Raw genomic sequence first — 57,671 nt, forward strand, 5'->3', positions numbered from 1 at the left:
TCGACCGCTGGTTCGACGCACCGGTCAGGGAGACCGGGGTGCGGATGTTCGACGAGATCATCTCCGGCCTGCTCGGCGGCCCGGTCCACACCGAGGTGTTGGGGCTCGCCCCGCTGGACCTGGTGGTCGTGGAGACCGACGGCACCATCGAGAACTCCGACTCGCTCAAGGTCGTCGGGCAGGGAGCCCCCGAAACCGGCCTCGACGTCTTCCGGCACACCTTCTCCGAGGCGCTGACGACACCGACCGTACGGCACAGACAGTCCGGACTCGCCGGACTCGGCCAAGTGTGCCGGGACTGCGCCCTGGTGACGGTCTGCGGCGGCGGCCTGTACACCCATCGCCATCACCCCACGACCGGCTTCGCCACGCCCTCGGTCTACTGCCATGACCTCGCCGTCTTCATCACCCATGTCCGCCGGCGGGTCGAGACGGCGCTCGCGCACCGGGCGGACACCCCCGAGGAACGCGCGCCCGAACGGCACTCGTCAGGTCTGCCCCGAGCCGGAGCATGAGGCTGGGCGCACGCGCACCCCTCACACCGCACTCCATGAACAAGCACACGGCGGACGGGAGTTGGAGACGGAGATCGTGGGAAGGCTGCATTCGGGCCCTGCCGAAAAAGGGCCCCGTCGGACCGGACAGGGGTATCGTTCTCTGTCTCGGCACGACTCAACCAAGGATACGACTGAGGGGTACCGGTTGGGGGGTGAGGAGGTGTGGGAGGCAGCCGGACCGTGCGCACTTCCGCCGCTGTCGGCAACCTTCCGAGGCGCGAGAATCCGTCCACCCCACGATAGGGACCCCGCGAACGCGGCACGACGGGGGCTCGTTGGAACCGTACTTCTTCCTGAGCTACGCACGCAGGCGCGGACCGCGGGTACTCGTCAAGCGGTTCTACGACGACCTGTGCAACGAATTGCGCCAGGAACTCCGGCGATTACGGAAGGGCAATCATGTGCCCTTCGACCAACCGTTTCTCGACGTCCAGTCCATCCAAATAGGCCAGGACTGGAACACCGCCCTCGGCGACGCCCTGGGCCACTGCCGCACCATGGTCGCCCTGTACACCCCCGACTACTTCAGAAGCGACTTCTGCGGCCGCGAGTGGAAGGCGTTCGAGGACCGGCAGCGCAGCCACCGCGAAGCCGCGGGAGCGGACGCCAAGGCTCTCATACCGGTCCTCTGGGAGCCCGTACGGAGCATTCCGGCCGGAGTGGCGCATATTCAGTACGACAATCTCGAATTCGGCGAGAATTATGCGAACTGGGGCCTGCGGCGCATCCTGATCGCGGACCCGGGCGGCGACGAGTACCGCCGCATCGTGAACCTCGTCGCACGGCAGATCCTCGTCGCCGCCGAGCACTTCCGCATACCGGTCGCCGACGGCCTGGACATCACCGCGCCGGAGTCCGCCGGCCCCTTCCCGTCCGCCACCGAACGCGCGGAACCGGGCAGCCACGCCCTGCTGTTCGTCGCCGCGCGCACCTCCGAGACCGCCCACCAGCGGTCGACGGACCCGGGGTGCCACGGGGAGAGCCCGATGGACTGGAACCCCTACCACACCGAAACCCCGGAACCACTGGCCAGGAGAGCGACCGAACTCCTGGAGGAGCGCGGCTTCACCGTACGGACGGACATCGTCTCGGACGTGCTCGGAGCCACCCTCGACGAGGCGCGGGGGCAGGGACAGGTCGCGGTCCTCCTCGTGGAAGCCCGGGCCGCCGCGGACGAACCGTTCGGAAGCGCCCTGCGCGCCTACGACCGGAGCAACCATCCGGGCAGCGCGGCGATCGTGCCGTGCGGTCCGGAAGAGGCGGGTGACGGCCCCCAGAGCAAGGCCTACTGGGAAGCGGTCCGAGGCGCCCTACCGCTCAACTGGGCGAAAGGAGCAGGGGACCCCCTGCCGCTGCTCCAATCGGGAATCGGCTCGGACCAGTTCGACGGGGCACTGCACGCGGTCGTGGCCAAAGTGCAGAACCACCTCTTCTCCTACCTGGAGACGATCAAGAACCCCCCCTCGGACAAGTCCACCGACGTGCCCAGGCAACTCCCCGTCCTGAGCAGCGTGGGCGCCCCGAACGATCTTGGGCCCGCTCTTGCGCCGACACCTGCCCGCCCCTACTCCGATCCCCAACCCCTAGAGCAGGAGCAGGACAGATGACCCATGACGACCGCGGCCGGGGCACCATCATCACCTTCTACTCCTTCAAAGGCGGTACGGGGCGCACGATGGCGCTGGTCAACACCGCCTGGATACTCGCGAGCAACGGCCTGCGCGTACTGGTCGTGGACTGGGACCTGGAAGCACCCGGGCTGCACACCTATCTGCAGCCCCTGCTGGCCGACCCCGAACTCAGCGAGAGCCCCGGCGTCATCGAGATGGTCAGCGACTTCGCCCAGGCCGCGGTGACACCACCGGTCGGCTCCGCGGTGGTGAACGGCGGCGGCACGGGTTCCCCACCGACGAACGGCGCTCCTCGCGAGGACTCCGACCTCCGCGAACGCGCCCGCGTCGACCGCTACGCCGTCGGCACGGAACTGCGCCTGCCCCCGGGCGGCAAGCTCGACCTCCTGCCCGCCGGCGTCCAGGACCCCGATTCCTACGCGGTCAAGGTGAGCACCTTCGACTGGGGCGCCTTCTACGGAATGGGCGGCGCGGACTTCCTCATGGCGCTGCGCGACGACATGGCCTCCCGCTACGACTACGTACTGATCGACAGCCGCACCGGCCTCAGCGACACCGCCAGCATCTGCACCGTCGTCATGCCCGACATCGTCGTCGACTGCTTCACCCTCAGCCGACAGGGCGTCAACGGCGCCGCCCACGTGGCCCGCTCGATCCGCCGCAACGTCCACGCCCAGCGCGACATCCGCATCGTCCCCGTCCCCATGCGCGTCGAGGACGCCGGACGCGACCGGCTGGAGGCCGGCCGCTACCAGGCCCGCAGCCTCTTCGCGCCCTTCCTCGACTGGGTACCGCCGGACGAGCAGGACCAGTACTGGAGCAGCGTCGAGATCCCCTACAAACCCAGCTACGCCTACGAGGAGATCCCCGCGACCGTCGGCGAGCGCCGTCAGGACGGCACCCTGCTCGTCGCCTTCGAACGACTGACCGCCCGCCTCACGGGCAATCGGGTGACGCAGTTGCTCCATATGTCCGAGCCGTACCGCCGCACCCTGCGCGCCGAGTACGAACGCACCTCACCGATCATCCGCAAGGACCTCTACGTCAGCTACGCCGCGACCGACCGGCTGTGGGCGGACTGGGCCGTGGCCGTGCTGCGGGCCGCCGGCTACGAGGCGACGCTCGTCCCGATCGAGACGGACGACCCCACGACCCAGCCCGCGACCCCCTGGGGCCTGGAGCGCACACTCGCCGGCGAGGGGCGCATGGTGGTGGTGCTCTCGCCGCACTACACCGCCCTCCCCCAGGCACGCGAGCTGTGGCAGCAGCTGGGCCGCCGGGACCCGGCCGGCCGCATAGGCATGGCGCTGCCCCTGCGGGTGGACGACTCCCCGCCCCCGCCGGAGTTCACCTCGGCCGCGGCGGTGAGCCTCGCCGGGATCTCGGCCGAGGAAGCCGTGGGGCGACTGTTGGCCACCGTCGAGCGAGGAGGCCCGGCGGACGCGTCGGGGGCCGCCCCCGCCGCGGCGGGCCTGGCGGGCGCGGCCCGGCTGCCGGGAACGCCGCCGCAGGTCATCGGGGGGCGCCCACAGCGCAACGCCGCGTTCACCGGCCGCAGGACACTCATAGAACAACTGCGCGACAGCCTGCTGTCCGGTACCACCGCCGTACTGCCACAGGCCCTCTTCGGGCTCGGCGGAGTGGGCAAGACCCAACTCGCCCTCGAATACGCGTACCGATTCGAATCGGATTACGACCTGATCTGGTGGATCAAGGCGGCCGATCCCACACAGATCCGCCAGGAGCTGAGCGCCCTGGCCGGGCACCTCGGCGTGCCCGTCGTCGGCAAGGACCTGACGGCCGTGTGCAACGAGGTCCTGGAGACCCTGCGGCGAGGCGTTCGTCATGCCCGCTGGCTGCTCGTGTACGACAACGCCGAGAAGCCGGCCGATCTGGAGGGCCTGCTGCCGGTCGGCGGACCCGGCCGGCACATCCTCATCACCTCACGCGACCCGGCCTGGGCCGATCGCGCCGCACGTATCGAGGTCGACCTCTTCACCCGTGACGAGAGCGTCTCGCTGCTGCGCCGCTACAACACGGGACTCGAATACGCGGAGGCCGCCCAGGTAGCCGAGGAACTGGGCGACTTCCCGCTCGTCGTGAGCCTCGCCGCCGCCTCCCTCCAGGAGTCGGCCATGCCCGTGAGCACCTATCTGGGGATGCTGCGCACACGGATGACGGACGTCCTCGGCAGCTGGTCGGCCCCCGACGTCCAGACCTCGGTGGTGGCCAGCTGGTCACTCGATCGGCTGAAAGAACGCAAGCCCGCCGCCGCCGCACTGCTCCAACTGTGCACCTTCTTCGGGCCGGACCCCATTCCACGGGACCTGTTCAGCAGCCGACCGGCCCTGGCACTGCTCGAACGGTATGACCCGAGCCTGTCCGACACGCTGATGCTGAGCACGCTCTACAGTGAAATCGGGCGGAATGGGCTCGCCCAGTCCGACCAGCGGACCGACACTTTGACCATGCATCGCTTGATTCAACATGTGCTCCGGGACCAGCTGACCCCTGAGGAGCGGGCTGTCATGCAGGAGCGGGCCCAAGCCGCACTCGGTGAGGCGAACCCGAAGGACCCCGACGAGAGCAAGAACTGGGGCAGGTACGCCGAACTGCTCCCTCATCTCTGGCCCACGAAGTCCGAGGAGAGCGACAACCTCTCGGTGCGGCAGTGGATCTGTGACACCGTCCGCTATCTGTGGCGCAGCGGCGACCCCGACACAGCCATCGGCACGGCAGAACGCGTCCTCGACAGCTGGCTGCCCCGCTTCGGCGAGAACGACGCCCACGTACTGCGTCTGCGCACCGAACTCGGCAACGCACTGCGTGACCAGGGCCGCCTCCCCGAGGCGTACGAGGTGACCCTCGACGTCTACGAGCGCGCCACCGGCGTCCTCGGCGAGGAGCATCCCTACACGCTCGGCGCGGCCATGAGCCTCGGCTCCGACCTGCGCGGTGTCGGCCGGTACGCCGACGCCATGGAGAGCGACCGGGAAGCCCTGATCCGCGCCCGGCGCGTCTTCGGGGAGAGCCACCCGCGCACCCTGGCCGCCGCCAACAACCTCGCGGTCTCCGAGTTCCTGTCCGGCAACCGGCGGGCGGCCCGCGACACCAATCGGGCGATCCTCAAACAACGCCGGGAGATCTCCGGCCCCGACCAGCGCGCCACCCTCAACTCCGCCACGAACTACGCCCGGGACCTGCGGGCCGCCGGGGCGTTCCGTGAGGCGCGCAAACTCATCGAGGACACCCTCGAACGCAGCCGCCGAGCCCTGGGCCCCGACCACCTGATCACCTTCCGCGCCTCCCTGGGCGCCGCCATCATCTACCGCCGCCGGGGCGAGTACGAGAAGGCGTACGCGCTGACGAACGAACTGCACGAGCAGGCGCAGAAACAACTGGGCCCCGACCACCCCGACACCCTCGCCATCGCGACGAACCTGAGCGCGGACCTCTACGACAAGGGCGAGGCGGTACGGGGCCGTGAGCTGGCCGAGCGGACCCGTGACCGCTACGAGGAACTGTTCGGCGCCGACCACGTCTTCACTCTCGCCTGCGCGAACAACCTCGCCATCCTGCACCGCCTGACCGGTCAGGGACAGGCCGCGCTGGACCTGTCGACGCACACGGTGGGCCGCTTCCGCCGTCTCCTCGGCCCCCAGCACCCCTACACCCTCACCGCCATGCTCAACCACGCGACGGACCTGTCGGAGACCGGCGACCACGACGGCGCGATCCAGGCGGGCCGAGAGGCCCACGAAGGCCTCACCGCCGTCCTCGGCCCCGACCACTACCTCGCGATCGCCTCCGCCTCCAACCTCGCGGTCGAACTCCGCGACCACGACCCGTCCGACACCGATCCACCGAACGAGGAGGCCACCCGCCTCCACCACGACGCCGAACGCCGCGCCGTGGAAAACCGAGAACTGGGCGGCGACTACCCCATGACCCGCGCGATCACCCGCTGGCAGCGCATCGAGGCGGACATCGAACCACCCGTCACCTGATCCGCCTCACACCGACCGCACAGCCCGGAAGAGCCCCGCACGCGCCGCATACGGTAGGGTCTACCTGCGCTTTCCCACAGAACTCTGTGCGAAGGCGCACCGGGACGTGGCGCAGCTTGGTAGCGCACTTGACTGGGGGTCAAGGGGTCGCAGGTTCAAATCCTGTCGTCCCGACTTTACGAAGTCGCAGATCAAGGGGCTGTTTCAGAGCAATCTGAAACAGCCCCTTGATCGTTCTTGGGGACCAGTTGGGGACCAACGTTCTTGACCGCACTGGCGAACCATCACGATGGGGCCCGGCAGAGACCTTGGGGCACGTAGCGCCGTGAGGTGCGCGGAGAGTGCTGCGCCGGGCGGCGGTGATTTTGTGCACGTCGGGGTGCGGGTAGCGCTGTGTGGTGGTCAGCGATCCGTGTCCCGTGACCTTGCGCGGGATGTGCACGTGTACGTCGACGTCGGCGAACCACGTGAGTCCGGTGTGCCGGAGGTCGTGGCGGCGTAGACGCTCGTACCCGAGTCTGGTGACGACGGCGGTGCTTTGTGGTGGGGTCGGACCAGCGGACTCGGGCCCGGTAGACGCCGACCGCGCTGGTGCAGGGGGTTCTCGGTGGAGCCCTGGCCAGCGGCCAGCGGCCGGTGGCCGCCTGTCCGCATCCGGACGGCGGCGTCGGCGGCTGTCCTCGCGGCGTGCGGTGTCCGAGGTGTCCGTCCGGATCAGGCCCGGGCGCTCCGGGAGCCCGCCCCCTCGGGGACGCCGTGTGCGACGACCAGCTTGAGCAACAGGATCGCCGGCAGCCAGGCCAGCCCGTCCGGTGCGGTGACCAGGGACGAGACCATGACCCCGCAGGCCACGACAGCCAGCGCCACGGGTCGCTGGAAACGCTGAGAGACCGATTCCACGACGATCACGCCGACCAGCGCCCACACGTACCACAGCGGTCCCCACCACCAGGGGCCGCCGGGGAAGACGAGCCCCGCGATGACGGCCTGGAGGTGGACGGCGGTGAAGCCGACGGGACGGTGCAGGAAGCGCGGGACCGGGCCGACGGGGAAGGGGAGCGGCGAGTGGTAGAAGCTCTTGGCGGTGTCGAGGCCGTTCGCCACCACACCGCCGACGAGGTCCCACACCATGAGCAGCCCGACCAGCCATTGCCACCAGGCCCAGCCATGGCCCCAGCCGCCCGCGGCGAAGGCGACGCAGCCCAGGGCCGCCGTGGCGCAGGCGAGCCTTTTCTCCTGCGGTGTGGCACCCGTCCCGAACACCCAGTCCGGCCTGTCGGCCGCCTTGGAACTACTCACTCGGATGACCCCTCGTGGCCCCGGGTGCGCATCGGGCGATCCGGGCGAGCGCGTCGATGGCCTCCGCCGAGTTCATCCCCGGGTCGAGCATGTGATGGAGGAACAGGCCGTCGAGCAGCGCGACCAGCAGGGTCGCCGTGCCCTGGGGCGCATCGGGGAGATGGGTCTGAAGCCAGTCGGTGAGGTGACTGCGCGCCTCGGCAAGGCTCTCGCGCAGCACCTCACCCAGCTCGGGGTCGCGTACGGCGCCCGCGATCAGCTCGACGGTGAGCCGGGTCGTCAGGTCGTCGGAGGACGGCGCGACCATGGCCGGCAACTTCTCCAGCAACTCGTCCAGGTCGGCCGACTCCAGCAGTTGGATCGTGGGCGGTCCGAACACCATCTCTCCGGCGCGACGGGCGATCGCGCGCTTGAGCGGCTGCAGGCCGCCCCAGTGGTAGTGGATCAGGCCGAGGTTGGCCCCCGCGCGCTCCGCGACCGAGCGGGTGGTCACCGCCGGCCAGCCACCTTCGGACAGCAGTTCGACTCCAGCGTCGACCAACTGCTCTCGGCGGCGCTGACCCCGTAGCGAGGAGGTTGGTCGATCGTCTAACTTATGCATGTGACCAAGATAGCCGCGCCGGATGTGGCTGTCACTTCGCTGAATCAGCCACCCGTCTTCCCAGCTCGCTGACCGGTTTCCTTACCGGTCACTTGCCATCAGGGGTTTCCATGCTCTTACGTCTGGCCTCGCTCGCGACGAACCGGCGTCGACTCGTGCTGGTCCTGTCCACCCTGTGCTTCCTGATCATCACAGCGGTCTCCGGACCGGTGATGAACGTCCTGTCCGCCGGCGGTTACGACGATCCCGATGCCGAGTCCTCCGTCGCCGCCGATCTGCTGGAGGACCGATTCGACACCGGGGACCCGAACTTCATCCTGCTCGCCACCCCGGACGGCACGGTCGACGACCCCGACGCCGTGGAAGCGGGTCGCAGACTGACCGAGAAACTGGCCGACCAGGACGGCGTCGCGTCGGTGACGTCCTACTGGTCCTCCGAGCACGCATCCGACCTGCGGTCGCGGGACGGCCGGTCCGCCCTGATCGTCGCCCACCTGAGCGGTGACGAGACCGAGGCGGAGGACACCGCCAAGGACATCGCCCCGAAGGTCACCGGTGATCAGGACGGACTGAAGGTCATATCGGGCGGATTCACCGAGGTCAACCGGCAGGCGTCCGCGGAGATCGAGAAGGATCTGCTGATGGCGGAGGGCGTCGCCGTCCCCATCACGCTGGTGCTGCTCGTCCTCGTCTTCGGCTCCGGCATGGCCGCGCTGCTGCCGCTCGCGGTGGCGGGCATCTCCGTGGTCGGCTCGCTGGCGCTGCTGACGGTGATCGCCGAGTTCACACCGGTGTCCGTCTTCGCCACCAACCTCACCACCGCCCTCGGCCTGGGCCTGGCCATCGACTACTCGCTGTTCATCGTCAGCAGATATCGCGAGGAGCGCGGCCATGGGCACGACAACACCACCGCTCTGCGCACCGCGCTGACCACGGCCGGCCGTACCGTCTTCTTCTCCTCGCTCACGGTGCTGCTCTCGTTGTCGGCGCTGCTGGTGTTCCCGCTGTACTACCTGCGGTCCTTCGCCTACGCCGGCATCGGCGTCGTCGTCTTCGCGCTGCTGGGCGCGCTGGTCGTGCTGCCCGCCCTGCTCTCCCTCATGGGTGACCGGATCGACAAGTTCGACCTGGGCGCGAAGTTCCGCGGCAAGCGCCCGCCCAAGCCTCCGGAGCGCCGCTTCTGGCACCGTCTGGCGACCGGTGTGATGCGGCGCCCGTGGCCGGTGCTGACCGTCGTCCTGCTGGGGCTCGTCGTGCTGGTGGCACCTTTCACTCAGGCGTCGTACGGCCTGCCGGATGACCGTGCCATGCCCAAGGACGCGGCTGCCGCCCGGGTCGGCGACGCCATCCGGGACGACTTTCCCTCGCTCACCGGCCAGGGCCTGAAGATCGTGCTGGACGGCGAGCGGCCGGCCTCCGGCGCGCTCAGCGACTACGCCGAGCGGGTCTCCGAGGTCGAGGGCGTCGGACGGGTGGACACCGCCACCGGCAGCTTCGAGGACGGCCGCTTGGTCGCTCCCCCGGTGCCCGGCGCCGAGGAGGCCTACACGAATGAAAACGGCGCGTGGCTCTCGGTGAACGTCGACACCGAGCCCTACTCGGAGGCGGGCGAGCGGCAGGTGGCCGACGTCCGTGACATCCAGCCGCCGGCGGACACCGACTCCAAGGTCTCCGGCCTCGCCGCCGCCTACGTGGACACGCTGGACGCACTCTGGTCGGCGCTTCCGTACGCGCTGCTCATCATCGGCGTGCTCACCTTCGTCCTGCTCTTCCTCTTCACCGGCAGCCTGCTCATACCGGTCAAGGCGATCATCCTCAACATCCTGAGCCTGACCGCCACCTTCGGCGCCATGGTCTTCGTCTTCCAGGACGGGCACATGACCTGGCTCGCCGGCGACTTCACGGTCACCGGACAGATCGACGTGACCACGCCCATCCTGATGTTCTGCATCATCTTCGGCCTGTCGATGGACTACGAGGTCTTCCTGCTGTCGCGCATCCGTGAGGAGTACGAGCGCACCGGGGACAACACCCTCGCGGTCGCCCGCGGTCTGGAGAGCACCGGCCGGCTGATCACGGCGGCCGCAGGGCTGCTGTCGCTGTTCTTCATCGCGCTGATCACCGCCGGGTTCACACCGGTGAAGATCCTGGGCCTGGGCACCGCGCTCGCCATCATCATGGACGCGGCGATCATCCGCGGCCTGCTGGTGCCGGCGTTCATGCGGCTGGCGGGCCGCGCCAACTGGTGGGCACCGGCTCCGCTGCGGCGGTTCCACCAGAGGTTCGGGTTCCACCACGAGGCACCGGCCGAGGCCGTCGGCGAGTTCGAGGCGCCGCCCCGGGAACCGGCGCCGACCCAGGGTCGCTGACACCCTGTCAGGCACACGGGAGGCCGCTCCCACGGGAACGGCCTCCGCGTCGTGGCACCCGGACGTGTGCGATCAGGTCCTGGAGAGAGCGGACCGTGCCAGTGCCCCGGCAGGCGACGTGCGCCCGTCAAGGGGCGGCGTCATGGGCCCCTGTCCGAGCGCGGCCGAGAACGTGGGGGAGCGAGCCGGGCGTCGCGACGGGGCGGACGTCGGCTGCCGGGCACGAGTGTGCTGCGCCGGAAATCTCAGCTGCGAGTCCGGAAGCTGTTTCCCTGTCGCGTCGAGGTCCGCGGGCCGCCGGGATCGTCCTCTCCGCCGGATCGTCCTCTCCAAGGAGGAGCGCATCGAGTTGTCGTGCCGGCGGCGGGCAGACAGGGGGCCAGCCGGCCGGGGGTGCGCAGAACATCCGGGGGCGCGGACGGTGGGGCACATACCCGGGTGGGCGTCGGCCCTGGGCGTGAACCGTGCGACGGCGCGCGGGGCTACGCTCCCGGTCCGCGGCTGACCGGCCGCCGCCGATCCCGCTCCCGGCCGGTGCCGCGAACTCCGCTGCCGCCACCGGCCGTGGAGTTCAGGACCTGGTCGATCCGGAAGGAGCCGGCTGGCGACGGTTCGGCAGGCTGCCGACCGACGATCCCATCCGGCGCGGCGTCCACCGCTCCGTCACAACCGAAGACCGACCCGGCCACCACCGACGGCGGCCGGGCCATGACGATCGAGGTTGCTGGCGCGTCGCCCTAGAGAGAGCGGATCGTACGTCCCTCGGTCCGGCGCGGGGCGGGCGGGAAGGACGCCGCCGGGTGGCCGAGCCGGCTGACGAAGAAGAGGCGGCCGGTCAGGCCCAGCCGCCGGGCCAGGGCCTCGCGCACATCGTCGTGCTGCACGACCACGCTGACCGGATGCAGCACCAGACCGGCCCGGGTCGCCCGGAGCCAGTAGTCCGCCAGCCGGGCACCCGCTCGCACCATGTCGGCCTGGCCGGGCGTGTCCGTGGTGAAGGTCATCGCCGTGATCACGGGGGTGCGGCGCACGACGGCGGCCATCCGGGACGCGAGCAGACGGTGGTAGCCGGCCCGGCGCAGCAGGCTCATCACCCGGGGCGACAGCGCGAGGCGCAGGAACCCGTGGCGCAACGGACGCAGCGGCCCGAAGAGCTGCTCCAGGGTGAAACCGTCGCCGCGGGCGGCCGCCTCGGTCGCGTCGCGGCGGAGAAAGGAATGCGTCTCCCGCCAGGCCGGGCCGTGAGCGAAGTCCCGACCCCCGTACCGTGCGACGAAGCCGGCGAAGTGGGCGCGGTCGGCGTCCTGGAACAGATGGCTGATGCCGACCGGGGCGCCGTGCGCGGCGCCGGACGACGGTGCGGTGAGGCCGTCGAGGACCGTCGTGGCAACCGGGTCCTTCCGGTACGGCGCCCGGTTGGTGCGGCGCTCGGCCGCCACCGCCGCCAGGTCCTCGAATGTGCCGTGGCCGGTCCGGGCGGGCCCGGGAGCGCCGCGCAGTTCGACGAGGCCCAGCAGGGTCCACGGCGCGGGCCATGCCGTGCCGAGCACGCGGGGCCCGTCGTCCTCCGCGTCGCTGAGCCGCAGGCGCCGCACCGACCAGCCCCGTGCCTCCAGCGCGGTCAGGAGTACCTGTGCGTACACGCCGCAGCTCACGCGCATCTCCACGGCGTGGGCGGCGAGCGCTCCGATCTCATGGGTGCGGTCCAGCCCGAGCGCGAGGTATGCGGTGTCCGGCGCGGCGGCGTCGCCGCCCAGCGCGGCCGCGGCCGCGGCGCGTACCGGGTCCCCGGTGAGCCAGGCGGACGCCCAGGGCTGGCAGTTGTGGGAGGACGGGCTGAGCGCGGCGATCGCCGCGGCCGCGCGCAGCGCGTCGGGGAAGGGTTCGGGCAGTCCTGCACGCGCTCGTTCCGACGGGCCTTCGGTGCTTGCCGCGAAGGCCGGGTGCGGGGCCGGCTCCGGTGCGGGCACATCCGCCGACACGTCTGAAAAGTTCTTCATGCCTGCCACACAATCGCCAGAGAGTAGCCGTCGATTTCCCGAGCCAGGCACCGTGTGCGTTCGGCGCCGTCCGCGGGCAGGTGCCGTTCCAGCGCGGGGCCGGGGCGCCAGGTGAAGCGGCCGTCGCCGTACCAGCCGGTGAGCTCGACCTCCCGTACCCCGCCTCCGATCCGCAGACCGAAGCCGAAGTGCTTGAGCACCGCCTCCTTGCACGCCCAGCGCAGCATGAGCGGCATACGGCGCAGCCGGGCCCGACCCGGGCCGGTGTCGTCGGCCATGTCGTCCAGGAGGAGCAGCCGCTCCAGGTACGGCGTCACGGACCGCCGGGGCTCCAGGTCGACGCCGATGGGGCGCGGGGCGCAGACCGCCAGGGCGAAGTCGCCGGCGTGGGTCAGCCCGACCTCGAACGGCCCGTCCACATAGGGCTTTCCGGCACGCAGCCCCTCTCCCACGGTGCGTATCCGCACGGTACGCGCGGGGTCGGGCCGCAGCCCCAGCCGGCCGCGCTGGTGGGCGCGTACCGCGCACTTGAGCGCGAACCGTCCCGCCAGCCATTCCAGGCGCCGCTTGGCGACCGGCAGGGTGGCGGCGAACCGGGTCTCGCTGTCGGCGAAATGACGTGCCGCGAAGTCCGCGCGCCCGCTCTCCGGCAGTTCCCTGAGCCAGGCGATGGAGACAAGCGCGAAGGTGGACGTGCCAGGACCGTGACCGATGCGCAGCGGGCGTGCCGGGTCGAACCTCGGCGGGTGTCCGAGGTCGCCCCGCCACGCCCGCACCTCCTGAGTGGAGCGCATGCCCGGCTCAGCCCTCGACGACTTCGACGATGCCCGCGTCACCGTCCACCCTGATCAGGTCGCCGGTGTTGATCTTCTGGGTGGCGTGCTTGGTGTTCACCACCGACGGGATGCCGAACTCGCGGGAGACGATGGAGCTGTGCGAAAGCATCGAGCCGATGTCCGTCACCACACCGCCGGCGATGGCGAAGAGCGGGGTCCAGGAGGCGTCGGTGTAGCGGGCGACGAGGATCTCGCCGGGCTGGAACTCGTCGGCCTGCCAGGCCAGGTCCTCGATGATGCGGGCCCGGCCCACCACCTGTCCGGGGCCGGCGCCCAGCGCCTCCAGACGGGTGCCGCCCGCCGCCGGCTGGAGGGCGGCGGTGATGTCGTACTCCCCCATGAAGGTCAGCGGGGGCTCGGGGAGCCGTTTGTGGTACTCGTGCGTGCGGCGCCGTTCGTCGAGCGTGGCGCGGGAGAAGACCTCCACGGCCGGGGCGTCGCTCGCCAGATAGGTCCGGATGTCCTCGAAGTCGAGGTAGGCGACCTCGTCCAGATCGCGCAGCACGCCCTCGGCCACCAGCCTGCGCCCGACCTCGTAGACCGCGTTGCGCACCAGCCAGACCGAGGTGATCATCGCCATCCGGGTGGTCTCGCGCAGTTCGCTGCACGTGGAGTACAGGCCGATGACCTTCTGGAGGATCAGGCGCTTTGACAACGGCAGCCCACGCAGGACCTCCTCCGAGTCCCGCTCGGTGGTGCTGCGGCCTTTCCGGAGGGTGGTGTCGGGCGAGACCGCGTCGTCGGCGGCGTAGCGCCGGACCATCTGGAAGACGTACGACGGGTCGTCGATCCAGCGTGGATGGGTCAGCTCCATCTCCTGGCGGCCCCGGGTGCCGTTGATCCGCATGAACGGGTCCAGGTGGTCGCGGAGGTAGGCGCGGCCGGCGGCGCTGCCGGCGAGTTCGCCCGGGATGTCGCCGATCGGCGTCTCCTCGATGACACGCAGCACCTCGGGGTCGCGACGGGCGGCCCGCGCCAGGTTCCACAGGTCGCGCGCCGACTCCACGGTGCGGAGGTTCGACATGTCGGTCTTGATGCGGTTCTGGAGGTTGGTGCCCTCGTCGCCGAGCAAGGTGCCGCAGAGCTGGCTGAGCAGATCGTAGAAGCCGAAGGCGTTGATGTAGTAGGGCATGTAGCCCACGTTCATCGCGTAGCAGTACGTGAGGTAGCGCTCCGTCTCGGCGTGCAGTTCGCGTCGGCTCAGTGCCGTCAGGTCGATGCCCTTGGCGCGGTCGAACGCGGCGAGCCGGGAGGCGGCCATCCGCTTCGCCCGCTTCTTCATCGACATCAGTTCCACGACCGTGCTGCGCAGCCAGTGGGTGGCCGACAGCATGCCGTTCAGGCCTCGGGGCCAGTCGCCGAACGGGTTGCTGTACTGGTCGAGGTCGACCTCCTCGCTGGCGAAGCGCTGGGTGAAGGAGCTCTGGTCGCGGGTGGCCGGGGCCTGGCTGAGCATGTGGGAGGTGTAGGAGATGTTCAGGTAGACATGGCCCTGGAGGTACCCCATGTGCAGGTCCATGTCGCCGTGGTCGCGCATGCCGATGGCCTTGGCACAGCCACCGTGGATGTTCTGCTGGTAGTAGCGCGCGAAGCTCAGGCCGAGCGGCGTCATCCGGCCCACGAAGATCTCGCCGATGTCCATCCGGGACCACAGTGTGCCGCGGCGCACCGCGTCCGGGACGTCGGTGATGAAGGGGCTGTGGCGGGTCTCGGGGCTGGGCCGGGTGGTGATGGGCCGGGTCTGGAGCAGGTGGAAGGTGCCGTCCCGCAGCACCCACTCGATGTCCTGCTCGGTCCCGTAGTGCTCGCGCACCCGGACGGCGAGGCGGGCGAGTTCGACGGTCTGCTCGGCGGTGAGACTGGGCGCGTTGCGCAGCGCCGGGTCGACCTTGACCAGACCGGTGCGGCCGGGCTCGACGACGGCGCACCGGGTGACCTTGTAGCGGACCTGCTGCTCGGCCGGCGTGAAGTCGCGGTCGTCGACCACGAAGAGGTCGCTGGTGACCTTCCCGGAGACCAGGCCCTCGCCGAGTCCCCAGCAGGACTCGATGACCATGCGGTGCGGGCGGCCGTTCATGGGGTCGACGGTGAAGAGCACACCACTGGCGTCGGCATGCACCATCTCCTGCACGACGACCGCGATGGTGCCGACCGAGGACGGGTCGTCGCGGTAGACGGCGGCACGGTCCGACCACAGGGAGACCCAGCACTCCTTGACGGCGTCGAGGAGCGCGTCGTCTCCCTGGACGTCGAGGACGGTGTCGTGCTGTCCGGCGAAGGACTGGGTGGCCGAGTCCTCCTGGGTCGCCGAGGACCGCACGGCCACGCGGGGCCGGCCGAGTTCGCGGTAGGCGTCGAGGACGGCCTCGGCGATGGGCTCGGGCATGGTCCGGCCGCTGATCGCCTTGCGGACGGCCGCGAAGTCGGGACCGGTGCCATGGGCGATCTCGTCGGCGAGTCCGGTCTCGGCCAGGAAGAGCTCGAAGAGCCCGGTGGTGAGGCAGAACGCCGGCGGCACGGGAAGCCCGGCGGCGAGCATCTCGCCCAGGCGTGCGGCCTTGCCACCCAGGTGGTCCGCCGCCACGTGGCTGTCCTGCCCGAGGACCACGATGTGGTGACGGGCGGATGCCACGGCCGCCGGAGCGCCGTTGTGCACTGTCATGGTGTGCCTCCTGGAGGTCATGGGGCGGCGTGCGCGTTGGTTCCCGTGAAGGCACGGAACTGCTCGCCCGGGATGATGCGGGAGGCCGAGACCTCGGTGAACCCGGCCTCCCGCAACTGGGCGACCAGCTCCTGCTCGGCCGGCAGCGGGCCGCCGAAGTCGGCGTACTCGAACCAGAGGTTCAGCACTTCGAGGCCGGGGCTGCCGCCCTGGCAGGACGTGGTCAGCAGCAGGCGGCCGCCCGGCGCCAGCAGCGAACGGGCCTGCCTGAGCACCTCGACCCGGTCCGCCACGGGGAAGTAGTAGATGTTCTGGTGCATCGTGACGAGGTCGAACCGCTCCCGCAGGTCGAGTTCGCGCAGGTCGCCCTGGCGGGTCTCGACCCGGTGCGCGAGGCCCCACAGGGACATGTTGGCCGCGGCCCGCTCGGCGACCTCGGGCTGCAGGTCGACGGCGAGCGCGGTCAGTTCGGGGTTGAGGGCGCAGGCGAACCGCACGTAACGGCCGGAGCCGCAGCCGATCTCCAGCAGCCGCACCGGACGGTCGCGCGGCACCGCGCGGGAGACGGCCTCCTCGATGAAGGGCCGCACGATCAGCGAGGACCGGGCGATGATCTCCCCGTCCTGGTCGGAGAGGGAGAAACGGCGGCCCTCCCGGAGCATCGAGGGGGCCTCCTTCAGGACCGCGTAGTGGAAGTGGGTGACTTCCTCCAGGGCGCCGACGAGCGCGTCGTTCTCCGGCCTGGCCAGGACCTTGGCCGTTCGGCCGCGCAGTCCGTAGCGGCCGTCGCGCCGCTCCAGCTCGCCGAGCCGGACGCCGACGTCGAGCCAGGCCCGCAGCCGGTGACGGTCCGGGTCCGCGCCGAGAGCGGTGGCCACCTCACCGAGGTCGTGCGGGCGTGTGGCGAGGAGGCGGAGCAGCCCGGAGCCTGCCGCTCCGCTCAGGAAGGCCGCCCGGTAGACAGGGGGGACGTGCTTCCGGGACATCGACAGCACCTGGCGGATCTGCGGATCGCGCAACACCCGGCCCAGCGAGCGCAGTTGGCCGAGGAACGTGCTCTTCCGGACGCTTCCCGGGCGCGCGTGCGCGCCCTGGGGAGCCTTGGCGGTGGTGGTCATGAGGCGTCCCTCCGGGAGTCGTCCCGGTGTGTCCGGGAGGTGCCGCCGCTCGGCGGCTCGGCCGTCCGTCGCAGCGCGTGCAGGAGCGGCTGCCGGGACGGGCCGCTCAGGAAGAAGTGGTCGCCCGGCACGTGATGGTGGACGAACGGACCGTCCGTGCAGCCCTTCCAAGCGCTGACCTGCTCCTCGGTCGCGATCGGGTCGTCGGCCGCGGAGAAGGCGGTCACCGGACAGCCCAGCGGGGCGCGCGGTGTCCACCGGTAGCGCTCGCAGGCGCGCAGGTCGGCGCGGAGTGTGGGCAGCCGCCGCCGGAGGTGGGCCCGTCCGACGTTGTCGTCGGGGCCGAGGCCCCCGAGATCGCCGGCCCACGCGCACAGGTCGTCGTCGCCGAGCAGATGGTCGGCCCGCTCGCCGTAGAGGTGGGGCGCGCGGCTGGCCGAGACGACGAGGTGCCGGGCCTCGGGGGCGCCCTGCCGACGCAGTGCGCAGGCGACCTCGTAGGCGAGCAGGGCGCCCATACTGTGCCCGAAGAGGGCGTAGCCGCCGGTGGCGAGGCCGTGTGTGGTGAGGGCGTGGGCGACATCGCGGACCAGCGCGCCCATGTCCTGATAGGGCTCTTCGCGCAGGCGCAGGCCGCGGCCGGGCAGCAGCACCGGCACCACCCGGAGGTGCTCCCCGACGTGCCGCTGCCAGTCGTGGAACACCGAGGGCACGCCGCCCGCGTACGGAAAGCAGATCAACGGCAGCGCGTCGGGCGGGCCGGCCGCGGTGCCGGGGAACCAGGCCGCGGCTCGTCCGGCCGCGGCCTGGTCCGCCGGCGTCGCACGGCCGGTCGGCGGCCGGCCCTCCCGGTGGGCGGGGAAATGGCTTGTGTCGGTGAGGGGCACGCCCTGGTCCTTCCTTGCCCTGGGGCCTACACCGGGGCGCCGGCGGTGGCGTCGGCGAGCCGGCGGTAGTCGGTCTTACCGTTGGCGTTGCGCGGCATCCGCGGCAGACAGGTGGCCGTGTGCGGCACCATGTAGCGCGGCAGGTGTTCGGCGCAGTGCTGTTTCAGGCGCAGCAGCCCGGGCTCGGCGGCCCCGTCGCGGAGGGTGTAGTAGAGCACCAGCCGGGCGTCGGGGCCCTCGCCGGTCACCACGACCGCGACGTCCTCCAGACCGGGGTGGAGCAGCGCGGCCGCCTCTATCTCGCCGAGCTCCAGGCGGTAACCGTTGAGCTTCACCATGCGGTCCTTGCGGCCGTGGTAGACGAGCAGACCGTTCTCCAGGCTGACGATGTCCCCGGTGGGGTGCCGGTGCGCACGGTGCTCGGAGGCCATGGGCTCGGTCTCGCGGCGCCAGTAGCCCGGCGTGACACAGTCGCCCTCGACGACCAGTTCGCCCGGCACGCCGGGCTCCTCGACGGTGGCGCCCGACTCATCCACGATCCGGGCGCGAGCCCCCGTCACGGGCACGCCGATCGGAAGACGGTCGAGGCCGTCGAGGTCCGGTCCGCAGACCTCGTGATAGGTGCAGACGTTGGTCTCGGTGGGCCCGTAGAGGTTGTAGAGCCGGGTGTCGGGCAGCCGGGCGGCAAGTTCCCGCAGCTGCGGCACGGGGAAGACCTCGCCGGCGAAGAGGACGTAGCGCAGGCTCTCGCCGATCCGGGGGGTGAGTGCGTCCGCGCGGGTGAGCAGGGCCAGGACGGACGGCACCGAATACCAGACGGTGACGCCGTGCTCGCGTATCCCCTCGGCGAGGGCCACGACGTCACGGGCCTGATCGTCCTCGATGATCCAGACGGAGGCGCCGACGGCGAGCGCGACGAAGAGGTCGAAGGTGCTCAGGTCGAAGTTGAAGGAGGCGTGGTTGGAGAAGACGTCGTCGGGGCCGACGTCCAGTTCGCCGAGGGCCCAGTCGACGAAGCAGCCCAGATTGCGGTGCGAGATCTTCACGCCCTTGGGCACCCCGGTGGAACCGGAGGTGTAGAGCAGCGCGGCGAGGGCGTCGGCATCGTACGGGGCCGGCCGGAAGACCGTGCCGACCTCCTCCTCTCGGCCTTCCGCCAGGAACGTGTCCCACGTCCACAGCGGAACGTTCCCGCACGACCGCCGCCCGGCGGGTTCCTCCCCCACGACCACGATCGCCCGCAGCGACGCTGGGAGCGCCGTGGCGGCCAGTTCGTCCAGGTGCCGCCGATCGGTGAAGAGTGCCACGGGCTCCGCGTCGGCCAGGATGGTCCGCACCCTGCTCACCGGCTGTTTGCCGTCGAGCGGCACGTACACGCCGCCGGCCGCGAGCGTGCCGAGGATCGCCTCCACATAGCCGGACCGCTTGTCCATCCAGATCGCGACGCGCTCACCGGCACCCGCGCCGAGGCCGGTGAGGCGTGCGGCGAGCGTCGCGGTGCGTGTGGCGAGTTCCCCGTACGAGACCCGCTCGCGGCCCAGCAGCGCCGCGCGGCCTGCGCGCTCGGGGGCGAGGGGGTGGGGCAGCCCGAGCCTTCGGGTGACCGGGTGGGGCGTGGTCACTGCCATCTCTCCGTGTTCCTTCCGTACTCGCGTACTCGTGCGGCCTCAGGCGGACGGGGGCAGCACGCCCGTCTCCCGGCCGGCCTCGACGAAGATTCCGGCGGCCGTCTCCAGGTCCTTCGGGGTGTGCTCCGAGGTCACGCTGATGCGAAGCCGGGCGTCGCCGAGCGGTACGCCCGGGAAGACCACGGTCTGGCAGAACAGGCCGCGGGCGCGGACCGCGCGGCCCATCTCCATGGCGCGGCGCTCGTCGCCGACGACGATGGGGAGGATCGCGCTCTCGGTGCGCTCCAGGTCGAACCCGGCGCTTCGCAGCGAGTCGCGGAGGGTGCGGATGTTCGACCAGAGGCGCTCCAAGCGCTCGGGCTCGGACTCCATGACGTCGAGGGAGGCGATCAGGCCCGCGGCGACACCGGCGGGGATGTTGGCGGCGAAGACATAGGAGTTGGCGTAGAAGCGGAGGTAGTCGATGACCTCCTCGTCGCCGACGACGAAGCCGCCCATGCCGGCCAGGGCCTTGCTCATCGTGCCCAGTTCCAGGTCCACCTGGCCCTTGAGCCCGAAGTGTTCGGCCGTGCCGGAGCCGGTGGCGCCGAGCACACCGGTGGCGTGGGCATCGTCGACCAGCACCCTGGCGCCGTACTCCTGGGCGAGTCGGACGATCTCCGGCAGGTCGCAGATGTCGCCGTGCATGCTGAACACGCCGTCGACCACGATGAGTTTGCCGAGGATGCCGGACTCGGGCCCCGAGGAACGCCGCAGGACGCGTTCGAGGTCGGCCATGTCGTTGTGCTGGAAGATCCTGCGGATGCCGCCGGAGAGCTTGCAGCCGTCGACGATGCTCATATGGTTCAGCTTGTCGACGACGAGCGCGTCGTAGCTCTTGACCAGCCCGGAGATCACACCCAGGTTGGCCGAGTAGCCACCGGGGAAGACGGCGCAGGCGGGACGCTTCTTGAAGGCGGCCAGCCGACGCTCCAGCTCCTTGTGGAGCATGTTGGTACCGCCGATGATGCGGGAGCCGGTGTGGGTGGCGCCGAACCGGCGGGTGGCGTCGCACACCGCCTCGACGACCTTGGGATGATCGGCCAGTCCCAGATAGTTGTTCGACGCGAAGTGCAGGAACTCGCGCTCCCTGCCTTCCAGTTCGTCGAAGATGCGCGCGCGGTTCGCGCTGCGCGAGCGCATCGGCATGCCGTACCAGTAGAGCCTTTCCTCCTCCCGCTTGCGCCGGTACGCGTGGAAACTACGGGCCTTGGCGAAGAGGTCGGGGCTGCGCTCCTCCACGAAGTCCTTCATGGAACGGCTGTCCCAGGGCGTCTCCTCCGGCCCGGCCCCCTCCGCCGTGCGCAGGAAGTCCAGTTCGGCGGCGAGCTTGCGCAGGGTGGTGGCGGTGACGGCGCCGGCCGCGTCCTGCGGCAGCCGGAAGGCATCGGCGACTTCGCCGGTGAGGGAGGTCAGGATGACCGAGTCGATGCCCAGGTCGCCCTCAAGGTCGGCGTCCGGGTCGAGTTGGTCGCGCTCGTACTGGGTGTGACGCATGGCGGAGACGAGTACGGCCTCCAACAGATCGACGCTCGCGGAGGTCTCCACGTCGGTCCGGCTCGTGCGACCCGTCATCGGGTACCTCCCTGATCTTTGCGCAGCCGGTCCACCAGACCGGCCATGGCGCTCACGGTCGCGAAGTTCACCGGCGAGACCTCCACGAGCGGCACGGTGATGCGGAATTCGCTCTGCAGATGGTGAACGAGGTCGAAGATTCCCGCCGAGTCAATAATGTTGAGTTCGGTCAGCGGCGTTTCACTGTCCAGGCCGTCACTGTCGCCGTTCAGCAGGGTCTCGGCGATATGATCGATGATCAACTGCTCGGTTGTCATGGTCGTCCTAAGGTCGGAATTCCATGGATTCGCCGGTGCGCGGCCATGGACAAGACGCCGCCTCGAAGGCGCTGTTCGGCTCCTGCGGACCACTCTGCCAGTGGCCCCTTGCAGATCGCTGAGACGGGAGTGGCAGCGGACTGTAGGCTCCCGGAAATCTTGCCGAACTCCCTCACTGACGTGCGACGTCGCGAACGGATCGGTTCGGGGTCGGTGAATTTCGGGGTGGACAGGAAGCCGTCGACGAAGGTAGACAGAGTCGCGGGCTTTTTCGCATGGCCGGGGCGCCCCGCCTTTCCGCGTCGGCCCCGGTGAACGGTTCACATTCGCTGGACCCGACCCATTCCCCTCACCTTTCGAACCCCTCGCATCCTCCGGGACTTTCGCAGGGGCCTCGATCAATGACCGGATCGGCACAAGGGAGTTTCCCTGTCATGCACTCCGCGGCACGGTTGAGCGGCACGGAAAGAGGCATGGAAAGAGGCACGGTGGATGAGCCGGTGGCGATCGTGGGGATGGCCGTGCTCTACCCGGACGCCCAGGACGTCGAGGAATACTGGCGGCTGATGAGCGACACGTCCGGGTGCGCTTCCCCGGACACCGCCGGCGACTCGGCCGGAGGCGACGGCCGAGGAGGTCTCGACCGCATCACCGTGGATGTCGCCGCCTTCCGGATTCCGCCCGCCCAGGCGGGCGCGATGACGCGCCTGCAGATGCTGATGCTGGAGGCGGCCCGCCGCTGTCTGGCCGACGCGGGCGGCGTGGACCGGGCTGTCGACCGCGACCGTACGGATGTCGTCGTGGGTACGTGCTTCGGCCTCGACCGGCAGTACGCCAACGCGCTGCGCATCGAGGGCCGCCGCTATGCCCGAGAGCTCCAACGGGCCGCCGAGGCATCCAGGGACACGCTCACCCGGGAGAACGCCGCCCAGGCCGCGGAGGAGCTGCGCTCGCTGGCGCGGCAGCGGCTGGGGGCCTCGCCGCACGACCGGGTGGGCGAGATGGCCAGCACCATCCCGGCCCGTATCGCCACCGCCTTCAAACTGCGGGGCCGCACGCTCGCCCTGGAGTCGGCCGACGCGACGAGCTTCCTGGCTCTGCAGCACGCGGTGACCGCCCTGCGCGGCCATGTCTCCGACGCCGCTCTGGTGGTGACCGGGCAGCGGCGGGAGAGCGAGCTGCTGCCACGTGCCCTCAAGGCCAAGGGCCTCACCTGGCCCCTCGGCGAGGGCGTGGGCGCGTTGCTGCTGAAGCGGCTCTCCACCGCCGAGCAGGACGGCGACCGGATCTACGCGACCGTCCGCGCGTGCGTCGTACGGCACGAGGCCCGGCCGGGTGCCTTCGGCTACGCACTCTCCACCGAGGTGCACCGGGTCGGCCTGACCGAGGCCCTGGCCGCATCCGACGCCACCCCCGAGTCGATCGGGTACGTCGAGCACGCCGGCGGTGAACCGATGGCGGGCGCCGCACTCGCCGCGCTGACCGAGGAGCTAGGGCGGCCCGCCGGACGGCGGCCGGCGCTCGGCGGCACGGCGGAGCAGCTGGGGCACACCCTGGCCAACGCGGGGCTCGCCGCGGTCAGCAAGGCGGCGCTCGCCCTGCACCACCGCACCGTGCCGCCCACCGCCGGCCCCGTGGACGGCACCACCGGGCCCGGGAACGTGGTCGACGACTTCCCCTTCCGGCGCCCCGACCGTGCTGAGCGGTGGCCCGTGGCAGCGCCGGAAGCGCCCCGCCGGGCACTGGTGGTAGGCGCCTCGCTGACCGGCTCGGTCTGCCACCTGGTGCTGGAGGAACATCTGCCCCGGCGCCATCGCGTCCCGGCCGCCCCGCGCGAGCCGGAGCCGATCGCGGTGCTGGCGCTGGGCGGCCGCTTCGCCGGGGCCGCCGATGCCGAGGAGTTCTGGCGGACCGTTCTGTCCGGCCAGGACCGCTTCGCTCCGCTGCCGCGCTCAGCGCTCGATCCGGAGCTGTACCACATGCCGGGCTCGCTCGGCCTGGACCGCAGCTACACCGACCGGGGCGCGGCCGTGACCGTGCCCGAGGTGCCTCCGGGCTCGGTGCCCATCGACCCGGAGCGGTATGCCTCGCTCGACCCGGCCCAACGGCTGGCGCTCGTCGTCGCGGCCGAACTGTTCGCCGGACGGCCCCCGGCCGACGCGGGACTGCGCGGCCGGCCGGGGCTGGTCGCCCTCGGCAGCAACCTCGGGCTGAGCCGCGACCGGCGGGCCAACACCGAGCTCTGGCTGCCCCGGCTCGACGCGGCGGCGGCCGACCTCGCCTCGCTCAAGCACCTCTCCCCGGCCGAGCTGGACGAACTGCTCGCCGGGGTGCACCGGTCGTACCCCGCCCCCGGCGCGGCCGTCACACCGGCTCTGCTGGACGCGTGCCTGGCCAGCGGTAGCGCCGCGCTGATCGCGGGCGCGTTCGGGCTGGACGCCGTGCCCCTCGCGGTGGAGGCGGCCTGCGCCTCCTCACTCGCCGCCCTCGACGTGGCGATCGGCGCCCTGCGCTCGGGCGCCGTCGACTACGCGGTGGCCGGTGGGGTGGAACTCCCGTGCAACGAACGGGACATGGTGCTCTGCTCGGCGCTGGGGCTGCTCTCGCACGACCGGATCACCCCGTTCGACGAAGCCGCGGACGGCTTCACCGCGGGCGACGGCTGCGCCCTGTTCCTGCTCAAGCGGCTCTCCGACGCCCGGCGGGACGGCGACGTCCCGCGCGCCCTGCTGCGGGGCGTGGGGGCCTCGAACGACGCCAAGTCGCTGATCGCGCCCGATGTCGACGGGCAGGTGCGCGCGATGCGTCAGGCCTTCGAGCAGGTCGACTTCGCGCCCTCCGACGTGGACTACCTGGAGGCGCACGGCACCGGGACGAAGGTGGGCGACCGGATCGAGGTCAGTGCCTGTCGCGAGGTGTACGGCGGTCCGCGCCGCACCCGGCCGCTGGACATCGGCTCCGCCAAGTCGTTCTTCGGGCACACCTTCGCCGCCGCGGGCAGCGCGGGGCTGCTGCGCGCCCTGCTGGCGATGCGCGCCGGGACGCTGCCCCCGAACGCCAACCTGGAGACCGTCAACCCGGCGCTCGACCTGTCCTCGATCCCCGCCACCATCTCCGCCGGCGCGGGGGTGTGGCCGCGGATCGACGGGCGGCCCCGGCGGGCCGGCATCAGCTCGTTCGGCACCGGCGGCATCAACTACCACCTCCTCGTCGAGGAGGACACCGCGCCGCACTCCACCCACACACCGGACATGGACGGATACCGATGAACTTCGATCTCGACGCGGAAACCGAAGAGATGCGCGACACGATCGCGAGCTTCGCACGACACAAACTCACTCCGCCGGAGACCTTCGAGCCGGCCGAGTTCCGGGAGCGGTGGCGCCTCGCCGGACAGCAGGGCGTCATGGGGATCACCGTCCCCACCGAGTACGGCGGTCTGGGCCTCGACGCCACGACGGCGGCCGCGCTGATGGAGGCACTGGGCTACGGCTGCCGCGACACCGGCTTCGCCTTCTCGGTCGCGGCCCATCTCTTCGCCTGCGTGACGCCGGTGGTGGAGTTCGGCACCGAGGAGCAGAAGCGGCGCTGGCTGCCCGCGCTGTGCTCGGGCGAGCGGATCGCGGCGCACGGCGTCACCGAGCCCGGCGCGGGCTCCGACGCGCTGAGCCTGGCCACCCGCGCGGTGCGCGACGGCGACCACTACGTCCTCAACGGCGGCAAGTGCTTCACCACCAACTCGCCGGTCGCCGACGTCTTCGTGATCCAGGCCACGACCCGCCCCGACGGCGGCTTCTTCGGCCTCTCCTCGTTCCTGGTGGAGGCCACGACACCGGGCCTGTCGGTCGGCCGGCCCTACGGCAAGGTCGGACTGCGCGGATCGCCGATGGCCGATGTCCATCTGGAGGATGTACGCGTGCCCGCCGACCAGATGCTCGGCTCCGAGGGCAGCGGGGCCAGCGTCTTCACCGCGTCCATGCGGTGGGAGCGGACGTGTCTGTTCGCGAGCTATCTGGGGGCGATGCGGCGGGTGCTGGAGTCCACGGTCGAGTACGCCCGTGAGCGCCGCCAGTTCGGCACGCCGATCGGCGGCTTCCAGGCCGTCAGCCACCGGATCGTCGACATGACACTGCGGCTGGAGTCCGCGCGGCTGATGCTCTACAAGGCGGCGGCCGGACTGCACGCGGACTCCCAGGACGAGATCGCCCCGGCGCTCGCCAAGCTGGCCGTGAGCGAGGCCGCCGTACAGATCGGTCTGGACGCCGTCCAGGTGCGCGGGGCGCTCGGCATCCTCGACGGCGAGGCCGAGACGCTGCTGCGGGACGCGCTGCCCTCCCGGATCTTCTCCGGCACCAACGACATCCAGAAGAACAACATCGCTCGGGCGATGGGCCTTCGGCCCGCCCGCTGAACCAGGGAGCAGACACGCCGATGTACTACATCGTTCACCGGATACGGCTGCGGGACATCGCCGAGCGCGAGCGCTTCGAGTCCTGGGTGCGGGACGTCGACTACTCCGCCTGTTCGCAGTTGCCCAGCGTGCGGACGTTCAGCGTGCAGCGGGTCTCGACGGAGCCGGACTCGCCGGTCCACTACTTCGAGATCATCGGGGTGACCGACCGCGAGTCGTTCGAGACCGATATGAGCGGGGAGGTCTTCCATGCGCTGGAGACGGAATTCGACAAGATGGCCGAGGTGATCGACGAGCTGGCGGGTGAGCGCATGGGCCCGGGATATGTCGCCTCCTGACACGACTGGCGACACTCTGGCCCGCCCACGCCACCCGGGCCCCGTCCGGCCCAACGGATCGACACCGTGGTGAGCAACTCGTCGGGATTCGGAGGGCACTACGCCGTCTTCGCCCTCACGCCCGATGTGTCCACCCAGCCCGACGGCTGCACGGAGGGCAACCCTCCGTGCAGCCGTGGTGCCTCCTCGACATCGGAATCGGAGACCCATATGGCACAGAGCAACACTCTGGCAGGCACGCGGGACCGTCTCGTGCTCTACGCGATGATCGGCCTTCCCTTCGCAGCGCTGGTCGTGGCGGTGCCTGTCGCCTGGGGGTGGGGCATCGGACCCGTGGACATCGCGCTCGCGGTGGCGATGTACTGCTTCGCCACGCTGGGCGTGTCCATGGGGTTTCACCGGTATCTGACCCATGGCGCCTTCAAGGCCAACAAGCCACTGCACATCGCCCTGACGATTGCCGGGAGCCTCGCCGTGCAGGGCCCGCCCATCACCTGGGTGGCCAATCACCGTAAGCACCACCGTTTCGCGGACCGGGAGGGAGACCCTCACTCGCCCTGGCGGTTCGGGATCTCCGCGCCCGCGATCGCCAAGGGAATGCTGTTCGCGCACGTCGGGTGGCTGTTCCACCGGCACGCCTCGCTGATCACCTATGCGCCGGACCTGCTCAAGGACCCCGTGGTGATGCGGATATCGCGGAAGTACTGGCATCTGACGCTGGTGTCCGTGCTGGCGCCGCCGGCTCTGGGAGCGTTGCTCACCTGGTCCTGGGAGGGCGCTCTCACCGCCTTCTTCTGGGCAACTCTGGTGCGTGTAGGGCTGGTTCATCATGTCGAGTGGTCCATCAACTCCATCTGCCATGTGGCCGGTGACCGCCCTTTCCGTTCACGGGACAAGTCGGGCAACGTCTGGTGGCTGTCGTTGCTCACCTTCGGCGATGCCTGGCACAACTTGCACCACGCGGACCCCACCTGCGCCCGGCACGGAGTGCGCAGGGGTCAGATCGACATCAGCGCCCGGATCATCCGCTGGTGCGAACTGGCGGGCTGGGCCTGGGACGTCCGCTGGCCGGACGAAACCAGGCTCAGCCGCCGGATCAGCCAGACCGATTCCCACGCTTGAGCCGGGTGCCGGGAGGCAGCCCAGGGCCCTTCAATATCGCCGCGGGCATGAGGATGAGTATTCTCCGCCCGGCCCGATCTTCTCCCCGGCCGGGAACCGCCTGCACGACGAGGCGGAGGGAGAGGCCCGGTGCTGGTCGACACCATGAATCGCAGAAAATCATCAATCGGGTCGCCGCCCTGGGCATCGGCAAGGCCGAACCGCTCTGCTGCGTCCGGCTGCCCTCCAAGAGCGGTTCCGGCCGCCGGATGCAGGAGGTCTCCAGCCACCTGGCCATGACCCGGCCGGTGGTGGAGCTGTCCCGGTGCCGAGGCGGTCGCCCTTCGGGTGGGGCCGACCCGGCCGTCCGGTCGTCGGCGGGGCAAGCGCGTAGAGGACGGCGCTTGTGGGCAGGCGGGTGCTGTAGGTGACCGTGTCGGACAGGTCACGCAGGGCCCGGCCGTGGTAGGCGGCGTCCGCGAGCACACGCAGCCGGCAGCGGCAGGCGGACAGCATCCGGGTCATCGAAGCGGCCAGCCCGACCTTGTCTTCGCGCCGCCCGGCCGCCACAGGCGGCACGTGTCACGCTGGGGCTGATCGTCCGTCTGCCGTTCCTCGCCCGGCCCGTGTGCCTGCCGCCCTTACTTCTCCTGTGCGGCCTGGGACGCGGACCTGGTGGGCATCGGTGCTCTCCCACGTCATCGCGCGGCTGCTCGTGCCCGCGGGCGCGCCGCTGGTGGCGGCAATGCGCGCGGTCATGCGGCCAGGCGCGCTTCAGGCCCACGCCGGTGAGCATGCCGCACACCGTGCGCCGTCCGGTCTGCGCGATCAGGACGGTGAACGTGCGGAACGCCGGAGCGGTGAAGCGGCTCCTCACCTTGTCCAGCCCGCAAGCCCGCAAGCCCGCAAGCCCGCAAGCCCGCGCGGACCGTCGGGCCGCCGGGCGCAAAGACGGCCGCCAGCAGGCGTGTTCCGTCCCGGCCGATGCGCGTCCCTATCTCGTTTCGCTTCGCGCGGCTGGTAGGGAACCGGCTGTCCTCCGCCCTGGCCCCGTAGTGCCGGAACCAGTCGGGCTCGGCAGTACCGGCCAGCCGGTTGGGGGGCGGCCTGCGTCAGCGCCGCCCGCAGGGTCTCCGCCACCATCTCCAGCCGGCACAGCTCACACGCCGCCGACAGCACATGCGTTGGAGTCCGTCCGGGCCCGTCCCGCCCGCTTGAGCAGCCCTTTTCCCGGGCTGCGGCCGGCACGCCGTCCAGCACCCGCCGCCCGCCCCGGTCAGCCGGTCCCGTACGAGGAGTTCTTCAGGTGTACGCCGGCAGCCAGCCCCTCCACGAACTGCAACACCGACACCAGCACCAGTCCGGCAGGTGACCAGGCAGGACGCCCCCGATCGGGGAACAGATCCGCGAACTCCTCATCCGTGAAAGGGCCCCAGCTCGTCCCGCAGCCGGACGGCCGGGCTCGCCTTCGGGAACGCGGTCCGGGCCACCCGCACCCACCCCATACGACAACGTCGGCCTTCAAGACCACAACCCGGTCCTGAAAGCCGACGTCACGCCAGGCCCCGAATCAACCGACAGCATCCAACTGCCGGCCAGTGCCATACGGGGCCGCGTTCACGCCGCGGTGACCAGCAGCACCGCGTTCTGTCCGCCGAAGCCGAAGGAGGTGCTGACGGCGACCCGCACGGCCCCCTCGCGCGACTTCTTGGCGACGACATCGAGGTCTATCTCGGCGTCCTGGCTGTCGAGGTTGGCGGTCGGCGGCACCACCGAGTGCTCCACGGTGAGCACCGTGACCGCCGCCTCGATGGCGCCGGCGGCGCCCAGCGCGTGGCCCAGGACGCCCTTCACCGAGGTGACGGACGGCCGGTCGCCGAAGACCCGCCGGATCAGCCGGCCCTCCGTCACGTCGTTCAGCGGCGTGGACGTCCCGTGGGCGTTGACGTGGTCGATGTCTCCGGGCGCCAGACGGGCGTCGGCCAGCGCGGCCCGCACCGCGAGTTCGGCCCCCATGCCCTCGGGGTCCGGCGCAGTGGCGTTGTGCGCGTCCGCAGAGGCGCCGTATCCGCTGATATGGGCGTGCACGCGGGCACCACGCGCCCGTGCGTCGGCCGGTCGCTCCAGGACGAGGATCGCGGCCCCCTCAGCGAGTACGAAGCCGTCGCGTCCGGCGTCGAACGGCCGGGAGGAGCCCCTGATGTCCTCGCGGCGCTGTGACAGGGCGCCCATCTGGCTGAAGCCGGTGGAGATCGAGGGCACCGCACAGGCTTCCGTGCCGCCGGTGACGACCACGTCGCAGGCGCCACTGCGCAAGAGTTCGCGGGCCATGCCTACGGCGGTGGTGCCGGAGGCGCACGCGGTGGCGGTGACGAGGTTGGGGCCGCGGGCGCCGATCTCCATGGCGATGTAGCCCGCCGACATGTTGGGCGCCAGCATGGGGATGAGGAGAGCGGAGACCTTCTCGGGCCCGCTGTCCCGCAGTACGTCGTACTGTCTCTCCCAGCTGGCCGTCCCGCCGATGCCGCAGCCGAGCACCACGCCGACGCGGGCGCCGTCCCACCGGGCCGGGTCCAGTCCCGCGTCGGCGACCGCCTCCGTGGCGGCGACGAGGGCGAGCTGGCTGACGCGATCCAGGCGCCAGGCCTTGCGCCGTCCGATCAGGGCGGCGGCGTCGAAGTCGGGCACGACGCAGCCGAATCCGACCGGGGCGCCCGCCAGCGCCGGCACCTCGCTGGCCGCGGTGCCGGACGCCTCGCACACTCGCCGCCATGTGGGCGCGACGCCCACACCGCCCGCCGTCACCATGCCGATGCCGGTCACCGCGGCGTGGAACGGTTCGGGACGAGCGGGCGGAGCGGTGCTCATCACACGCTCACCAACTTGTCTTCGATGACCTTGGCGGTGCGCACCATGGTGTCCTCGGGGGCCAGCTCGTCGTCGCCGATGGTGACGCCGAACTCTTGCTGAACGGCGAGCATCAGTTCCACCAGGGCGAGCGAGTCGAACTCAAGCTGGGTGAAGGTGTGGTCGGCCTCGACTTCGTCGGCCGCGACGCCGAACCCGCTCAGCAGGCCGATGAAGCGCTCGTACACGTCACTCGTCGCATTACTCATCGTGTTCTCTCTCTGTTCGGGCTGTGCCGGGATGTGAGCGGAAGGTGGAGCCGGGTGCGGGCCGGTGGGCCCGGGTCAGGCCGGGCTGACGTCCGGCCAGCGCAGGGCAACGGCCCCCCAGGTGAGGCCGCCGCCGAAGGCGGTGGTCACCACCCGGTCGCCGGGGCGCAGGGTGCCGGACGTCACGGCGTCGGCGAGGGCGAGCGGAATCGAGGCGGCCGCGGTGTTGCCCACCCGGTCCAGATGGACGTGGCAGCGGGCGCGCGGTACGCGCAGCTGGTCGGCGACCGCGTGCAGGATGCGCAGATTGGCCTGGTGGGCGACGAGTACGTCGATGTCGTCGAGGCCCCGGTCGAACGCCTCCGCCGCTGTCATGGAGGCGGCGGTCATCCGCTCGACGGCGCTGCGGAAGACCTTTCTTCCCTCCATCCGGAAGTACGGGTCGGCATGGTCGGCCGTCGCGGCCCGGAACGGGTCCCGCGAGCCGCCGGAGGGAACGGTGATCAGGTCGCACCCGCGTCCGTCGCTGCCCAGCTCGACCCGGCCGAGCGCCCCCGGCTCGTCCGTGTCACCGGCCCGCAGGACCACCGCGCCGGCCCCGTCGCCGAAGATGGCGCGGGTCGAGCGGTCGGCGGGGTCGAGGATGCGGGAGTAGGTGTCGGCGCCGATGACCAGCACGGTGCCGGCCGAGCCCGCCGCCAGGAAGCCGGCCGCTGTGGCCAGCGCGTACAGGAAGCCGGTGCAGACGGCACCGACGTCGAACGCCGGGACCGTGCCGAGACCGAGATCGGCGGCGACCTTCGGCGCCGTGGCCGGGCAGGGCCGGTCGGGTGTGGTCGTGGCGACGATCACCATGTCGGCCGTGTCCAGACCGGCGGACTTCAGGGCCCGCCGCCCCGCCTCGACGGCCAGGTCGGAGGTCGCCGTCCCTGGCTCGGCGACATGGCGGCGTCCGATGCCGGTGCGGCTGCGGATCCACTCGTCGGAGGTGTCCAGTTCACGGCCGAGGTCGTCGTTGGTGACGACCGGGCCGGGCAGCCAGCCGCCCAGACCGCACAGGACGGCCGCGGGAATGTGCCGAGACGCCATCATCCGTTCCCTTCGCCCCCGTGGGGGCCTGTCGCCACCTGTCAGGCGCTCGCGTCGGCGAGCACGCGGGAGAGCTGCTCGTCACCGACCACCTGGGCATCGTGGAAGAGCCCCACGACCACGCGGGCGATGATTTCCTTCATGACGCGCTCGGCGACCGGGTCGAGGATGCCGACGAGACTCGGGATGCCGAAGTCGAACTCCGCGTCGAAGTGGAGGCGGCAGCCGTCGCCGTGCGGCACGAACCGCCAGGTCCCCGAGAGTTCCTCGAAGTCCCCGTCCTCCAGCGCGAACGTGATGACCCGGGCGTCGAAGTCGGTGCTGTCCCGCTCCGTCCAGCGCAGGATGCCGTTGCGGAAGTACACCTCCCAGTCGCTGGAGTCCTCACGCGCGACGACGGACCGCACATCGGGGGCCAGGTCCGGATAGCGCTCGAACCCCCTGACCGTGTCCAGTGCGGTGTCGGGGTCGGCGGTGGGCAGGTCGAGTGCCACCTGAACACTACGCATGTGCGTCCTCACCTCGGTGATTCGGGTATGAGCGGGCAGCTTGCGCGCGGCAGGCCCGGTCGAGGGCCGTGCACAGGAACTCCACGTCGGAGGACCGGAGAACGGCCGGTGGAGTGAGGCGCAACACCATGTGCGAGTTGAGGGAGTGGTTGGCGATGACGCCCTGCTCCAGGAGTTCGATGAGCAGTTCCCCGGCGATGCCCGGCTCGGTGAACTCGATGCCGAGGAGCAGGCCGCGCCCGCGGACCTCTCGTACGAGGCCGCCGAGATGCCGGGCCGTGATGCTCCGTAGCTCGGCGAGGAGTTGGGTGCCCAGCTCGCGGGCGCGGCCGACGAGGTCCTCCTCCTCCATGGCCGCGATCGCGCCACGGACCGCGGCCATCGCCAGCGGCATCGCGGAGAAGGTGGAGGTGTGCAGATACGGGTCCCGGTCGAAGGCGGCGAACGCACGCGGCGTCGCCACCACCGCGGACACCGGCAGCACTCCGCCGCCGAGCCCCTTGCCGGTGAGCAGGATGTCGGGGGTGACGTCCTCGTGGTCGGCGCCCCACCACATGCCCAGCCGGCCGAAGCCCGTCTGGATCTCGTCCAGCACGAACAGGGCGTCGTAGGTGCGGCACAGCCGCTGCACCTCCGTCAGGAAGCCGTGCGGCGGGATCACCACACCGGCCTCGCCCTGCACGGGTTCCATGACGACGCAGGCACGGCCCGGCATGGTGCGCAGCAGGTCCTCCAGCGCCCCGGTGTCGCCGTACGGTACGTGGTCGACGCCCGGCAGCAGTGGCCGGAACGGTTCCTGGAAGACATCCTTGCCGGTGAGGCTGAGGGCGCCCATGGTCTTGCCGTGGTAGCCCTGGTGGGCCGCGACGAGCCGGTCGCGGCCCTGGGTGCGGGCGAGCTTGATGGCGGCCTCGACCGCTTCCGCGCCGCCGCAGGCGAAGTGGACGCGCTCCAGGCCGGCGGGGGTGTGGGTGACCAGGGCGTCGGCGGCGTGTGCGGCCTGGGGGTCGAGCAGGAGGCGGGTGGCCACAGGATGCCGGTGCAGCTGCTCTTCTATGTGCCGGATCACGGTCGGGTGCCGGGCGCCCATCAGGAAGACGCCGTAGCCCCCGCAGTTGAGGAAGCGGCGGCCGTGCTCCCCGGTGACCCAGGCGCCCTGGGACTCCAGCTCCACGTGTTTGCCGAAGAGTTCGCCCAGGGTGGCGCGGCCCTTGCTCATCCGGCTGCGGTAGAGCCGGATGAGCGTGTCGGCGTCGGTGTCCGGCCGGCTCGTTGCGGTGATGGTCATGTCGGCTCTCGTCGTGTCGGTGTCGCGGCGGGTGGTCTCTTGAGGGGCCGGGGACGCGCCCACGGCCAGGGCGTCCGCGTCCCGTGCGGCGTGTGGGGGCCCATGCCCTCACGGCGGTAGGGGAGTGTGCCGGGCGTCGCGGGGCAGACGGGACCTGCGCGACAGGGCCTAGGTCCTGTCGTCAAATTCCCGTCGTCGCCCGAAGGGCGGCCTCGCGGCGTCGTGGGGCATCTCCCACGCCCTTAAGGCAGTGGGGGAGCGTGCATAGCGTCGCGGGGCAGACGGGAATTTGACGACATGGCTTAGGGAGCCTGCCGGAACAGCGCGTTCCAGGCTCCGAAGACGGCGTCGCGGGGCCGGGAGCCGGTGCTGATGCTGACGCCTTGGAGATGGGAGGTGCGCAGTATGGGGTAGTTGGCCTCGCCGGTGACGCCGCCGGTCAATCCGGTGCCGCCGTGGCTGGGCAGGCGGGGCAGGAACCCGATGTGGGAGTCGTTGACCTTCAGCAGGCCGCCCGTGCGGACGCGGGCGGTGAAGCGGTCGATGATGTCGGCGTCCCGTGCCCAGAGCGAGTTGCGCAGACCGTAGGCGTTGGTGTCGACGAACTCGATGAAGCTGTCCAGAATCTCACCGTCGGTGCCCGGCTCGGCGACGATGACGGGCAGCAGCGGGAAGAACGTCTCATGGCGTACCGCCCGGATCTCGCGGGCTCCGGCGAGTCCTTCGATCCGCAGGACGGTGGGTTCGAGGAAGATGCCGTGCCGGTCGCGGGTGCCGTCGAGCTGCATGGCGTGGCCGCCGCAGAGGAGTTCGGCGCCCTTGGCCAGCGCGTCTTTGAGGCAGGCGAAGAACTTCTCGTTGCGGAGCACCGGGGTGAGCAGCACCTCGGGGTCGCTCGGCCGGCCGGGCCGCACCTGCTGGACGCGGGCGGCGAGGTGCTCCAGCAGCGCGGGGGCGGCGTCGGGGTGCACCAGCACCTGGTTGGGGATCATGCACAGTTGGCCGGAACCGTAGAAGCCCTCGATGAGTGCCTCGGCGGCGAGTTCGGTGTCGGCGTCCTTCCAGACGGTCACCACGTCGTTCCCGGCGAGTTCGAGGATCGGCTTCTTCCCGGCGGCGACGCAGCGCTTCTCGAACTCGATGCCGTTCTCGCTGCTGCCGAAGTAGATGATGTCGTCGACGTACGGGCTGTCCAGCCAGGCGGTGAGCATCGGGGCCGGGTCCCCGCACACCACGTTGAGGACGCCGGGCGGGGCGCCGATCTCGTCCAGGACGGGGACCACGATCTCCTGGAGGATGTACATCACGCCCAGTGGGCCGCTCCGGGGCGCCCGTACGACCAGCGCGTTGCCGGCCATCAGCGCCATGGCGCAGAGGAGGGCGCTGGACAGCGGCGCGTTCTGCGGCGGGTTCACACACACGACTCCGTCCGCCTGGCGGCGCACCTGGAGGGTGCGTGCACCGTGCCGATACTCCTGGAGCATCTGCCGGCGGTAGAAGTCGACGGACTCGCGGCCGAACAGGTCGAGCATGCCGGAGACCTGCCAGCGGGCCAGAGGCAGCGGATGCCCCTCGGCCACCAGGATCTGGGCGATCTCGTCGGCCTTCTCGGTCAGCCGGGCGTACAGCCGCGCGGCGAAGTCGTCCAGCCGCACGTCGAGGGGCACGGCGCACCATTCGCGCACGGTGGCCGCGGCCGCTTTCAGCGCCTGCTGCACGGTTTCCGGGTCGGCCTTGGCCACTTGCCCGACAATGGATTCAGGAAGATCGGTCGTGCTTATCCGACCCTTTTCCAGTGCCCGTTTGAGTCGCAGGCTACCGAATACGTCATCCAATAGTGACTCGGCATGTACGACGTAAACCCACTCGCCGGTCTCCACCTGCTTTCCGTTCACATACGAGCAATAAGTGCGCAGGCCGCCGGGCCTCTCAATGGAGTCCGACTGCTGCGACGTCTGACGAGAAAACGGCACACTGCCCACGCGCGCTCCTCACACCCAAGAATTGGATAGACGGCCGAAACGCTAGCGGGAATAGCCTTACAGGAACTCCTGAAACTGCGCTGAAATCTCAGTGACGCCTATGGGCGGCGGTCTCCGCGGCGCCTGTCGGTGCCGGTCGCCCGGGGCGCGGCAGCGCCGCGCCCCGGGCGACCGCGCCCTTCGGCGGGGCGGAAGTAGGCGGAAACTGAGGGTGGACAGATGGGAAGGGGAGCGCTAACTTAGTCATGTGACTAAGTTAGCGGGGTCAAGACATCCGATGCGACCCGCTCGGAGCGGTCAAGGCTGCGGGCCGACATCAGGGCATTCACATGACGCTCACGCGAGCAGGCTGGGCTCCTGCCGGAGGATCTCGGAGAGTCGCGCCTGCATCCCGGGTCCGGGCTCCAGTCCTAGTTCCTCCGAGAGTTGATGGCGCACCCGGTGGTAGGCGCTGATCGCGTCCGCCTGGCGGCCGGTGCGGTAGAGCGCCAGCATCAGCTGCTCGCAGAAGCGCTCCCGCAGGGGATGGCGCGTCAGCAGTTGCTCCAGTTCGGGCACGATCTCCCGGTGCAGACCCAGCGCCGACTTGGCCTCGATGAGCAGCTCCCTCGCAATGAGCCTCATCTCCTCCAGGTGGGCGGCGGCGGTCCGGCAGGCGATGCCCGGCCCGGCGTCCGAGAGTGCGGCACCGCGCCACACGCGCAGTGCGGAGGTGAGCTGCTGAATACTGCGCTCCGGCTCGGTGCGGACGTGTAGGCCGACGTGCTCCACGATTCGCGTGAAGCGCAGCGCGTCGACGTTCTCCGCGTCGACGTCGAGCAGGTAGCCCGAACTTGAGGTCTTGATCGCCTCGCGGGCGTATGGGCTTCTGGTCTGCTTCACGATCATGCGGCGTAGTCGGGCGATGTGCCCCTGGAGCGTGTTGGCCGCGGTGCGCGGCGGGGAATCACCCCAGAGTTCGTCCAGGAGCTTGGTGCCTGAGACGACTTCCCCGGGGCTCAGTGCCAAGGAGGCGATGATGGCTCTGAGTTTCTCGCCGGGGACGTCGACCGTCACATCGCCATGCCGTAGTTGTAAGGGCCCTAAGATGTCGATGAGCAATGTGCCAACCCCCGTACGGCAGTTGTCCAGCATGAATTGATCACGAGGTGTCGTGCCTCTCACTCGACCTCGGTCGCCTTGAGGTCATCCATCGCTCCAGGCGCCGAGGTGCGGCGTACGTAGTGCTGCTCGTATGGGAGTTGCCCGAGCGTCGATTTCGTTGACACGAATTTTGCAAAGACTTGAGCGAATGTCGGTGGCTCGTGCACCTTTTAATTGTCTGTAAGGTTGAGTGATGAATCATCGAGTCGGAAGGCTTGCCGCGCCGTTGGGCGCCGACATGCCCACGACGGCGGCCACGGCCTCAAGGACCTCGTGCTGCCGCTCCCCGGCGCAGGGTGACTGTGTCATCGCCGTTCCTCCAACGCATGTGTCAGTCCCGCGAGTCCACGCGAGGTGTGGGTCTTGACCGAGCCGGCCGATATCCCCATGGTCTGAGCGATCTCGGCTTCCTTGAGTCCCAGCCAGTGGCGGAGCACCAGGGCCTCGCGCTGACGCGCGGGCAGTCGGCGGAGCGCGTTCAGCAGCGCCCGCTGATCATCCCGGAGCAGCGCCGTGCTCTCCGCGGATGCGACGTACTCCACCAAGGACTCCACGCGGGTCTTGCGCGCCACCTGGAGGTGGCGCACGCGCATACGGGTCAGATTGCAGACGACCGCTCTCAAGTAGGCCTCCGGACTGTCGGCGGATCGGACTTTGCGCCACCTCCGGTAGACCTGGTAAAACGCTTCGGCAGCGATGTCCTCCGGATCTTCGGCTCCGAGAAGAGCAGCCAGTTTGATCATCCGGCCGTACTGTTCCTCGAAGAGCTTGCGAAGGCAGTTCTCGCGGCCGGCAACCTCTCCTGTCTCATGGGCCTCGTTCGTTCTCTCGATGCCTTGGGCATTCATGGGCGCCTCCCTCGGTATCCGATGCATGGCGTTCAAGTTGGACGGCTCGCGCTTTCCGTACCCCGACGTGTTGTGGAGCGGCGGCTTCGCGGCGGTCGGTTCGGTGGCCGTGGCAGCGGCGACGTCCCGGCGGTCACCGGACCTCCGGCCGGCGCCCTGGGGACGGGAGCCGACTGCTTCAAAGGCGAGACGGAATCGCGTACGACGCCGACCTGTGGGCGGCGACCGGCGCCGGCGAGGTCTCCGGGCGCGGGGTGTTCCCCATGGGCGGACATAACGCCGCGAGCGCTGTCTCGCGGGGCCCGTGGGCGCTCTCGTACGACACCGCCGCGTCGCAGGTGCTGAGCGTGACCCCGTCTTCGAGGGGTGGGCGGCCGCGCAGTGCTCGGAGGCGCCGAGGACCGTGTGGTCGTGGTGCTCGCCCTCGGTCGCGGGGCAACCGCTGCCGGGAAGGCGCTTGCCGCACGGCCCGGTCACGTCGGCGAAGCCGCGGCGGCCGCGTTGGAGCGGATGCCCGCCGACGGTGGCCATGGTGCGCGACTGTCCCGGCGCACCGGCCAGGCCGGCCTGCGACAGCGCCGTGGGGCGGCGGCGCGACACGGGGCGGGCGGCGGGAGAGCCGTCGGTGACGGTGGCACGGATGCGCCGGTCCCCCTCGTCTGTCAACGCGAGCCGGCCAAGGGGCAGTTCACGGATGCCGACCAGCCGTGCGGGCCACGTCGCACCGGTCTTCATCAGATCGACCAGGCTGGTGCCACCGCCCGGGAAACGGGCCGGGGAGCCGGGGGCCGGCAGCGCCAGGGCGCCGGAGACGTCGAAGCCCCGCTCGTAACCCGACTCCCTCACCGGCAGCCTCCTTCCGGGCCCGTCCCGGCCCGTCCCGTTTGTGCCTGCGTGGTCCGCGCGATCATCTGCGCGATCCGGATGTACGCTCACACGTCGCCGCTCATCCGCTCCCCGATCTCGTCGGCCGTCGGCGTCGGCGGTCCCGCTGCCGGGTGGACGTCGGTGGTGTGGGTGCTCGGCCGGCCTGTCGCACACTCCTTGAGCACCGAGACGGCACAGGCCTGCCCCGGCGTCCGGTAGCCGGACCGGAAGCCGTCCGGACCGGCGAACGCCTGCTGTTCCGGGCGCGGTTGATCACCGTCGCCCAGTCGTTCGACGGTGGTGGCGACTCGGCCCCCGGCGGTCACCGCCGGTCGGCGGCAGGGCACAGCCGGGTGGCCCGACCAGCACCCGGCGGGTGCCGCAACGACGCGATTACAGCCCTTCGCCGTGTATGTGAGGGGCGAGGCGATCGCGCGGAGCGTCAAGCCAAGTGGTGTGGTGGGAGCCGGACAGCGTGTGCTTCTCGCCGTCGACGGTCAGCATGACGTCGCGGTGCGTCGACGCGGGGGCTGGAGCCACGGTCAGCCTTTCGGAGTGTCGAGGGATGCCGCAGGATGTGTGTCGTGTGCAAGCCAGGGCCGTGCCGAAGTTTGAGATGAACGCTTCAACTCTCAATCTATGCACTTGGTGAAATCCGGTCAACGCATAGAATGTGCACGGCATTTACACGTGGATGGAGTAGAGATGAAGACTCGCCCCTACCACCACGGAGACCTCCGAGCCGCCCTGCTCGACCGGGCCGAGGAGACGTTGCGGGACAAGGGGCCTGGCGGGCTGTCGCTGAGGGAGCTTGCCCGTGAGGTGGGGGTCAGTCCCGGCGCGCCCAGTCATCACTTCAAGACCAAGCGGGCGCTGCTGGACGCGTTGGCGTTGGAGGGGTTCGACCGCCTGCTGGCCGTGCTGACCAGGGCGCTGGAACAGGCCGATGAGTCGTTCGCCGGCCGGCTGACCTCGGTCGCGCGCGCCTACGTGGCCTTTGCCACGGACAACGGGGCCCTGCTGGAGCTGACGTATGCGGCCAAGTACCGTCCCGCCGCCGGGAAGGAGCTGATCGCGGCCACGCGGCGTCTGTGGGCCCTGACGGCGGACCTGATCCAGGGTGGACAGGGCCGTGGCGAGGTGCGCGAGGGCTCGGTGGACCACCTCATGGTGCCGATCGTCGCCGTGCTGCAGGGTTTCGTCACCCTCGTCGTGAGCGGCGCGATCACCGCCGACCGGATCGAGCAGAGCCTGGACGACTCGGTCGCGGTCATCCTTCGGGGCTGCGCGCCGTGAGGATTCCATCCCGGCATGCTCAATGGGTCATGGTTGGTCGCGAAAGACGCCCCCAGCTGCGGACAACACCCGGTCGTACCAGGGCATGAGCGAGACGACCCGGGCCGCCACCCCTGGCCTGACTCACCCCAACCGACACGCCGGCCGGCATCGTCGCCGTCGCCGTGGCGCGCGTGCTGGAGACCTCACGTCGCGTACGACAGCTGGGTGCCCACGAGTAGTCCTCGCTCGGGCGGGTAGCCGGCTGTCGGGCCCCGCCCCTTTTCATCGCTCACCGTTTGCCCTCACCCCAGGAGGCTGTTCGTGACCTCCTCGGAAATGACCGTCGTCGAACTCATCGGCCTGCTGCCCGCCTGCGACCGGGATGTTCCGGGCCGCCAGGCCATGAACCCGTCTTTCCCGGGGAGTACGGAACACCGGGCAGCAGGGCGCTGAGCTGCGTACATGGTCTTTCGGCCGTTTCGCCGCCATGTTCGTTGACGCAGCCGGAAGCCCCAGGAGGGTCCCACGGGACTCCCACGGTCGTCGCCCGCTCTTTCGGTCCCGCGCAGGGTGAGCGGGGGCGGGCTGCGGCTCGTGCATCGGCGGTCCGCCTTGACTGAACGGCGGCGCAGGCTGCCGCTGCGGCTCGTCATTGGGGAGGGGGCAGGAGCCGGGGCGTCGGGAGAATGACGTACGGCTTATGACGACGCCAAGTGACCGCCCGAAAGCGCAGTCCGACGCCATACGGCGAGCGGCCCATCGCGCGAGCTCGACGGGCGGAAGCAGTGGATTTGGTCGAGCGCCTGGTTGCCGAGGAGCGCGTCCGTTTCACCGACCTCGATGACGACGAGGTTGCGGCGTGCGGTCGATTTCGCCAAGCGGCATGGCCTGGAACCGCAGGGCAAACGCTGGGATTCCTCAGGTCCGGCGCTTCGGCGGAAGGCCGAAACCATGAGGCGACTTCGCGCGTGAGGTTCAACTCCGCAGTGCCGGTCGGTCCCGGTATGTGAACGGCGCTCAGGAGCCTGGCACGCCGCGCAGGCGAACCACCAGGCCGGGACTGCCCGGCAGATCGATGGTGAACCGGCCCTCGTACCGGTCGGGCAGAGTGCGGATCGTCATCTCCCACGGATCGATGACGTCGACTGCGGCACGAACGCCTTCCGGCCAGGTAAAGGACAGCGACCGCGGCTGATACACATCGAGATAGTGCAACTCGTACTGTCCGGGGAGGCCGGCGCCTTTGACGTGCGAGTACCCCGGCAACGGTTCCAGACGACGGTCCGGGCACTCCTCGACGAGGCGGCGGAGAAACTCAAGGCGCTCGGGGGTGCTCTTTTCGAGCCGTCCGCCCGTCGCCCACCACAGGCGCTGCTCCGCGTTGACGTAGGTTTCGCCATGGGTGGCGTAGGCACCTCGAAGAGTGATCTGCCAGAACCGGTGCACGAGTTCGGCACCGGACAGGCCGCCCCACTCCTGGGGAACGTCCCCCTCGTACCCCAACTCGTCGACGACTACCGGCTTGTTCCAGCGTTCGCGCCAACCTCCGATCTGCCCGGCCGGGGACTGGAAGTCGGTCTTCTGGATGCTGCAGTGCGTGATCCAAGGTGCCGAGAAATCGTAGATCCGTGGCCCGTTGTGGACCGACAGCAGGTGATGGGCGTGGTCCTCGGCCGCCACCAGCTCACCGACGCGGGTCCAGTCGGCGTCCCGTCTGGCCACCATGAAGTCGTACTCGTTCGCCAGCGACCACCACACGTTGGCCAGGCCGGCGAGGCGCCGGACGACGTAGCGCACATAGCGGTCGTCCGCCGCCGCGCCAAGGTCCTGGAACCCCCACCTGTCGTACGGGTGAAACAGGATCACATCGGCCTGTATCCCCAGCTCCGCGAGGTCCTGGACCCGCCTTTCCAGGTGCCGGAAGAACTCGACGTCGAAGCGCGTTGTGTCCCAACCTCCCTCCTCCCCGGGCAGGAAGGGTGATGGGGAGGTTCCTCGAAGGTGAGGTCGTAGTGCTTGGGGAACACGCACATGCGTGCCTTCGTGAACGCGCGGCGCCTCAAGGTCTCCAGCGTGAGTTCTTCCCGTGCGGCCTCCTGATGCGTCCAGGCGTAAAGGGTCGTCCCCACCGGGACGAACGGTGATCCGTCGGCGTACGAGAAGTGGCGGCCGTCGGCGCGTACGGGGCCGTGCTCGCCAGATTCCTCGATCGCGACTTCACTCTCGATCCCGTCCAGGGAGCGGCTCGTCGACCAGGTACGGAACGCCAGATCCCGGTGCTCGGCGGCAGGAAGCGGATCACGTATCTGCCGTCGCCGTCGTAGAAACCCCCGACGCGGACGATCTCCCCCGCTGCCGCACGGAACAGTCGCGGGAGGCTCTGCCGAAGCGCGGCCATCCCTCGTGCGTCGTTCAGCAGTACCCCCACCGGAGTCTGCTGGTCGGCTCTCGCCATGATCGTTGGCCTCCATGCCAGGACGTGGTCGAGTGAGCCCGAGCTTGTTTTCCGCACTCCTTGGGACCAGGTGTACGACGCCGCCACGGCGCCCCCGGAGCGTCGGGGTATCCAGTCGCCGACGCCGCGCATCGACGGGCCGAGCCGCGCGGCGACGTCGGCCGTCGTGCGGCCGGCCGCGATCCGTCCCGGGCCGCGGAGTCGCCGAGGGTGTGGGCTCGTCCGCGGGGCTGCCGCCGTGGTGCCGACGCCCGGCAGGGACGAGTCGTCGGGGGAGCGGGCGGTGACCGCTCGCTCCCCTCGTGGGGCCGGGACGGGTCAGGCGCCTGCCGCGAAGTCGGCCGGCACTTCGACGGTCGCGGTGAACCGGACGTCCTCGCTGGAGAACGCCGCTGTCAGCGTGACCTCGCCGGCCTCCAGACCCCGGCGTCCGTCGGGCAGCGTGTAGTGCAGTCGGGCCAGCGGGGCCTCCAGCAGCAGCGACCGGGACTCGCCGGCCGCCAGCGCGACCCTCTCGAACTGGAGCAGTTGCCGCACGGGCCGCACCACGGAGGCCTGCTCGTCGCGCGCGTACACCTGGACGACGGTCTCCCCGGCGACCGACCCCGTGTTGGCGACCCGGACCCGTACCCGGAGGGCCCCCTCGCTCACCTCGGCGGCGTTCTCCTCGGGAGTGAGGCTGAACGTCGTGTACGACCCGCCGTGGCCGAACGGGTACAGAGGGCCCTGCTCCGCGAGGTCGCCGTAACCGTGCCGGGTACCCGTGGGGTGACCGTAGCCGCTGCCGTGGTGGTGACCGTGGTACAGCGGCAACTGGCCGCCGTGCCGGGGCAGGGTGGCCGGAAGCTTGCCGCTCGGGTTGACCGTGCCGAAGACCGCGTCGGCGATGACCGGGCCGGCCTCCTCGCCGAGCAGTGGGGCGAAGAGCACCGCGTTGGACGCCCGCGCGACGGGTTCGAGGAACAGCGGGCGCCCCGAGACCACGACGGAGACGACCGGCTTGCCGAGCCCGGCGAGGACGGCGAGCAGTTCCTCCTGGTCGCCCGGGAGCGTGGGCGACGCGGTGGTCTGGCCCTCGCCCGCGGTGTTGATGCCGACCCAGCCGGTGCGCTCGCCCAACGCGGCGATGACGAGGTCGGCCGAGGCCACCGCCGCCCGCACGACCTCGGGTTCGAGCGTGTCGCCCTCGGCGAAGCTGCCCACCGAGACGTACTCGATGGAGGCGTCGTGCGCCCGCAGGGAGTCGAGGAGGGTTGGTGCCTCGGGGTGGATCTTCCGGGCGGTGGCCTCGAAGGTCGCCTCCATGCCGGGCATCCGGGTCTGGAAGATGTCGGTGAAGACGTAGTTCTGCGGGTCCACGCCGGGGACCTGACCGGTCATCACCGCGCGGCTGCCCAGCATCATCTCCATGGAGGCGACGGAGGTGTAGGCGCCGAAGTGGATACGCAGCTCGTCGGCGGCGGGGCCCACGACCACGATCCGGCGCTCGCCCGGGATGAGAGGCAGGGTGCCGTCGTTGGCGAGGAGCACCAGCGACCGGGAGGCGATCGCCCGCCGGGTTCCGGCCGCCTCGGCGGGGTCGACCGTCGCCGGGGAAGGCGCCTTGGCAGGGGTGTTGGTGAACCCCGGGATCAGCCCGGTGCGCGCCTTGGCCGTGAGCACGCGGGCCACGGCGCGGTCGACGACCCGTTCGTCGAGCCGTCCGGCGGCGACCTCGTCCGCCAGCGTGGAGTAGGTGCTGTCGGCGGGCAGTTCGTCGTCCAGGCCGGCCGTCAGCGCCTGCACCGCGGCCTGGCCCTTGTTCTCGGCCGTGCGGTAGGTGGTGCGCAGCATCTCGATGGAGTCGTAGTCGCTCACCACCATGCCGTCGAAGCCGATCTCCCGGCGCAGCAGACCCGTGAGCACCTTCTTGTCCGCGGCGACGGGTACGCCGTCGATCTCGGCGTAGGAGTTCATGATCACAGAGAGTCCGGCCTCGTGGATCGCGCGGCGGAAGGGCTCGGCGTACTCGTCGCGCAGGGCCCGGGGGCCGAGCTGGACGATGCCGGTGTTGAGCCCTGCCTCGGAGGCGCCGTAGGCGAGGAAGTGCTTGCCGGTCGCGAGGACGCCCGTCTCCTGCTCGGTGCCCTGTACGCCCTGGACGAAGGCGACGGAGAACCGCGCGGCGAGCTCCGGGTCCTCACCGTAGGTCTCGTGGACCCGGCCCCAGCGGGGGTCGCGGTTGATGTCCATGACCGGGCTGAGCAGCAGCTGCATCCCGGCCTCGCGCATATGGGCGGCGGTGATGGCGGCCGACCTGCGTACCAGCTCGGGGTCCCAGGTCGCGGCCTGGGCCCAGGCGGTGGGGAACTGGGTCGCGGCGGTGTGCAGGAAGCCGTTGACCCCCTCGTTGTGGACCATGGCGCCGATGCCGAACGGGGCGAGGTCGCGAACCGCTGTCTGGACCTCGTCCAGTACGGACCGCAGTTCCCCGAGGGTGTCACCGAAGAGCCAGGCCATCGAGAGGTGTCCCACGCCGTGTGGACGTACGGCGGCCAGCCGGCTCGTGTCGAGTTTCGGGGCGCCGGCCGAGCGGGAGTCCATCGCGATGAGGTCGGAGACCAGCACTCCCGCGAGCTGGGCCGTCTTCTGTTCCAGGGTCAGCCGCGACACCAGCTTGGTGATGTCGTCCGGCGTCCACGAGCGCGTGTTCACGGTGGTGTCCCTCTTCCTGTGGGGCTACGGGTGCCGCGGAGCGGCGGCCGAGTGGTCCTGGTAGCGGAAATCGCGCAGGGTGATGTCTCCGGAGAGCGCCTCGACGGCGAGTACGCGCCCGGTGAACCCGCCGGCCACCTCCGTGGAGACGTAGCGGCCGTCCGCCTCGCCGAGCTGTTCCTCCTCCTCGCCGCGCAGGACGGCCAGGGAGACCACGTCGGGCTGCGGCGCGTGGCGGAAGCGCTCGGGGGCGGGTGTCCGGCAGGTGATCCGCAGCCGGACCGGTTCCCCGGGCCGCAGGGACGTGCGTCCCACGCTGCCGCGCACCGGGCCGACGCCGAGAACGGCCTCCACCGTGTCCACCTCGACGACCAGCCCGTACCAGTGGGCATCGTCGATCCGTACGGTGAAACGCGCGCTGCCCTCCCCGGGCTCCAGGGTGACCTCCGCGGACCAGTCCTGGTCGAGGACGCGGGTGGCCAGCAGCGCGGGGGCGGCCGTCTCCGCCGTTCGGGCGAGGACCACCCCGCCCCCGTCCGGGCGGGCGAACCGCTCGGGACCGGCGCCGGGGGAGACCCAGCGGGGATGCAGCGGGCCGTGGAAGGCGTCCTCGAAGGAGTGGTCGGCCGGGGGAGTGGTGAACCGTCCCTCGTCCACGACCGGCCAGCCGTCGACCCAGTCGACCCCGGCGAGGAAGGTCTCGCGGCCATTGCCGTGGAAACCCGGTGACTGACCGCGCGGGCGCACCCCGAGGTGGACCATGGCCCAGGTCCCGTCCGGGCACTGGACGAGGTCGGCGTGGCCGGTGTTCTGCACGGGGTGGTCCAGGCTGCGGTGGGAGAGGATCGGGTTGCCGGGAGCCGCCTCCCAGGGGCCGTCGAGCGAGCGGGAGCGGGCGATCGTCACCGCGTGGCCCCGTTCGGTGCCGCCCTCGGCGAGCAGCAGGTACCACCAGCCGTCGATCCGGTACAGATGCGGCCCCTCGGGCGCGGCGAGCCCGGTGCCGGGCCACAACAGCCTCGGCTCGTCCAGCAGTTTCCCGGTGCTCGGTTCCACCGGGACCGAGGCGATCCCACGCAGCTCCGGGGGGTGGAACGAGGCCCAGGTGAGGTGGCAGACGCCCGCTTCGTCCCAGCACAGGTCGGGATCGATGCCGAGGGCCCCGGCCGTGTGCACGGGGTCGGTCCACGGTCCTGCGGGGTCCTCGGCGGAGACGATCAGGTGACCGCGGTGGACCTCCGAGATATCGGTGGTCACCAGCCAGAAGCGTCCGTCGTGGTGACGGAGCGTCGGGGCGTGGACCCCGGAGTTCGCCGCCCCCGCGTGCGGGGTGATCTGGGTCGGCCGGTCCAGCGCGTTGGTGAGCAGCTCCCAGATGAGCAGGTCCCGGCTGTGCCAGATCGGCACTCCGGGGACGTACTCGAAACTGGAGTGCGCCATGTAGTAGTCCGCCCCGACCCGGCAGATCGACGGGTCGGGGTGGAAACCGGGGATGACGGGCGGCTGGGGGCGGGCCGGGGTGTCCGGCATGAGTGTGTCGCCTTTCGGTGCGGGGACCGCGGGGTTCCGGCGGGCCGGGTGCCCGGGGACCGGGACTCGGCCGCGCGGGAGCCGACGCGGTGGGTGGGTTGGAGGGGCGCGCGGGTCGTCACCGCTTCGGCACCCGGGAGCGCCGTGGCGAGCCGGATGCCTGGGCGCGTCCGGTGCCGTTCCGCGGGCCCGCGAGGTGGCACGCCGGTGACGTTCCGGGGCGGTAAGGGTTGTCAGCCGCGGCGGCTGCCGGGGGCGCCCGCATGGAGCGCCGATTCGTGGGCGATGCGCGGTCTGCGCCGTGACGGTGCGGTGGGTGCGGGCCGGGCGGTAGAGCTGTCCGTCACGTCGAGGCGGGTGACCACGGAGGGGCCGGCAGCGCCAATTTCGAATCGCGCTGCCTATTTCGTGGGGCGAATCTAGCACCCCGAAATCCGAAGGGCAATGCTGATTTCAGGAGTCAGTGGGCTTGGGGGCGGCGTCCACGAAGAAGGCGATGAACGCCTTGGTGGTCTCCGCCAGGTCGATGTCCTCGCCGTCGTACAGCCACTGGAGCTGGAGGCCGTCGGTGACCGCCGTGAAGAGGGTCGCGAGGATGCGCGGGTCGGCGTCGGTCCTCAGCCGGCCGTCCGCCGCGAGCTGCGCGAAGACGCCGGTGTTGAAGTCCCGCAGGGCCCGGTAACGGGCCCGGTTGTGCTCATGGGCCGGGTGGCTCTCGGCCGTCCCCTCGGCGTTGATGACCGAGTAGAGCTGGGCCAGTCCGCGGTGCTCCTCGGTGTACCTCACGAGTTCCAGTTGCGCTTCGAGCGCCCCGCCGTTCGTCGGACTGCGGGTGACGGACTCGCGGGCCTGGGCGTCGCGGGCCGAGAGGATGCCCTGGAGCAGCTCCTCCTTGTTGCGGAAGTGGTGCAGCAGGCCCGTGTGCGAGATGCCGGCCCGTTTGGCGATCTCCTTCATGGTGGCCCCGTGGAACCCCGTCTCGCCGAACTGCTCGATGCAGGCGTCCAGAATCCTTTTGCGTGCGTCGGCCGACTTGGCGTACGGACCGCGTGGGCCCCGTCCGCCGGAGGCGGCGGTGTCGGTGCGGCTGGGGTTCGTCATGCGGGCAGTATAGAAGCGGTCCCCCAAAACCGAAACAGAATTAAGTATTGGTGTTAGGGTGCGGACCACACGCTGCCCCATCGACGGCGACGACCCGGCGGCGACGCCCGGACCGCCCGCATCGAGCACGGTGATCCATCGGCACGGTGAGCCGCCAGGGCGCCGGGCCGAGGTGCCGGGACCGGTCCGCGACGCTGCCCTCGCGGCACCCACGTCCACCACCCGCGTCCACCCGCCGGGTCCGCCCCGGTCGCAGCCGTCACCGGACCGCCGCGTTTCGGCGGCCCGGGCGCCCGAAGCCCTGAGGAGGCCACCTTGACCAGGCCCTACGACCTGCGCGTCGACGCACCCGTGGCGCGTCCCGCGCTGTCCTGGAAACCCGGCGGCTCGGGACCCTGGCGGCTGGAGGCCGAGGCGGACGGCACGGCCCTGCCCCCCGTCACCGTCACCGACCACCTGTTCGTCCCCTGGCCCTGGCCCGCCCTGCCCGGCCGGACCGCCGTGCGGTGGCGCGTCGACGACTCGGACTGGCACACATTCGAGGTGGGTCTCCCCGACGAGGACTGGACGGCATCCTGGATCAGCCCGGCGGAACCCGTCGGGGCCGCACGGGCCGAGCCCGGACACCGGCCCGCCCACACGCTCGGCGCCGGGTTCGAGTGCCCCGCCGGCGTGACCCGGGCCCGGCTCTACTCCACGGCTCTCGGCCTCTACGAGGTCCTCGTCAACGGGGAACGGGCCGGCGACACCGAACTCGCCCCCGGCTGCACCTCGTACTCCGCGACGTTGTACGCCCAGGCGGCCGACGTCACGGCCGCGCTGCGCCCGGGCGCCAACACCGTCGAGGTCCTGCTCTCGGACGGCTGGTACCGGGGGGTGACGGGAATGTGGCGCAAGCCCGCCCTCTGGGGCGAGCGCACCGCCGCCCGGCTCGAACTCCACCTGTGGTGCTCCGACGGCACGGTCCACATCGTCCGCTCGGATGCCGGCTGGACCTCCCGCCCCAGCGCCGTCGTCGCCGCCGACCTGATGAACGGCCAGACCACCGACCTCACCCTGCCCGCCGCCGAGGCCCGGCCCGTCCTGGTCGACGCCGTCACCGCCCCGCCCGTCTCCTGGTCGCCCGCGCCGCCCGTGCGGTGCGTCGCCGAACGCGAACCGCGCTTCCTGACCCCCACGCTCGCGGACTTCGGACAGAACGCCACCGGCTGGATCAGCCTGAGCGACCTCGGCTCCGCCGGGACCCGGACGGTGATCGACCACGGCGAGACCCTCGACGCCGACGGCGAGTTCACCACCGCCCACCTCGACGGCCACGGAACGCCCTCGTCCCCGGCCGTGCCCTTCGTCCAGCGCGACGAGGTGGTCTCCGCGGGGCGCGCGGGCGACGTCTTCGAGCCGCGGCACACCGTGCACGGCTTCCGCTACGCCCGCTTCAGCCGTCCCGTCGACCCCGCCTCGGTGCGGATGCGCGTGGTGCACAGCGACCTGCGGCCGACCGCCACGTTCGCCTCCAGCGACGGCGACCTGAACCGGCTGGACGAGATCGTGCGCTGGAGCTTCCTCGGCAACGCCGTGGACATCCCCACCGACTGCCCCACCCGCGAACGGCTCGGCTGGACCGGGGACTACCAGCTCTTCGCCCCCACCGCTGCCCGGCTCTTCGACGTCGACGGGTTCAGCCGCAAGTGGCTGCGCTCCGTCCGTGACGACCAGCTCCCCGACGGCCGCGTCGTCAACACCTCCCCCGACCACCGGCGGCTCAAGGACGTACCGGACCGGCAGGAGGAGGCCATGGCCGGCTCGGCCGGCTGGGGCGACGCGATCGTGCACGTGCCCTGGACGCTCTACGAGACCTACGGCGACCGGGACGCGCTGGCCGAGAACTGGCAGGCCATGACCCGCTGGGTGGAATGGGCCCTCGACCGGGCCCGCAGCGACCGGCACCCGACGAGACGCGAGCGGTCCGAAGAGGCGCTGCCCCATGAGCGCTTTCTCTGGGACACCGGCTTCCACTGGGGGGAATGGCACGAGCCCGGCGGCGACAACATCGGTGACGACCCCTACGCGTGGTTCACCGCCGACAAGAGCGAGGTGGCCACCGCCTACCTGTACCGCTCCGTGCGCACGCTCGGCGACAGCGCCCGGGTCCTGGGCAGGGGCGACGACGCCGAGCGCTACGGACGGCTCGCCGAGCAGGTCGCGCGGGCCTGGCGGACCGAGTTCCTCGGTGAGGACGGCCGTACGCCCTCCGACACCCAGGCCGCGTACGTGCGCGCGCTCGCCTTCGGCCTCGTGCCCGACGCTCTGCGGGAGCGTGCCGTCGGACATCTGGTCCGGCTGATCCACGAAGCGGGCGACCACCTCGGCACCGGGTTCCTGTCCACGCCCTACCTCCTGCCCGTCCTGGCCGACCACGGCCACGCGGATCTCGCCTTCACCCTGCTCCTCCAGCGCACCGCGCCGTCCTGGCTGGGCATGCTGGACCGTGGGGCGACCACGGTCTGGGAGGACTGGGAGGGCGTCCGCGACGACGGCGCCGTCAGTTCCTCCCTCAACCACTACAGCAAGGGAGCGGTCGCCCACTTCCTGCACACCCACGTCCTCGGGCTGCGGCAGGCGCCGGGCTCGGCGGCGTGGCGCGAGATCCTCGTCGAGCCCGTCCTGGGCGGCGGCCTGACCTGGGCCGACGGCTCCTTCGACAGCCCACAGGGCCGCGTGACGGTCCGCTGGCGGCTCGACGGCGACCGGTTCGAGACCGACGTCACCGTGCCCCCGGGCGCCGCGGCCACCGTCGTCCTGCCCGACGGCACCCGGCGACCCACGGACGCCGGCCCTTCCACCCACTGGTGCGCCGTACCCGCCCGGTAGCTCGCAGGCCCTGGCCGGCCCTCCCGGCCGGCCCTCCCGGCCGGACCACCCCGCCAGACACCAAGAGACATCACGAGGCATCACGAAAGACCAGGAGAGACCTGTCATGAGCCGACGACCGTTCAACCGCGGATGGGCCGTGAAGCCCAAGGCCAACATCTGGGAACAGCTCACCGAGCACGCCGCCCCGGCCACGTCCGTCGTCCTGCCCCACGACGCCCTCATCGGGCTGCCGCGCGATCCGCGGACGAAGGGCGCCACCGCCTACTTCCCGGCCGTCGGGGAGATCGACTACACCAAGACCTTCCACGCCCCCGAGGAGTGGCGCGACCGCCGGGTCTCCCTGGAGTTCCAAGGCGCCTACCGGGACGCGATGGTCTTCGTCAACGGCACCCGCGCCGCCCACCGGCCGTACGGGTACTCCACGTTCACCGTCCCGATCGACGACCTGATCACCCCCGGTGCCGACAACACCGTACGGGTCGAGGTGCGCACGCACGAGGACTCCCGCTGGTACGCGGGCGCCGGACTCCACCGTGACGTGGTACTGGTGGTCACCGAGCTGCTGCACCTGGCCGCCGAGGGCGTCACCGTCACCACCCCCGAGGCGGACGACGAACTCGCGGTCGTCGAGGTCGCCGTACCCGTCACCAACGCGACCCGGGGCACCGCCACCGTCACCGTCACTTGCGAGATCACCGACGACCGCGGCCAGGCCATCGCTCACTCCACCGTCCCGCTGACCCTGCGCGCAGGCGAGACCGGCGTCTCGCGCCGACGGCTCTACGTCCGCTCCCCGCGCCGTTGGAGCGTCGACGACCCCTACCTCTACTCCGTGCGCACGACCGTGGCCGAGGGGGAGGCCGTCCGGGACGAGACGGTCACCCCGCTCGGCATCCGCACCCTGCGCCTCGACCCCTACCACGGGCTGCGGATCAACGGCGAGACCGTCAAGCTGCGCGGCGCCTGCATCCACCACGACAACGGCGTGCTCGGCGCGGCGGCCGTCGGACGCGCCGAGGAGCGCCGGGTGGAGCTGCTGAAGGAGGCGGGGTTCAACGCCCTGCGCAGCGCGCACAACCCCCTCAGCCAGGCCATGCTCGACGCCTGCGACCGCCTCGGCATGCTGGTGATGGACGAGGCGTTCGACGCCTGGACCCGCACCAAGTCGCCGCACGACTACGCGACCGACTTCGACGCCTGGTGGGAGCGCGACCTGGAGGCCATGGTCCGCAAGGACCGCAACCACCCGAGCGTCGTCCTCTACTCGATCGGCAACGAGATCCCCGAGATCGGCACCCCGCTCGGCGCCAACCTCGGCCGCCGCCTCGCCGAGAAGGTACGGCAGCTCGACCCCACCCGGCCGGTCACCAACGCCGTCAACGGCTTCGTCGCGGTCGTCGACGAGGTCGTCGCCATGATGGCGGAGCGGATGGGCGGCGCCGAGATGGAGTCCGGCGGGGTCAACGCCGCCGGTGACCTGATGAACCGGATCACCCTTTCCCCCATGGTGGCGGCCAGACTGGAAGAGGCACTCGCCTCCGTCGAGGTCGCGGGACTGAACTACGCGGAGGGCCGCTACGAGGTCGACCGCGAGCTGTACCCCGACCGGATCGTGATCGGCACCGAGACGTTTCCCAAGAACATCGCCGGCAACTGGCGCCTGGTCGAGACCAACCCCCAAGTGCTCGGCGACTTCACCTGGACCGGCTGGGACTATCTCGGTGAGGTGGGCATCGGCCGGATGCGCTACGTGGACGAGGGGCCCACCGGTGTGGAGGCGGCCTACCCCTGGTTGACGGCGGGCTGTGGCGACCTCGACATCACCGGTCACCGCCGCCCGCAGTCCTACCTCCGGGAGACCGTCTTCGGACTCCGTCATGAGCCGTACATCGCTGTCCAGCGACCGGAGCACCACGGACGTGAGCCGGAGCTGTCGAGGAGCCAGTGGGCGTGGACGGACAGCCTGTCCACCTGGTCCTGGGACGTCGAGCTGGGAACCCCGGTGACGGTGGATGTCTACAGCGACGCCGACGAGGTCGAACTCCTGCTCAACGGCACCAGCGCCGGCCGCCGCCCGGCCGGCCGCGACCATGGTTTCGAGGCCCGCTTCGAGGTGGCCTACGAGCCGGGCGAACTGGTCGCCGTCGCGTACACCGCCCAGGGCGAACAGGCGCGCACCGTGCTGCGCTCGGCGGCCGGCGACCCCGCCCTGGACGTCCGCGCCGACCGGAGCGACCTCGTGGCCACCAGCGCGGACCTGGCCTTCGTGACCGTCGAACTGCGGGACCCCGCCGGTGTTCTGGTTCCGCACACTCCGCGCGGGATCGAGGTCGAGGTCACCGGAGCGGGTGTCCTCGCGGGTCTCGGTACGGGGCGCTTCGACGACGGGGAGTCGTTCCTCGCCTCGGAGTGCACCACGTACGACGGCCGTGCCTTGGCCGTCGTACGCCCCATGCAGGAGGGGGAGATCATCGTCCGGGTCGCCGGCGAGGGGCTCGACGATGTCAGCCTCACCTTGCGCGTGGCCCCCGCTCCCGTCCCGGAGGCGGAGACGAAGCCCGAGGCGTAGGTCGAGGCGCAGTGCGAGCCGGGGCCCGACCTCCACACGAGAGGTCGGGCCCCGGCTCGGTGCGTTGCTCCTCTGTTCGGCGGCCCGCAGGACGACGCCGAAGCCTGGGCCGGTGCCGCACGAGGCGCGTCCGGGAGGACGGGGTGGACGACGTCGACGGGGCGAGAGCGAGCCGGAACGCGGGCTGTCTTCGACAAGCCGCCGCGACGTCCAGCACTGTTCACCTGCGCGGGCGCACACGTCGGACGGGGATGCCCACCCCTCCTTGGGTGGGCATCCCCGTCCGGCTTTCCTCTGCGGGGCCCTTCGTGTCCGTCAGGCGACCGCCTGGCCGACCTCGGCCTCGTCGAGCTTCTTCATCTTGGGGATCAGGAGGACGAGCACCGCGCCCAGGACGCAGCAGCCCATGACCAGCCACAGACCGTCGGTGTATCCCTCGTCCAAGTAGAACTGGGTGCCCTTGGCGACGACACCGCCGTTGGCCATGACCACGAAGGCGACCTGGGTCATGACCGTCTGCACGATGCCCTGGATCGACGACTGCGCGCCGTTGGTCACGGCCTGCTCCTCGGGCTGCACCGATTCGATCAGCATGATCGGGACCGTCGCGACGATCGCCCCCATGCCGAGTGCGCCGATCATGCCGCCTGTGATGAAGCCGGCCGCGTCGTAGTGCATCTGCGTCAGCATGCCGTAGCTCACGGCTGTGAGCAGGGCACCGCCGCCGAGCATCAGCCGGGAGTCCACACGCCTGGCGAGGACACCTACCCCGATGGCCACGGCGAGGGTGGTGACACTCATCGGTACGGACACCACGGCGTTCTTGGTGGCGCTCCATCCGAGTCCGTCCGACATGCCGGGAATATTCGGCATCAGGGCGAGGATCTGCAGGACCGTGCCGCTGGAGTAGACGGCGCCCGCCGCCACCGAGGTGGCGAGCAGCACCGTCCAGACCTGGCGGCGCCGGAGCAGGGCCACGGGCAGGACCGGGGAGGCCACCTTGTGCTCGACGACGAAGAAGACCGCGAGGAGGATCACGCCGCCCACCGTGTACGTGAGGAACTTCCCGCTGGTCCAGCCCCAGTCCGAGCCCTCGCCGATCGCGTAGACGATCGCGCACAGGCCGATGCCGAGGAGCAGCGCCCCCGCCCAGTCCATCCGGCCGTCGGCGTCCCGCACCGGGCTCTCCGGAACGAACACCAGCAACAGCACCAGGGCGACCACGGCGCCGGCCGTCAGGAACCACAGCATGCCCTTGTATCCGTGGCTGTCCAGGAGCCAGCCCGATATGAAGGGACCCACGAGCGCGATCAGCCCGACTCCGCCGGCCAGCACTCCGCTCGCCGGTCCCACCATGCTCTTCGGGAAGACGTCACGCGTCAGCGCGTAGGTGAGGAAGAGCGCGGGGGCGTAGAGGCCCGCGATGGCACGCCCCGCGATCAGGACGTCGTAGTCGGTGGCGAGCACCGAGACCACATCGCCCAGGATGCCGAGGCAGGTGAGCACGACCATCACCCGCCGCTTGCCGAACATGCCGGCCGCCTTGACGGCGAAGGGCATGGCGAAGGTCGAGACCAGCGCGCTGGAGAGGGAGATCCAGGCGATCTGGGTGGTGTGGAAGTGGACCGCGATCTCGGCCTGGGCGTAGCCGAAGAGCAGACCGCCGAGTGGCTGCAACTGGGCGGTCCACAGGAGGGCGATCAGTATCAGCACGTGACGGGCTGAGAAGCCTCTTTTCTCCTCGCCCTCGATGGGCGCGGCATTGGTTTCGACCATGCGGATTCCTTTCAGGATGCGTTGGCGAGGCGTCGGCTTCCCGTCATGCGAGCAGGGTGACGGGACGGCCAGGCACGGGCTTGGGGCGGCAAGGTCGCGTTGTGACCCCGGAGGCTGCGCGTCCGTTCCTGGGGCGACGAGGAAGCGGGGCCGACGAGTTGTGGGAGCCGGCTGGAGAGGGGCCGTGCCGGTGTGCGAGATCCCCACGGAGCCCCGTTCGGACGGGAGGGCGTTGAGTGGGCCCGTACGGTCTCGCGGTGCTGATTGGGTGTTCACGCGGTAGTGCGGGCAGGGACCCGATTTGGTAACTCGTGTTACGAACACGAGTTAGTGCCCTGACCTAACAGCAGTGTCCCCGGCACCGGCAAGATGCGCGGTTATTACAGATGGGTAAAGGAGGCTGCGTCGCGGGGTCAGGTGGAGGAGCGGGCGATGATCTCCGGTGCGTCGACGGATTCGAAACCGAACCGTCCGTCGGCACCTGCCAGCGCGGCGATCACGGCCTGGGCCCGCTGGCGTCCGATGCGTGCGAGGTCGTAGCGGATGGTGGTGAGCGGCGGGACGGCGACCCGGGCCGCGGGGATGTCGTCGGAGCCCATCACGGCCAGATCCTCCGGCGCTCGCAGGCCGCGCTGGTGCAGTCCGGCCAGGACGGCCAGGGCGACCTCGTCGTTGTAGGCGCATACCGCGGTGACTCGCTCCCGGCGCCAGGCGTCCACCGAGGTCGCGGCCCGGTCCGGGTCGAGGGCGACGGTGAGGGGCGACGGCGGATCGAGGCGCCGGGCCGCGCAGACCTGGGCGGCACCGTCCAGCCGCTCCCGGGCCCAGTCGTCCAGGGCGGTGCCCTCCGGCAGGGCGTAGCCGAGTCGCAGATGGCCGCGGTCCAGGAGGTGCTCCGCCTGTATCCGGCCGATCGCCGAGGTGGGGGTGCGGTCGAGAGGGTCCGCGGTGGGCAGCACGACCTTCGCTCCCGCGTGGCGCAGCTCCTGCGCGGTCTCCGCGTCGAAGTGGTGGAGGCCGAGCACCGCCGACGCGTTGATGGCCGCGCAGACGTCGGCGAGAGGCCGGCTGTGGGTGCTCTCCAGATGGGTGACCAGTGACAGGCCGTGAGCGGCGAGTGCCCCTGCCAGCTCCTCGACGAACCGGCTGATGCCCGGACCGATCGGCAGGTCGGGCAGTGCCAGCAGGGCGATGTCGCTGCGCCCCACCCGCAGGGCGCGCGCTGCGGCGTGCGGGTGGTAGTCCAGCTCCCGGGCGGCGTCCAGGACGCGGCGGCGGGTCTCCTCGGGGATGGACAGGCCCGGCTTGTCGTTGAGGACGAAGCTGACGGTCGTCCGCGAGACACCGGCGGCGCGGGCGACGTCGCTGCTGGTGATGCGCTTGGCGGGTCGGGTCATGAGTCCTCGCGTCATGGGGCCGGAGCATCGGCTCCCCGCATCGTAAGGGGAGCCGCTCTTCAGGCGCCGGATGGGTTACTTGGCGTGATCGCGATCGTTGGACCGGCGCCGGAAGGCCTGATCGGTTCCGGGGCGAGGCCTTGCGTGAACCACCGACCTCCTGTTAGCTGAGTAACACGTGTTGCTAACACGAGTTAATAGTGGAATCGGCAGTTCATGACGAGGGGCCGTTCGTGGAAAACCAGATCCGACCCGCTTCAGTGCCCGACTCGCTGACCTTGTGCGAGAAGGCATCCCTGCTGTCCGGCAGGGAGGGCTGGCACACCAAGGCGTCGGAGCACGCGGGACTGGAGTCGATCGTCCTGACCGACGGCCCCCACGGCGTGCGCAGACTGCGTCCCGACAGCGAGCACTTCAGCTTCCACGGCAGCCTTCCCGCCACCTGCTTCCCCACGGCCGCCGCACTCGGTTCGTCCTGGGACCCTCAGCTGCTGGAGACAGTGGGCGAGGCGCTGGGCAGGGAGGCCCGGGCGGCCGGGGTCGCGGTCCTGCTGGGGCCCGGCGTCAACATCAAGCGTTCGCCGCTGTGCGGACGGAACTTCGAGTACCTGTCGGAGGACCCCTTTCTCACCGGCAGGCTCGGCGCGGCCCTGGTCCGTGGGATACAGAGCCAGGGCGTCGCGTCCTGCGTCAAGCACTTCGCCGCGAACAACCAGGAGACCGAGCGGATGCGCGTCAGCGCGCGGGTCGACGAGCGCACCCTGCGCGAGATCTACCTGGCCGCTTTCGAGCACGTGATCACCGAGGCGCGTCCGTGGACGGTGATGGCGGCCTACAACCGGATCAACGGGGTGTACGCGGCCCAGAACCACTGGCTCCTGACGGAGGTGCTCCGCGACGAGTGGGGCTTCGACGGAGTGGTGGTGTCGGACTGGGGCGCGGTGCAGGACACGGTCGCCTCCGTCGCCGCCGGCCTGGACCTGGAGATGCCCGGCAGCGGCAGTGCGAGCGAGACCCGCCTGGTCGAGGCCGTCGACCGTGGAGAACTGGACGAGGCCCTGATCGACCGGGCCGTCGAGCGACTGGCGGCGCTGGTCCGACGCACCACCGCCTCGACGGAGGTCTCCGATGCCGACGCCGTCCGCCACCACGAGCTGGCCCGGCGGGCCGCCCGCGAGTCCGCGGTACTGCTCAAGAACGAGTGCGGGCTGCTGCCCCTCGACCCGGACGGGACGACCACCCTGGCCGTTCTGGGGGAGTTCGCACGAACCCCTCGGTTCCAGGGGGCGGGCAGCTCACAGGTGAACCCGACCCGGCAGGACAACGCTCTCGACTCGCTGCGGGAGCTGGCCGGGCCCGGCGTCGAGGTGACCTTCGCGCCCGGCTTCCGGCTCGACGGCGAGGACGCCCCGGCGCTCGCCGCGGAGGCGGTCGCGGCGGCCGCTGCCGCAGAGGTCGTCGTGCTCTTCCTCGGTCTGCCCGAGGGCAAGGAGTCCGAGGGCTTCGACCGCACCCATCTCGCTCTGCCGGAGCGGCAGACCGCCCTGCTGGAGGAGGTGGCCGCGGTCAACCCCAACACCGTCGTCGTTCTCAGCAACGGCGCGGTGGTCGAGGTGAGCGGCTGGCAGCGGCACTCCAGGGCGGTCCTGGAGGCCTGGCTCGGTGGCCAGGCCGGCGGCGCGGCCGTCGCCGACCTGCTGTTCGGCCGCGCCAACCCTTCCGGCCGACTGGCGGAATCGATCCCGGTCCGTCTCGCGGACACCCCGGCCCACCTGAACTTCCCCGGTTCCGAGGGCACGGTCACCTACGGTGAGCGGCTGTACGTCGGCTACCGCTACT

At 70.8% G+C, this 57,671-nt stretch carries 39 protein-coding genes, 1 tRNA gene and 2 pseudogenes (2 of these 42 running past the window's edge); 14 read left to right on the top strand and 28 right to left on the bottom strand.

What is annotated here, in order from left to right:
* The 4 genes from ACWD4G_RS06515 to ACWD4G_RS06530 all read left to right on the top strand — a co-directional run.
* A protein-coding gene (locus ACWD4G_RS06515) for an FxsB family cyclophane-forming radical SAM/SPASM peptide maturase (protein WP_451291064.1) crosses the window boundary here: on the top strand, nt 1-515 show its 3' end. Its footprint begins 784 nt before the window's first position; 515 of the gene's 1,299 nt are visible here — the last part of the coding sequence; the start codon falls outside the window, past its left edge; the stop codon is at nt 513-515.
* Between the two features lie 317 nt (nt 516-832).
* Nucleotides 833-2,164: a TIR-like protein FxsC gene (locus ACWD4G_RS06520; RefSeq protein ID WP_451291065.1), complete on the top strand. Its 1,332-nt coding sequence runs from the start codon at nt 833-835 to the stop codon at nt 2,162-2,164.
* Nucleotides 2,161-6,195 (top strand): FxSxx-COOH system tetratricopeptide repeat protein, encoded by a 4,035-nt coding sequence (fxsT, locus tag ACWD4G_RS06525; RefSeq protein ID WP_451291066.1) that lies wholly within the window; start codon nt 2,161-2,163, stop codon nt 6,193-6,195. Before ACWD4G_RS06520 ends, fxsT begins: the two co-directional genes overlap by 4 nt.
* A gap of 100 nt (nt 6,196-6,295) precedes the next feature.
* Nucleotides 6,296-6,369: transfer RNA gene (locus tag ACWD4G_RS06530), tRNA-Pro, on the top strand.
* Nucleotides 6,370-6,909: 540 nt separating this feature from the next.
* Here ACWD4G_RS06530 and ACWD4G_RS06535 read toward each other — a convergent pair.
* Both ACWD4G_RS06535 and ACWD4G_RS06540 read right to left on the bottom strand, forming a co-directional pair.
* Complete coding sequence (locus tag ACWD4G_RS06535; RefSeq protein ID WP_451291067.1) at nt 6,910-7,494, bottom strand: hypothetical protein; 585 nt, start codon at nt 7,492-7,494, stop codon at nt 6,910-6,912.
* Entirely contained in the window at nt 7,487-8,095 is a 609-nt protein-coding gene (locus tag ACWD4G_RS06540; RefSeq protein WP_451291068.1) for a TetR/AcrR family transcriptional regulator, read from the bottom strand. The genes ACWD4G_RS06535 and ACWD4G_RS06540 overlap by 8 nt, the downstream gene beginning before the upstream one ends.
* A gap of 110 nt (nt 8,096-8,205) precedes the next feature.
* Between ACWD4G_RS06540 and ACWD4G_RS06545 the strand changes: the two genes are divergently transcribed.
* A complete protein-coding gene (locus tag ACWD4G_RS06545; RefSeq protein WP_451291069.1) occupies nt 8,206-10,464 on the top strand; it encodes an MMPL family transporter in 2,259 nt (752 codons plus the stop codon).
* Nucleotides 10,465-11,201: 737 nt separating this feature from the next.
* Here ACWD4G_RS06545 and ACWD4G_RS06550 read toward each other — a convergent pair.
* From ACWD4G_RS06550 to ACWD4G_RS06585, 8 genes are read right to left on the bottom strand one after another with little or no spacing between them, the layout of a single operon-like run.
* Nucleotides 11,202-12,464, bottom strand: coding sequence for a RedV protein (locus tag ACWD4G_RS06550; RefSeq protein WP_451291070.1), 1,263 nt, complete (start codon nt 12,462-12,464; stop codon nt 11,202-11,204).
* Entirely contained in the window at nt 12,461-13,258 is a 798-nt protein-coding gene (locus ACWD4G_RS06555) for a 4'-phosphopantetheinyl transferase family protein (protein WP_451291071.1), read from the bottom strand. The genes ACWD4G_RS06550 and ACWD4G_RS06555 overlap by 4 nt, the downstream gene beginning before the upstream one ends.
* 7 nt (nt 13,259-13,265) lie before the next feature.
* Complete coding sequence (locus ACWD4G_RS06560) at nt 13,266-15,962, bottom strand: PEP/pyruvate-binding domain-containing protein (RefSeq protein ID WP_451291072.1); 2,697 nt, start codon at nt 15,960-15,962, stop codon at nt 13,266-13,268.
* A gap of 17 nt (nt 15,963-15,979) precedes the next feature.
* Nucleotides 15,980-17,080: an SAM-dependent methyltransferase gene (locus tag ACWD4G_RS06565; protein ID WP_451291073.1), complete on the bottom strand. Its 1,101-nt coding sequence runs from the start codon at nt 17,078-17,080 to the stop codon at nt 15,980-15,982.
* The gene (locus tag ACWD4G_RS06570) at nt 17,077-17,967 is read right to left on the bottom strand and encodes a thioesterase II family protein (protein WP_451291074.1); all 891 of its coding nucleotides are present in this window, start codon (nt 17,965-17,967) and stop codon (nt 17,077-17,079) included. Before ACWD4G_RS06570 ends, ACWD4G_RS06565 begins: the two co-directional genes overlap by 4 nt.
* A gap of 26 nt (nt 17,968-17,993) precedes the next feature.
* Complete coding sequence (locus ACWD4G_RS06575) at nt 17,994-19,595, bottom strand: D-alanine--poly(phosphoribitol) ligase (protein ID WP_451291075.1); 1,602 nt, start codon at nt 19,593-19,595, stop codon at nt 17,994-17,996.
* A 39-nt stretch (nt 19,596-19,634) separates the two neighbouring features.
* Nucleotides 19,635-21,209 carry an aminotransferase class I/II-fold pyridoxal phosphate-dependent enzyme gene (locus ACWD4G_RS06580; protein ID WP_451291076.1) on the bottom strand — a complete coding sequence of 525 codons (1,575 nt, stop codon included), beginning with the start codon at nt 21,207-21,209 and terminating at the stop codon, nt 19,635-19,637.
* Nucleotides 21,206-21,466: an acyl carrier protein gene (locus ACWD4G_RS06585; RefSeq protein WP_451291077.1), complete on the bottom strand. Its 261-nt coding sequence runs from the start codon at nt 21,464-21,466 to the stop codon at nt 21,206-21,208. Before ACWD4G_RS06585 ends, ACWD4G_RS06580 begins: the two co-directional genes overlap by 4 nt.
* Before the next feature lie 473 nt (nt 21,467-21,939).
* Between ACWD4G_RS06585 and ACWD4G_RS06590 the strand changes: the two genes are divergently transcribed.
* The 4 genes from ACWD4G_RS06590 to ACWD4G_RS06605 all read left to right on the top strand — a co-directional run bounded on the left by ACWD4G_RS06590 (nt 21,940) and on the right by ACWD4G_RS06605 (nt 27,337).
* A complete protein-coding gene (locus ACWD4G_RS06590; protein ID WP_451291078.1) occupies nt 21,940-24,735 on the top strand; it encodes a beta-ketoacyl [acyl carrier protein] synthase domain-containing protein in 2,796 nt (931 codons plus the stop codon).
* Complete coding sequence (gene redW / locus ACWD4G_RS06595) at nt 24,732-25,877, top strand: L-prolyl-[peptidyl-carrier protein] dehydrogenase (protein WP_451291079.1); 1,146 nt, start codon at nt 24,732-24,734, stop codon at nt 25,875-25,877. The genes ACWD4G_RS06590 and redW overlap by 4 nt, the downstream gene beginning before the upstream one ends.
* A 20-nt stretch (nt 25,878-25,897) precedes the next feature.
* On the top strand, nt 25,898-26,215 hold the full coding sequence (locus ACWD4G_RS06600; protein WP_451291080.1) for a RedY protein: 318 nt from the start codon (nt 25,898-25,900) through the stop codon (nt 26,213-26,215).
* Nucleotides 26,216-26,341: 126 nt separating this feature from the next.
* Nucleotides 26,342-27,337 (top strand): acyl-CoA desaturase, encoded by a 996-nt coding sequence (locus tag ACWD4G_RS06605; protein WP_451291160.1) that lies wholly within the window; start codon nt 26,342-26,344, stop codon nt 27,335-27,337.
* Between the two features lie 911 nt (nt 27,338-28,248).
* On the opposite strand, the pseudogene ACWD4G_RS06610 reads toward ACWD4G_RS06605, so the two are convergent.
* The 11 genes and pseudogenes from ACWD4G_RS06610 to ACWD4G_RS06660 all read right to left on the bottom strand — a co-directional run.
* Nucleotides 28,249-28,821: pseudogene (locus ACWD4G_RS06610) on the bottom strand (IS5/IS1182 family transposase); the annotation flags it as partial.
* A gap of 112 nt (nt 28,822-28,933) precedes the next feature.
* The gene (locus ACWD4G_RS06615; protein ID WP_451291081.1) at nt 28,934-30,184 is read right to left on the bottom strand and encodes a beta-ketoacyl-[acyl-carrier-protein] synthase family protein; all 1,251 of its coding nucleotides are present in this window, start codon (nt 30,182-30,184) and stop codon (nt 28,934-28,936) included.
* Entirely contained in the window at nt 30,184-30,432 is a 249-nt protein-coding gene (locus ACWD4G_RS06620) for an acyl carrier protein (protein ID WP_451291082.1), read from the bottom strand. Before ACWD4G_RS06620 ends, ACWD4G_RS06615 begins: the two co-directional genes overlap by 1 nt.
* 75 nt (nt 30,433-30,507) lie before the next feature.
* The gene (locus ACWD4G_RS06625) at nt 30,508-31,521 is read right to left on the bottom strand and encodes a beta-ketoacyl-ACP synthase III (RefSeq protein WP_451291083.1); all 1,014 of its coding nucleotides are present in this window, start codon (nt 31,519-31,521) and stop codon (nt 30,508-30,510) included.
* Between the two features lie 41 nt (nt 31,522-31,562).
* A complete protein-coding gene (locus tag ACWD4G_RS06630) occupies nt 31,563-32,030 on the bottom strand; it encodes a type II toxin-antitoxin system RatA family toxin (protein WP_451291084.1) in 468 nt (155 codons plus the stop codon).
* Nucleotides 32,023-33,318: an aspartate aminotransferase family protein gene (locus tag ACWD4G_RS06635; RefSeq protein ID WP_451291085.1), complete on the bottom strand. Its 1,296-nt coding sequence runs from the start codon at nt 33,316-33,318 to the stop codon at nt 32,023-32,025. Before ACWD4G_RS06635 ends, ACWD4G_RS06630 begins: the two co-directional genes overlap by 8 nt.
* 302 nt (nt 33,319-33,620) lie before the next feature.
* Complete coding sequence (locus ACWD4G_RS06640) at nt 33,621-35,300, bottom strand: aldehyde dehydrogenase family protein (RefSeq protein WP_451291086.1); 1,680 nt, start codon at nt 35,298-35,300, stop codon at nt 33,621-33,623.
* Nucleotides 35,301-35,636: 336 nt separating this feature from the next.
* Nucleotides 35,637-36,356 carry an AfsR/SARP family transcriptional regulator gene (locus ACWD4G_RS06645; protein WP_451291087.1) on the bottom strand — a complete coding sequence of 240 codons (720 nt, stop codon included), beginning with the start codon at nt 36,354-36,356 and terminating at the stop codon, nt 35,637-35,639.
* A 392-nt stretch (nt 36,357-36,748) separates the two neighbouring features.
* Nucleotides 36,749-37,291 carry a SigE family RNA polymerase sigma factor gene (locus ACWD4G_RS06650; RefSeq protein WP_451291161.1) on the bottom strand — a complete coding sequence of 181 codons (543 nt, stop codon included), beginning with the start codon at nt 37,289-37,291 and terminating at the stop codon, nt 36,749-36,751.
* Nucleotides 37,292-37,861: 570 nt separating this feature from the next.
* Nucleotides 37,862-38,332, bottom strand: a pseudogene (locus ACWD4G_RS06655) (hypothetical protein); the annotation flags it as partial.
* On the bottom strand, nt 38,224-38,604 hold the full coding sequence (locus ACWD4G_RS06660) for a hypothetical protein (protein ID WP_451291165.1): 381 nt from the start codon (nt 38,602-38,604) through the stop codon (nt 38,224-38,226). The pseudogene ACWD4G_RS06655 and the gene ACWD4G_RS06660, both read right to left, overlap by 109 nt.
* Before the next feature lie 259 nt (nt 38,605-38,863).
* On the opposite strand from ACWD4G_RS06660, the gene ACWD4G_RS06665 reads away from it, so the two are divergent.
* Complete coding sequence (locus tag ACWD4G_RS06665) at nt 38,864-39,454, top strand: TetR/AcrR family transcriptional regulator (RefSeq protein WP_451291088.1); 591 nt, start codon at nt 38,864-38,866, stop codon at nt 39,452-39,454.
* A 303-nt stretch (nt 39,455-39,757) separates the two neighbouring features.
* The gene (locus tag ACWD4G_RS06670) at nt 39,758-39,889 is read left to right on the top strand and encodes a hypothetical protein (protein ID WP_451291089.1); all 132 of its coding nucleotides are present in this window, start codon (nt 39,758-39,760) and stop codon (nt 39,887-39,889) included.
* Between the two features lie 564 nt (nt 39,890-40,453).
* On the opposite strand, the gene ACWD4G_RS06675 is transcribed toward ACWD4G_RS06670, so the two are convergent.
* From ACWD4G_RS06675 to ACWD4G_RS06695, 5 genes are all read right to left on the bottom strand, one after another.
* A complete protein-coding gene (locus ACWD4G_RS06675; protein ID WP_451291090.1) occupies nt 40,454-41,467 on the bottom strand; it encodes a DUF5605 domain-containing protein in 1,014 nt (337 codons plus the stop codon).
* A gap of 28 nt (nt 41,468-41,495) precedes the next feature.
* On the bottom strand, nt 41,496-42,023 hold the full coding sequence (locus ACWD4G_RS06680) for a DUF5060 domain-containing protein (RefSeq protein WP_451291091.1): 528 nt from the start codon (nt 42,021-42,023) through the stop codon (nt 41,496-41,498).
* A gap of 186 nt (nt 42,024-42,209) precedes the next feature.
* A complete protein-coding gene (locus ACWD4G_RS06685) occupies nt 42,210-44,585 on the bottom strand; it encodes a glycoside hydrolase family 3 N-terminal domain-containing protein (RefSeq protein WP_451291092.1) in 2,376 nt (791 codons plus the stop codon).
* Between the two features lie 24 nt (nt 44,586-44,609).
* The gene (locus ACWD4G_RS06690; protein ID WP_451291093.1) at nt 44,610-46,115 is read right to left on the bottom strand and encodes a family 43 glycosylhydrolase; all 1,506 of its coding nucleotides are present in this window, start codon (nt 46,113-46,115) and stop codon (nt 44,610-44,612) included.
* Between the two features lie 453 nt (nt 46,116-46,568).
* Complete coding sequence (locus ACWD4G_RS06695) at nt 46,569-47,216, bottom strand: TetR/AcrR family transcriptional regulator (protein ID WP_451291094.1); 648 nt, start codon at nt 47,214-47,216, stop codon at nt 46,569-46,571.
* A gap of 315 nt (nt 47,217-47,531) precedes the next feature.
* On the opposite strand from ACWD4G_RS06695, the gene ACWD4G_RS06700 reads away from it, so the two are divergent.
* Both ACWD4G_RS06700 and ACWD4G_RS06705 read left to right on the top strand, forming a co-directional pair.
* The gene (locus ACWD4G_RS06700; protein WP_451291095.1) at nt 47,532-50,087 is read left to right on the top strand and encodes a family 78 glycoside hydrolase catalytic domain; all 2,556 of its coding nucleotides are present in this window, start codon (nt 47,532-47,534) and stop codon (nt 50,085-50,087) included.
* A gap of 106 nt (nt 50,088-50,193) precedes the next feature.
* Nucleotides 50,194-52,659: a glycoside hydrolase family 2 TIM barrel-domain containing protein gene (locus ACWD4G_RS06705; protein ID WP_451291096.1), complete on the top strand. Its 2,466-nt coding sequence runs from the start codon at nt 50,194-50,196 to the stop codon at nt 52,657-52,659.
* Nucleotides 52,660-52,974: 315 nt separating this feature from the next.
* Here the strand turns inward: ACWD4G_RS06705 and ACWD4G_RS06710 are convergent, their stop codons facing one another.
* Nucleotides 52,975-54,435 (bottom strand): MFS transporter, encoded by a 1,461-nt coding sequence (locus tag ACWD4G_RS06710; protein WP_451291097.1) that lies wholly within the window; start codon nt 54,433-54,435, stop codon nt 52,975-52,977.
* Between the two features lie 413 nt (nt 54,436-54,848).
* Nucleotides 54,849-55,847: a LacI family DNA-binding transcriptional regulator gene (locus ACWD4G_RS06715; RefSeq protein WP_451291098.1), complete on the bottom strand. Its 999-nt coding sequence runs from the start codon at nt 55,845-55,847 to the stop codon at nt 54,849-54,851.
* Between the two features lie 218 nt (nt 55,848-56,065).
* Here ACWD4G_RS06715 and ACWD4G_RS06720 point away from each other — a divergent pair, with 218 nt between their 5' ends.
* Nucleotides 56,066-57,671: the 5' portion of a glycoside hydrolase family 3 C-terminal domain-containing protein gene (locus ACWD4G_RS06720; RefSeq protein ID WP_451291099.1), read on the top strand. Its footprint extends 662 nt past the window's final position; 1,606 of the gene's 2,268 nt are visible here — the first part of the coding sequence; its start codon is at nt 56,066-56,068; its stop codon lies beyond the right edge, outside the window.

The organism is Streptomyces sp. NPDC002643 (genome assembly GCF_053592555.1).

Bases quoted from the DNA above. Each gene is read 5' to 3' on its own strand.
- fxsT (WP_451291066.1), top strand. From the start codon at position 2,161: ATGACCCATGACGACCGCGGCCGGGGCACCATCATCACCTTCTACTCC.
- ACWD4G_RS06540 (WP_451291068.1), bottom strand. From the start codon at position 8,095: ATGCATAAGTTAGACGATCGACCAACCTCCTCGCTACGGGGTCAGCGC.
- ACWD4G_RS06545 (WP_451291069.1), top strand. From the start codon at position 8,206: ATGCTCTTACGTCTGGCCTCGCTCGCGACGAACCGGCGTCGACTCGTG.
- ACWD4G_RS06550 (WP_451291070.1), bottom strand. From the start codon at position 12,464: ATGAAGAACTTTTCAGACGTGTCGGCGGATGTGCCCGCACCGGAGCCG.
- ACWD4G_RS06555 (WP_451291071.1), bottom strand. From the start codon at position 13,258: ATGCGCTCCACTCAGGAGGTGCGGGCGTGGCGGGGCGACCTCGGACAC.
- ACWD4G_RS06560 (WP_451291072.1), bottom strand. From the start codon at position 15,962: ATGACAGTGCACAACGGCGCTCCGGCGGCCGTGGCATCCGCCCGTCAC.
- ACWD4G_RS06565 (WP_451291073.1), bottom strand. From the start codon at position 17,080: ATGACCACCACCGCCAAGGCTCCCCAGGGCGCGCACGCGCGCCCGGGA.
- ACWD4G_RS06575 (WP_451291075.1), bottom strand. From the start codon at position 19,595: ATGGCAGTGACCACGCCCCACCCGGTCACCCGAAGGCTCGGGCTGCCC.
- ACWD4G_RS06580 (WP_451291076.1), bottom strand. From the start codon at position 21,209: ATGACGGGTCGCACGAGCCGGACCGACGTGGAGACCTCCGCGAGCGTC.
- ACWD4G_RS06585 (WP_451291077.1), bottom strand. From the start codon at position 21,466: ATGACAACCGAGCAGTTGATCATCGATCATATCGCCGAGACCCTGCTG.
- ACWD4G_RS06590 (WP_451291078.1), top strand. From the start codon at position 21,940: ATGGAAAGAGGCACGGTGGATGAGCCGGTGGCGATCGTGGGGATGGCC.
- redW (WP_451291079.1), top strand. From the start codon at position 24,732: ATGAACTTCGATCTCGACGCGGAAACCGAAGAGATGCGCGACACGATC.
- ACWD4G_RS06600 (WP_451291080.1), top strand. From the start codon at position 25,898: ATGTACTACATCGTTCACCGGATACGGCTGCGGGACATCGCCGAGCGC.
- ACWD4G_RS06615 (WP_451291081.1), bottom strand. From the start codon at position 30,184: ATGAGCACCGCTCCGCCCGCTCGTCCCGAACCGTTCCACGCCGCGGTG.
- ACWD4G_RS06620 (WP_451291082.1), bottom strand. From the start codon at position 30,432: ATGAGTAATGCGACGAGTGACGTGTACGAGCGCTTCATCGGCCTGCTG.
- ACWD4G_RS06625 (WP_451291083.1), bottom strand. From the start codon at position 31,521: ATGGCGTCTCGGCACATTCCCGCGGCCGTCCTGTGCGGTCTGGGCGGC.
- ACWD4G_RS06630 (WP_451291084.1), bottom strand. From the start codon at position 32,030: ATGCGTAGTGTTCAGGTGGCACTCGACCTGCCCACCGCCGACCCCGAC.
- ACWD4G_RS06635 (WP_451291085.1), bottom strand. From the start codon at position 33,318: ATGACCATCACCGCAACGAGCCGGCCGGACACCGACGCCGACACGCTC.
- ACWD4G_RS06650 (WP_451291161.1), bottom strand. From the start codon at position 37,291: ATGAATGCCCAAGGCATCGAGAGAACGAACGAGGCCCATGAGACAGGA.
- ACWD4G_RS06665 (WP_451291088.1), top strand. From the start codon at position 38,864: ATGAAGACTCGCCCCTACCACCACGGAGACCTCCGAGCCGCCCTGCTC.
- ACWD4G_RS06680 (WP_451291091.1), bottom strand. From the start codon at position 42,023: ATGCGCGGCGTCGGCGACTGGATACCCCGACGCTCCGGGGGCGCCGTG.
- ACWD4G_RS06690 (WP_451291093.1), bottom strand. From the start codon at position 46,115: ATGCCGGACACCCCGGCCCGCCCCCAGCCGCCCGTCATCCCCGGTTTC.
- ACWD4G_RS06695 (WP_451291094.1), bottom strand. From the start codon at position 47,216: ATGACGAACCCCAGCCGCACCGACACCGCCGCCTCCGGCGGACGGGGC.
- ACWD4G_RS06705 (WP_451291096.1), top strand. From the start codon at position 50,194: ATGAGCCGACGACCGTTCAACCGCGGATGGGCCGTGAAGCCCAAGGCC.
- ACWD4G_RS06710 (WP_451291097.1), bottom strand. From the start codon at position 54,435: ATGGTCGAAACCAATGCCGCGCCCATCGAGGGCGAGGAGAAAAGAGGC.
- ACWD4G_RS06715 (WP_451291098.1), bottom strand. From the start codon at position 55,847: ATGACGCGAGGACTCATGACCCGACCCGCCAAGCGCATCACCAGCAGC.